The sequence below is a fragment of the Enterococcus faecium genome (assembly GCF_029023785.1).
GTDB lineage: Bacteria > Bacillota > Bacilli > Lactobacillales > Enterococcaceae > Enterococcus_B > Enterococcus_B faecium.
This window is the reverse complement of the sequence record NZ_CP118955.1, coordinates 113,816-171,486: the sequence shown is the minus strand read 5'-3', so window position 1 is coordinate 171,486 and position 57,671 is coordinate 113,816. Positions and strand designations below refer to the sequence as shown.

At 38.7% G+C, this 57,671-nt stretch carries 55 protein-coding genes and 1 riboswitch; of the genes, 14 read left to right on the top strand and 41 right to left on the bottom strand.

Translation table 11 applies throughout. The features are described from left to right. Positions 1–167 precede the first annotated feature (167 nt). The 5 genes from PYW34_RS00865 to PYW34_RS00845 form a co-directional block, all read right to left on the bottom strand. Positions 168–656, bottom strand: coding sequence for a GNAT family N-acetyltransferase (locus PYW34_RS00865; RefSeq protein ID WP_002296548.1), 489 nt, complete (start codon positions 654–656; stop codon positions 168–170). A gap of 21 nt (positions 657–677) precedes the next feature. Next, positions 678–1,280: a TVP38/TMEM64 family protein gene (locus PYW34_RS00860; RefSeq protein ID WP_002294220.1), complete on the bottom strand. Its 603-nt coding sequence runs from the start codon at positions 1,278–1,280 to the stop codon at positions 678–680. A gap of 503 nt (positions 1,281–1,783) precedes the next feature. Further along, positions 1,784–2,413 carry a uridine kinase gene (udk, locus tag PYW34_RS00855; RefSeq protein ID WP_002289751.1) on the bottom strand — a complete coding sequence of 210 codons (630 nt, stop codon included), beginning with the start codon at positions 2,411–2,413 and terminating at the stop codon, positions 1,784–1,786. Positions 2,414–2,496: 83 nt separating this feature from the next. Next, entirely contained in the window at positions 2,497–3,192 is a 696-nt protein-coding gene (locus tag PYW34_RS00850) for a YjjG family noncanonical pyrimidine nucleotidase (protein ID WP_002289749.1), read from the bottom strand. 12 nt (positions 3,193–3,204) lie between these two features. Continuing rightward, the gene (locus PYW34_RS00845; RefSeq protein WP_002289747.1) at positions 3,205–3,921 is read right to left on the bottom strand and encodes a 16S rRNA pseudouridine(516) synthase; all 717 of its coding nucleotides are present in this window, start codon (positions 3,919–3,921) and stop codon (positions 3,205–3,207) included. A 329-nt stretch (positions 3,922–4,250) separates the two neighbouring features. Here PYW34_RS00845 and PYW34_RS00840 point away from each other — a divergent pair, with 329 nt between their 5' ends. From PYW34_RS00840 to PYW34_RS00830, 3 genes are all read left to right on the top strand, one after another. Next, a complete protein-coding gene (locus PYW34_RS00840; RefSeq protein WP_002299254.1) occupies positions 4,251–4,859 on the top strand; it encodes a 50S ribosomal protein L25/general stress protein Ctc in 609 nt (202 codons plus the stop codon). Positions 4,860–5,183: 324 nt separating this feature from the next. Then, complete coding sequence (locus tag PYW34_RS00835) at positions 5,184–5,507, top strand: DUF960 domain-containing protein (protein ID WP_002289744.1); 324 nt, start codon at positions 5,184–5,186, stop codon at positions 5,505–5,507. Between the two features lie 181 nt (positions 5,508–5,688). After that, positions 5,689–7,059 carry an MATE family efflux transporter gene (locus tag PYW34_RS00830; RefSeq protein WP_002289277.1) on the top strand — a complete coding sequence of 457 codons (1,371 nt, stop codon included), beginning with the start codon at positions 5,689–5,691 and terminating at the stop codon, positions 7,057–7,059. A gap of 129 nt (positions 7,060–7,188) precedes the next feature. Here PYW34_RS00830 and PYW34_RS00825 read toward each other — a convergent pair whose 3' ends face one another. From PYW34_RS00825 to rpsO, 5 genes are all read right to left on the bottom strand, one after another. Further along, a complete protein-coding gene (locus PYW34_RS00825) occupies positions 7,189–8,490 on the bottom strand; it encodes a hemolysin family protein (RefSeq protein ID WP_002294228.1) in 1,302 nt (433 codons plus the stop codon). Positions 8,491–8,843: 353 nt separating this feature from the next. Further along, positions 8,844–10,835, bottom strand: a complete 1,992-nt coding sequence (locus PYW34_RS00820) for a KUP/HAK/KT family potassium transporter (RefSeq protein WP_002289279.1) — start codon at positions 10,833–10,835, stop codon at positions 8,844–8,846. 143 nt (positions 10,836–10,978) lie between these two features. Beyond that, the gene (locus PYW34_RS00815) at positions 10,979–11,245 is read right to left on the bottom strand and encodes a GlsB/YeaQ/YmgE family stress response membrane protein (RefSeq protein ID WP_002289280.1); all 267 of its coding nucleotides are present in this window, start codon (positions 11,243–11,245) and stop codon (positions 10,979–10,981) included. A 509-nt stretch (positions 11,246–11,754) separates the two neighbouring features. Continuing rightward, on the bottom strand, positions 11,755–13,881 hold the full coding sequence (gene pnp, locus PYW34_RS00810) for a polyribonucleotide nucleotidyltransferase (RefSeq protein WP_002297086.1): 2,127 nt from the start codon (positions 13,879–13,881) through the stop codon (positions 11,755–11,757). 187 nt (positions 13,882–14,068) lie between these two features. Next, entirely contained in the window at positions 14,069–14,338 is a 270-nt protein-coding gene (rpsO, locus tag PYW34_RS00805) for a 30S ribosomal protein S15 (protein WP_002289282.1), read from the bottom strand. A 250-nt stretch (positions 14,339–14,588) separates the two neighbouring features. On the opposite strand from rpsO, the gene def reads away from it, so the two are divergent. After that, entirely contained in the window at positions 14,589–15,152 is a 564-nt protein-coding gene (gene def / locus PYW34_RS00800; protein ID WP_002289284.1) for a peptide deformylase, read from the top strand. Between the two features lie 252 nt (positions 15,153–15,404). Here def and PYW34_RS00795 read toward each other — a convergent pair whose 3' ends face one another. Genes PYW34_RS00795 through PYW34_RS00785 form a run of 3 tightly spaced genes read right to left on the bottom strand, consistent with a single transcriptional unit; the run spans position 15,405 to position 17,489 of the window. Continuing rightward, positions 15,405–15,926, bottom strand: a complete 522-nt coding sequence (locus PYW34_RS00795) for a transcription repressor NadR (RefSeq protein WP_002294232.1) — start codon at positions 15,924–15,926, stop codon at positions 15,405–15,407. Between the two features lie 2 nt (positions 15,927–15,928). Beyond that, on the bottom strand, positions 15,929–16,771 hold the full coding sequence (locus PYW34_RS00790; protein ID WP_002294234.1) for a chorismate mutase: 843 nt from the start codon (positions 16,769–16,771) through the stop codon (positions 15,929–15,931). Beyond that, entirely contained in the window at positions 16,764–17,489 is a 726-nt protein-coding gene (locus PYW34_RS00785; protein ID WP_002294236.1) for an NAD-dependent protein deacylase, read from the bottom strand. Before PYW34_RS00785 ends, PYW34_RS00790 begins: the two co-directional genes overlap by 8 nt. 175 nt (positions 17,490–17,664) lie before the next feature. Here PYW34_RS00785 and PYW34_RS00780 point away from each other — a divergent pair, with 175 nt between their 5' ends. The 4 genes from PYW34_RS00780 (at position 17,665) to PYW34_RS00765 (ending at position 22,391) form a co-directional block, all read left to right on the top strand. Next, positions 17,665–17,961 carry a hypothetical protein gene (locus PYW34_RS00780; protein WP_002293448.1) on the top strand — a complete coding sequence of 99 codons (297 nt, stop codon included), beginning with the start codon at positions 17,665–17,667 and terminating at the stop codon, positions 17,959–17,961. A gap of 255 nt (positions 17,962–18,216) precedes the next feature. After that, positions 18,217–18,391, top strand: a riboswitch (Lysine riboswitch). Between the two features lie 137 nt (positions 18,392–18,528). Beyond that, complete coding sequence (locus tag PYW34_RS00775) at positions 18,529–20,121, top strand: ABC transporter permease subunit (protein ID WP_002294238.1); 1,593 nt, start codon at positions 18,529–18,531, stop codon at positions 20,119–20,121. A gap of 12 nt (positions 20,122–20,133) precedes the next feature. Next, positions 20,134–20,874, top strand: a complete 741-nt coding sequence (locus PYW34_RS00770; RefSeq protein WP_002294240.1) for an amino acid ABC transporter ATP-binding protein — start codon at positions 20,134–20,136, stop codon at positions 20,872–20,874. A gap of 167 nt (positions 20,875–21,041) precedes the next feature. Next, entirely contained in the window at positions 21,042–22,391 is a 1,350-nt protein-coding gene (locus PYW34_RS00765) for an amino acid permease (protein WP_002294242.1), read from the top strand. Between the two features lie 127 nt (positions 22,392–22,518). Here PYW34_RS00765 and PYW34_RS00760 read toward each other — a convergent pair whose 3' ends face one another. After that, positions 22,519–23,109 (bottom strand): TMEM175 family protein, encoded by a 591-nt coding sequence (locus tag PYW34_RS00760; RefSeq protein WP_002297079.1) that lies wholly within the window; start codon positions 23,107–23,109, stop codon positions 22,519–22,521. Between the two features lie 146 nt (positions 23,110–23,255). On the opposite strand from PYW34_RS00760, the gene brnQ reads away from it, so the two are divergent. Beyond that, positions 23,256–24,608, top strand: coding sequence for a branched-chain amino acid transport system II carrier protein (gene brnQ, locus PYW34_RS00755; protein WP_002294246.1), 1,353 nt, complete (start codon positions 23,256–23,258; stop codon positions 24,606–24,608). 799 nt (positions 24,609–25,407) lie between these two features. Here brnQ and PYW34_RS00750 read toward each other — a convergent pair. From PYW34_RS00750 to treR, 7 genes are all read right to left on the bottom strand, one after another. Further along, entirely contained in the window at positions 25,408–25,782 is a 375-nt protein-coding gene (locus PYW34_RS00750) for a hypothetical protein (protein WP_002289815.1), read from the bottom strand. 116 nt (positions 25,783–25,898) lie between these two features. Next, on the bottom strand, positions 25,899–26,381 hold the full coding sequence (locus tag PYW34_RS00745; RefSeq protein ID WP_002294249.1) for a low molecular weight protein-tyrosine-phosphatase: 483 nt from the start codon (positions 26,379–26,381) through the stop codon (positions 25,899–25,901). Positions 26,382–26,432: 51 nt separating this feature from the next. Then, positions 26,433–27,011 carry a TetR/AcrR family transcriptional regulator gene (locus PYW34_RS00740; protein WP_002289813.1) on the bottom strand — a complete coding sequence of 193 codons (579 nt, stop codon included), beginning with the start codon at positions 27,009–27,011 and terminating at the stop codon, positions 26,433–26,435. A 28-nt stretch (positions 27,012–27,039) separates the two neighbouring features. Continuing rightward, complete coding sequence (gene ruvB, locus PYW34_RS00735; RefSeq protein WP_002289812.1) at positions 27,040–28,041, bottom strand: Holliday junction branch migration DNA helicase RuvB; 1,002 nt, start codon at positions 28,039–28,041, stop codon at positions 27,040–27,042. A 12-nt stretch (positions 28,042–28,053) separates the two neighbouring features. After that, positions 28,054–28,656 carry a Holliday junction branch migration protein RuvA gene (ruvA, locus tag PYW34_RS00730; protein ID WP_002290528.1) on the bottom strand — a complete coding sequence of 201 codons (603 nt, stop codon included), beginning with the start codon at positions 28,654–28,656 and terminating at the stop codon, positions 28,054–28,056. Positions 28,657–28,825: 169 nt separating this feature from the next. Further along, the gene (msrB, locus tag PYW34_RS00725) at positions 28,826–29,272 is read right to left on the bottom strand and encodes a peptide-methionine (R)-S-oxide reductase MsrB (RefSeq protein ID WP_002294252.1); all 447 of its coding nucleotides are present in this window, start codon (positions 29,270–29,272) and stop codon (positions 28,826–28,828) included. Positions 29,273–29,348: 76 nt separating this feature from the next. Beyond that, positions 29,349–30,062, bottom strand: coding sequence for a trehalose operon repressor (gene treR, locus PYW34_RS00720; RefSeq protein ID WP_002294254.1), 714 nt, complete (start codon positions 30,060–30,062; stop codon positions 29,349–29,351). A gap of 222 nt (positions 30,063–30,284) precedes the next feature. Here treR and treP point away from each other — a divergent pair, with 222 nt between their 5' ends. Next, entirely contained in the window at positions 30,285–32,273 is a 1,989-nt protein-coding gene (treP, locus tag PYW34_RS00715; RefSeq protein WP_002297133.1) for a PTS system trehalose-specific EIIBC component, read from the top strand. An 84-nt stretch (positions 32,274–32,357) separates the two neighbouring features. Here treP and PYW34_RS00710 read toward each other — a convergent pair whose 3' ends face one another. The 8 genes from PYW34_RS00710 to PYW34_RS00675 all read right to left on the bottom strand — a co-directional run bounded on the left by PYW34_RS00710 (position 32,358) and on the right by PYW34_RS00675 (position 41,598). Then, entirely contained in the window at positions 32,358–32,918 is a 561-nt protein-coding gene (locus PYW34_RS00710) for a Maf family protein (protein WP_002294256.1), read from the bottom strand. Between the two features lie 21 nt (positions 32,919–32,939). Then, positions 32,940–35,048: a DNA mismatch repair endonuclease MutL gene (mutL, locus tag PYW34_RS00705; RefSeq protein ID WP_002294257.1), complete on the bottom strand. Its 2,109-nt coding sequence runs from the start codon at positions 35,046–35,048 to the stop codon at positions 32,940–32,942. A gap of 17 nt (positions 35,049–35,065) precedes the next feature. Further along, the gene (mutS, locus tag PYW34_RS00700; protein ID WP_002294258.1) at positions 35,066–37,711 is read right to left on the bottom strand and encodes a DNA mismatch repair protein MutS; all 2,646 of its coding nucleotides are present in this window, start codon (positions 37,709–37,711) and stop codon (positions 35,066–35,068) included. After that, a complete protein-coding gene (locus tag PYW34_RS00695) occupies positions 37,695–38,108 on the bottom strand; it encodes a YlbF family regulator (protein WP_002297923.1) in 414 nt (137 codons plus the stop codon). The genes mutS and PYW34_RS00695 overlap by 17 nt, the downstream gene beginning before the upstream one ends. Continuing rightward, entirely contained in the window at positions 38,086–38,883 is a 798-nt protein-coding gene (locus tag PYW34_RS00690; protein ID WP_002297139.1) for a TIGR00282 family metallophosphoesterase, read from the bottom strand. Before PYW34_RS00690 ends, PYW34_RS00695 begins: the two co-directional genes overlap by 23 nt. Positions 38,884–39,290: 407 nt before the next feature. Continuing rightward, positions 39,291–40,064 carry a Cof-type HAD-IIB family hydrolase gene (locus tag PYW34_RS00685; protein ID WP_002294261.1) on the bottom strand — a complete coding sequence of 258 codons (774 nt, stop codon included), beginning with the start codon at positions 40,062–40,064 and terminating at the stop codon, positions 39,291–39,293. 19 nt (positions 40,065–40,083) lie between these two features. After that, a complete protein-coding gene (locus PYW34_RS00680) occupies positions 40,084–40,719 on the bottom strand; it encodes a DNA alkylation repair protein (protein ID WP_002334438.1) in 636 nt (211 codons plus the stop codon). Between the two features lie 27 nt (positions 40,720–40,746). After that, a complete protein-coding gene (locus tag PYW34_RS00675; RefSeq protein WP_016629827.1) occupies positions 40,747–41,598 on the bottom strand; it encodes a formate/nitrite transporter family protein in 852 nt (283 codons plus the stop codon). Positions 41,599–41,859: 261 nt separating this feature from the next. Between PYW34_RS00675 and rpsD the strand changes: the two genes are divergently transcribed. Together rpsD and PYW34_RS00665 are read left to right on the top strand one after the other, a co-directional pair. Continuing rightward, on the top strand, positions 41,860–42,471 hold the full coding sequence (gene rpsD, locus PYW34_RS00670) for a 30S ribosomal protein S4 (protein ID WP_002294265.1): 612 nt from the start codon (positions 41,860–41,862) through the stop codon (positions 42,469–42,471). Positions 42,472–42,610: 139 nt separating this feature from the next. Beyond that, positions 42,611–43,150, top strand: a complete 540-nt coding sequence (locus PYW34_RS00665; RefSeq protein ID WP_002294267.1) for a biotin transporter BioY — start codon at positions 42,611–42,613, stop codon at positions 43,148–43,150. A 69-nt stretch (positions 43,151–43,219) separates the two neighbouring features. Here the strand turns inward: PYW34_RS00665 and PYW34_RS00660 are convergent, their stop codons facing one another. The 6 genes from PYW34_RS00660 to PYW34_RS00635 form a co-directional block, all read right to left on the bottom strand. Further along, positions 43,220–43,729, bottom strand: coding sequence for a QueT transporter family protein (locus PYW34_RS00660; RefSeq protein ID WP_002294268.1), 510 nt, complete (start codon positions 43,727–43,729; stop codon positions 43,220–43,222). 380 nt (positions 43,730–44,109) lie between these two features. Continuing rightward, entirely contained in the window at positions 44,110–44,871 is a 762-nt protein-coding gene (locus PYW34_RS00655) for a 3-oxoacyl-ACP reductase (protein WP_002297929.1), read from the bottom strand. Continuing rightward, positions 44,868–45,089 carry a DUF2829 domain-containing protein gene (locus PYW34_RS00650; RefSeq protein ID WP_002290506.1) on the bottom strand — a complete coding sequence of 74 codons (222 nt, stop codon included), beginning with the start codon at positions 45,087–45,089 and terminating at the stop codon, positions 44,868–44,870. Before PYW34_RS00650 ends, PYW34_RS00655 begins: the two co-directional genes overlap by 4 nt. A gap of 26 nt (positions 45,090–45,115) precedes the next feature. Next, entirely contained in the window at positions 45,116–46,693 is a 1,578-nt protein-coding gene (locus PYW34_RS00645; protein ID WP_002324286.1) for a helix-turn-helix domain-containing protein, read from the bottom strand. Continuing rightward, positions 46,693–47,394 carry an LrgB family protein gene (locus PYW34_RS00640; RefSeq protein ID WP_002294273.1) on the bottom strand — a complete coding sequence of 234 codons (702 nt, stop codon included), beginning with the start codon at positions 47,392–47,394 and terminating at the stop codon, positions 46,693–46,695. The genes PYW34_RS00645 and PYW34_RS00640 overlap by 1 nt, the downstream gene beginning before the upstream one ends. Next, the gene (locus PYW34_RS00635) at positions 47,387–47,797 is read right to left on the bottom strand and encodes a CidA/LrgA family protein (protein WP_002294274.1); all 411 of its coding nucleotides are present in this window, start codon (positions 47,795–47,797) and stop codon (positions 47,387–47,389) included. Before PYW34_RS00635 ends, PYW34_RS00640 begins: the two co-directional genes overlap by 8 nt. Before the next feature lie 325 nt (positions 47,798–48,122). Here PYW34_RS00635 and PYW34_RS00630 point away from each other — a divergent pair, with 325 nt between their 5' ends. After that, positions 48,123–48,857, top strand: coding sequence for an MIP/aquaporin family protein (locus tag PYW34_RS00630; protein ID WP_002290500.1), 735 nt, complete (start codon positions 48,123–48,125; stop codon positions 48,855–48,857). 92 nt (positions 48,858–48,949) lie between these two features. Here the strand turns inward: PYW34_RS00630 and PYW34_RS00625 are convergent, their stop codons facing one another. The 6 genes from PYW34_RS00625 to PYW34_RS00595 all read right to left on the bottom strand — a co-directional run bounded on the left by PYW34_RS00625 (position 48,950) and on the right by PYW34_RS00595 (position 56,616). After that, a complete protein-coding gene (locus PYW34_RS00625; RefSeq protein WP_002294277.1) occupies positions 48,950–50,419 on the bottom strand; it encodes a helix-turn-helix domain-containing protein in 1,470 nt (489 codons plus the stop codon). Between the two features lie 306 nt (positions 50,420–50,725). Continuing rightward, a complete protein-coding gene (locus PYW34_RS00615; protein WP_029739177.1) occupies positions 50,726–51,823 on the bottom strand; it encodes a DUF916 and DUF3324 domain-containing protein in 1,098 nt (365 codons plus the stop codon). A 107-nt stretch (positions 51,824–51,930) separates the two neighbouring features. Further along, positions 51,931–53,958 carry a lectin-like domain-containing protein gene (locus PYW34_RS00610; protein ID WP_002334280.1) on the bottom strand — a complete coding sequence of 676 codons (2,028 nt, stop codon included), beginning with the start codon at positions 53,956–53,958 and terminating at the stop codon, positions 51,931–51,933. Between the two features lie 144 nt (positions 53,959–54,102). Further along, entirely contained in the window at positions 54,103–54,831 is a 729-nt protein-coding gene (locus tag PYW34_RS00605; protein WP_002325942.1) for a WxL domain-containing protein, read from the bottom strand. Between the two features lie 519 nt (positions 54,832–55,350). After that, a complete protein-coding gene (locus tag PYW34_RS00600; RefSeq protein ID WP_002294282.1) occupies positions 55,351–56,250 on the bottom strand; it encodes a metallophosphoesterase in 900 nt (299 codons plus the stop codon). Positions 56,251–56,259: 9 nt separating this feature from the next. Continuing rightward, on the bottom strand, positions 56,260–56,616 hold the full coding sequence (locus PYW34_RS00595) for an iron-sulfur cluster biosynthesis family protein (protein ID WP_002287910.1): 357 nt from the start codon (positions 56,614–56,616) through the stop codon (positions 56,260–56,262). 355 nt (positions 56,617–56,971) lie between these two features. On the opposite strand from PYW34_RS00595, the gene PYW34_RS00590 reads away from it, so the two are divergent. Further along, positions 56,972–57,268: a phenylalanyl-tRNA synthetase subunit alpha gene (locus PYW34_RS00590; protein ID WP_002287909.1), complete on the top strand. Its 297-nt coding sequence runs from the start codon at positions 56,972–56,974 to the stop codon at positions 57,266–57,268. The last annotated feature ends 403 nt before the right edge of the window (positions 57,269–57,671 follow it).

Below are 57,671 nucleotides of genomic sequence, written 5' to 3'. Positions count from 1 at the left end.
AAGCAGACAAGCCCTTCTCCACAAAAGTCTTGCCCGACACCCCTGCATCCGGCAGGTGATAAAGATAGAAATCAATTATCCTGTGCCTCCAAAATCAATTAGGAGCTCTGTAAACCAGAGTCCTTCTCGACCCGTCGCATAAATTTACTTTAACACAGTTCCTATGTTTATGCGAGAGCTTTTTTCATTTTATAATCGACCATTTGAAATCCTTGACCGATATCTGAAATAAGTTCTTCTGTAATCTCAAATCCTTCATGCTTATAAACCTCGATTGCTTGATGATTCCCCTGATTCACTCGCAAAAAGATCTCTCTTTCCTTTGTTTGCGCAGCAAGTTCTTCATACCAGCGAAAAACTGAAGAAGTCAATCCTTGACCACGTACTTTATTTAGCAAATATAATTTACTTAAATAAATTTTTCCATTTATCTCTTCATAAGCAGTGTAACCGACAGTCTTTTCTTCGCTTTTTAATAAAAAGTAGGACACACCTTCTGTCAGTTCTTTTTGAATCTGTTTTTTTGACTGATAAGTTTTCAGCATGTAATCCACTTGTTTTTGACCAATGATCGGCACAAAAGCTTCCGGCCATACTTCTTGTATGACTGCCATCAGCTCATCCAGTTCATTTTCTGTTACTTTTATTTTTTCCATACACCCACGTCCTTTTTTACATTATAAATGACCTTGCGCTTGATGGAATAAAAAGAGCATGATCATGCTATACACACCCACCGACCACGGTTTCAAGAAAATCACAATCTGCATAAATTCCCTAAAAGATAATTTCGTCAAACCAGCTACTAGACAGATCAAGTCGTCTGGCGCAAAGGGAAGCAGCAAGGTAACAACTAGTACTTTTTTAATATCTTTCGTTTTTCTTGTCAGCAATTCATCAAATTTCTGATACTTTTTTGGCGATAAAATAAGCTGGACAAAGGCTACGCCATAGTAACGGACAAGCAAAAATCCGATTGCTTCCCCAATCACTAGGCCAATACAACTATATAAAAGCCCAAATCCATTGCCAAACATCAGCATGCCCGCTACTGAGGAGATCCCTCCCGGCAAAATAGGAATGATCACTTGGATCACTTGCAACAGAACAAATATCATCACTGCATACTTGCCAAATTGCTGGATAAACGCTTGCAAAGACGTGCTCGATCGAAAAATCCCATGATGATAAGCATAAAGAATCAACACAAAGAAAAAAAACAGACCAATAATGGGCATGATCTGAAGACATTTTTGTAAAACTGATCCTTTTTTAGACATCTATATTCCCCACATCTTTTTTCATTTATTAAAACTGCCTCCTTAGGGGGTGCGACAAAAGAGCTTCTTCAAAAAAATAAGTCGAAATCTCACACAAATTCGAGAAATAATTTTCGTAAGTTTCTTCTTATTTATTGCATCTGACCACTTCTGTTACAACCTCTCGTTAAACGGTGTTCAAAAGCTTGCATCTACGATAATAAGCCCAACCCAACGAAAAACGTGAGGAGCTGTTTTATTTGGATGCTCTTATCGCTTGATGCAAAGACAGCTTTTTTACAACCTCTACTTCACGGTGCTCAATCAGCTGACCTTCGGTATTAGCTCAAAAAACGGTAAAATATAAACAGCTATTTTCCGTTTCTTCTTTTTAATACTTAGGTCAAGATGCTGTTTTCACAACCTCTTGTTATAAATAAAAAAACAGTTGGCTGGTGACTGTTCAAAAAGCAGAATCCTTGCTTTTCAAACGGTCGCAGTCCGTTCAACTGTTTCGCTGCGCACTATTTATGGTTTAAGAAACTAGCTACTTTTGTTGTAATCAAATCAATAGCAACGTGGTTTTCTCCGCCTTCTGGAACAATGATATCCGCATAGCGCTTCGTTGGTTCGATAAATTGATGATACATCGGTTTAACAACTGTCAAATATTGTTCGATCACGGAGTCCAATGTGCGTCCCCGTTCTTCCATATCCCGTTTGATACGACGAATGATACGAATGTCATCATCTGTATCTACGTATACTTTGATATCCATCAAGTCACGCAGACGTTCGTCTTCTAAAATCAGGATTCCTTCTAGAATGATCACTTCTTTTGGTTCCTGAATGATCGTTGCCTGACTTCTTGTATGCGCTACATAGTCATACACGGGTTTTTCAATGGCTTTATAGTTCAGTAAGTCGCCTACATGCTGAATCAGCAGATCATTATCAAAGGCAAATGGGTGATCGTAATTTGTGTTCAATCGTTCTTCAAAACTCAAATGGCTCTGATCCTTGTAATAAGAATCTTGTTCAAGCATCATGATGGAATGGTCCGGGAAGTTGTTGAAAATCGCACGGCTGACACTTGTCTTTCCGCTTCCGGATCCACCCGTCACACCAATGATAATTGGCTTGCTTTTTGTCATTGACTAAAACCTCTTTCGTATCCGTTTTTTCATTCTAATCTATTATAGCGAAAAAACACGAAAATGCTATATTTTTCTGAAAATTAATCCTTTTCAATTTCCAATAATGAATAAAGTTCCTCTAATGAATCGATTCGATAAGTAGGCTGGATTTCTTCGATTTCTGGTAATTTATTTCTATTGAACCAAATCGTATCGATCCCTGCCATATTTCCTCCTTTGATATCAGAAGTCAAAGAATCACCAATGATCACAGTTTGCTTTTTATCAAAATTAGGAATGTGGGAAAAGACATGATCAAAAAATTCTTTCATCGGCTTTTGCGCTCCGACAGCTTCTGAGACAAAGATATCCTTGAAGTAATCAAGCATTCCTGCATCTGTTAATCGCCGATGTTGCGTGTGCGACACACCGTTCGTCACAATATAAAGATCAGCATGCGGATGGACCTTTTTCAGGATTTCTAGACTTCCTGGAACAAGATCATGACCTTGGTTCAAGTAGTGGCGGTAGCGTTTTTCCATTTGATCACTATCTACTGTTTTCCCAAATTGCTGGAAAAGTAACCCAAAACGACTGCCTATTATTTCTTCTCGTGATAGTCTGCCTTTTTCAAACTCCTGCCATAAATGATGATTCAAAGCCTTATAGCTGGTTTCGATTTCTGGTGTCAATGTGATTCCTTGTTCTGCAAACAAAGCACTTAAAGCATTGGCTTCAGTTAATTGAAAATCTAACAATGTATCATCTACATCGAACAATAAAGTTTTATATTTCATCTTTTTGACCTCCTATTTAAAATAAATACTTAACTTTTTCATCTCTGCTAATGTCAACGATCGATACTCGCCTACTCCTAGCTGTTCATCTAATTCCAATGGTCCCATGCTTAGCCGTTTCAATGCGGTCACTTTCTTTCCTTGGGCTAAGAACATCTTTTTGACTTGATGGAATTTTCCTTCTTGGATCGTCAATAAAACCGTACTTTGGTGCTTGTCTGCTTTGAGTATTTTTAAATCAGCCGGCTTACATTGATACCCATCAGCGAATACGATTCCATTTTCAAATGCTGTTACGTCTGCCGGTGTCACCCTTTCGTTCACAACTACTTGATAAGTCTTTGAAACCTTTTTTTCTGGAAGTAGCATTTCATATCCCAATTGTCCATTCGAAGTGATCAGCAATAGTCCTGTTGTATCTCTATCTAGTCTTCCCACTGGATATAATGGTTGGAAACGATCGGCACTTGCAATCAGATCGATTACTGTCGTCTTTTCTGGATCTGATACAGCTGTAACAGCTTTTTCAGGTTTATTGAGAAGATAATAGGACTCATTTGTTTCTAAGTGTTCACCTGCTACTTCGATTTGATGCAGTAAACTATCTACATTTCGATTTTGTCGAAATTCGACTGTGCCATCTATCATCACTTGCTTCAAAGCAAACAGCCGCTTCATTTCCTTGCGTGTCGTTTCTAATTTTTCTTCTATTAATTTATCTAAACGCATGCTGTTTCCTTTCTTATTACTACTAATTAATTATACCTTGAATATTCTTGCTTGCAAATACATCATCATAGTTATTCCTTGACTTAATTAACAGTTCACGTTACGGTTAAATAGTAAAGTGAATTGGATTTCTCATACACAGCGTAATGACCTGGTGGAGAAAAGTTGAATCCTGACTTTCTAAGGGGAGATGCGCGCATCTCTCCTTTTGCGCTTTTTTAAGCGCCCTGCCTTCGATGATGTGCACGAGATTAGCCTTTAGAATTCACTTAAATAAAATCTGTCCGTTACCAAAGCAGACAGTCACATTTTAAGGAGGAATTTTGGTTATGTCAGTATCATTAGAAGTAAGTAAAAGAGAAGTACGTCCCCGTTCATTAAGAAACAAACTTCGTCACGAAGGGAAAGTTCCAGCTGTTGTTTATGGGTATAAAGTAGAAAGTACCCCTATCTCATTCGATGGTTTGACACTAAGCAAATTGTTGCGTGAACATGGAGCGAACACAGTCATCACGATGGACATCGATGGACAAAAAGTCAATACATTGGTTCACAAGATCCAAACGAACACTTTTACCAATCATTTCGAACATGCAGAATTTCTATCTGTAAACATGTCGGAAGAAACAGAAGTCGAAACAGAAGTCGTTCTTGTTGGCGAATCAGTGGGTGCTAAATCTGGTGGAGTGTTAGCTCAAAACTTGTATACAGTAGTCGTATCTGCTACACCAGACAAATTGCCTGAACGAATTGAAGTTGACGTGACAAACTTGGAATTAGGTGATTCTATTACAGTAGCCGATCTTCCAAAAAACGACGATTACAAATTCGTGACCGACAGTGAAGAGCAAATCGCTGCTGTAGTCGCTCAAAGTGAAGAAGAAGAAAGCACAGGTGAAGGTGGCGAACCAGAAGTGATCGGTTCAACAGAAGAATAATACTGAAACAATCAGGTGGTGTTAGAAGCGGCGGGTCAGCAGCTTTTAACACGCCTTTTTTATTTCTAATCGTTTATTTTCATATGGGGCTTCCACTTTTGTAAATGGCTTTACAAACGAAAAATCCTAATTTACCAAGCTTTTCCTCGCATACTTTTATCGTACCTTTATAAAAATTTATACTTTGAAAAAAAGTATTCAATTATTGTTGCATTTTTCCTGATTCTTTATTAGAATGAACCCTCGTTGAAGTAAGTATTTCTAGTTTATCCTAGGATTAATTATAAAAATAAAACATTCGTTGATTCGAAGGAGGTTAAACAGATGTTTGAAAGTTTTGATAGCAGCCGCAACCGTTACGCTTCAGTTGGTGTCGTATCAAGTTTGCCAGATGAATTGATTGACAGTATATGGTTTATTATTGACCTAGATCTTAAGGGAGTCATTCCATTAGAAAATATATTAACCTTTGATTTGATCGAAAATCGTGGAAAAGTGACGATGCATTTTTCTCAAGCAGGAAGCAATGTGGAAATGGATATTGATTTGCCGTTTGCCTATTCGAACCAATTTCCTGCTCAAGTATACGCCTATGATGACGGTACGAGAGAAACGATCCTTTTACCAAGTGAGATTAGACAATATTAAGGTGATAGATAAACGTGGATGTCCCTTATTTTACAGACCAGGCCAAGTTGTTGATTCTTTGACTCAATTCTTGGCTTCTTTTTATGGAGTTTCATAAATTATCATTGATTTCTAATTGGTATTCTCAGGATAAACGCTATATACTACTAACTAAATTTTAAAGATATAAGGAGTTTAAAAGATGCGCGATTTAACAAAAGGAAGCCCCGCTAAACTGATTTTGATGTTCACTGTTCCTTTACTGATCGGAAATGTTTTTCAGCAGTTCTACAATATGATCGATATGATCATCGTGGGTCAGACGCTAGGTAAAAATGCGCTGGCAGCGGTTGGTGCAACTGGAAGCCTGACATTTTTGATCATTGGCTTTGCCCAAGGTTTAACAGCTGGTTTAGCCATTATTACCGCACAACGTTACGGTGCAAAAGATTATCGGGGTCTGAAGAAAAGTTTTGCTGCTAGTGTTGTCATTAGTCTTGTCGTCACTGTGATTTTAACTGTCCTAAGTCTCCTGTTTATTCGTCCGATGCTTCAATTGATGCAAACTCCTCCTGAAATACTTGATCAAGCACAAACATTTATTTCAATTATTTTATTAGGGATCTTTGCATCAGTCAGTTTCAATTTGCTTTCTAATGTCATTCGCGCACTTGGTGACAGCCGCACACCACTATTCTTTCTGATCATTGCGGTCATCATCAACGTCGTACTTGATTTGATCTTTATTATCTATTTTGGCATGGGTGTGGAAGGTGCAGCTATTGCTACAGTAATCGCACAAGTTTCTTCCAGCGTACTGTGTCTAGTGTATATCAAGAAAAAAATGCCTTTGTTACAGTTACGCAAAAAAGATTTCAAATTTGAAAAAGAAGAGTTTGCTGTACACCTAAATGCTGCTTTGCCAATGGCGTTTCAATCTTCGATCATCGCTGTTGGTGCTATCGTGTTACAAGCAGCACTAAATAGTCTAGGGACAGATGTCGTAGCTGCTCAAGCCGCTGCTGGTCGTATCGACCAATTTGCAAATCAGCCGATGATGTCATTTGGTATTGCAATGGCAACTTTCACTGCACAAAACTATGGTGCGAAAGAATATGGCCGAATCTTGCAAGGGGTACGTCAAACTTTACTGATGAGTGTCGGATTTAGTCTCTTAGCAGGTGCTATCGTCATTTTCTTCGGTCATTTCTTTGTTCAATTGTTTGTTAGCCCATCAGAAACACGTGTATTTGAATTAGCACAAACCTACTTCAATATCAATGGGTCTCTTTACTGGATCTTAGCAGTCCTGTTCATTTTACGCTACACACTTCAAGGGCTTGGACAAAGCAAGATCCCTACGATCGCCGGTATGATGGAATTGCTTATGCGTTCTTTTGCAGCTATCGTTCTTACAGGAATGTGGGGATACCCAGGAGCAGCAGCAGCTTCTCCTTTAGCTTGGATCGGTTCTGTTGCCGTGTTGCTTTACTCTTATATGCGTTCGATGAAACAATTGAAACACATGGGTGAAGAGGAACATTTCACATTAGAACATGCAGAAGCAAGATAGCCTTGATTAAAAGAAATCGTTGCGGCTAAAAATGAAAACTTTTATTGAAAATATCTTCTTCGTTTACCGAAAACAGGTTTTTTAGATAACAAAAAGGCTGTGACAAAAAATGTCACAGCCTTTTTTCTTTTATTCTGTTTTTCTTTCCGTGGACTCTACTTTGAAATAATCGATATGTGCATGCTGGTATTCTAATACCGTGAAACGGAATGATGCAATCTCAATGATTGTTCCTGCTTTTATTTCTTTATATCGGCTAGAAGCAAAGCCCGCAAGTGTAGTAAAATTCGTTTCTTCAAACTCTGGAATCTCTACATGAAAATAACGCTGGAAATCATCTAATGTTAGTTTGCCGGAGATGATATAAGAGCCATCTGACTGTTCCGCTATCAATGCTTCGTCCAAATCTGTCTCATCTCGGATTTCCCCGACGATTTCTTCTAAAATATCTTCAATCGTCACTAAGCCGCTTGTCCCTCCGTATTCATCTTTTAAGATAGCAATATGCTTTCCCTTTTTTCGCATGATCGTCAATAATTTTTTTATAGGGATCGTTTCAGTTGTTACGATCGGCTCTTCAATCAACTGTTCTACTGTCAGCTGGTCATCTTTATAAGATTGCTTGATCAAATCTGGCAAGGTGACATAACCTAAAACATTGTCTTTTGATTCTAAGATAACCGGATAGCGAGTATGTCCTTGTTCAATCGAAGCTTTTATCGCTTCTTTGACGGTTTCTGAAGCTTCGAATACTTGCATGGACGTACGGTCTACTTGTATATCTTTTGCCAAGGTATCATCAAATTCAAACACGTTTTCCAAATAATGATATTCTTCTTTGGTCAACTCTCCTTTTTCATAAGAATTCAATGCGACTAATGTCAGCTCTTCTTGAGACAATGTCTCTTCTCCTTCAGATACGAGACGCACACCTAATAGCTTCCCTAGCCCTGCAGCTGAATGATTCAATACCCAAATAAAAGGAAACATTACTTTATAAAAATAATGAAGTGGTTTAACTACGAACAAGACGACCTTCTCCGTATTGACGATACTATAGCTCTTAGGAAGCAGTTCGCCAATAACCACATCGATATACGTAACTAAAATAAATCCCAGCGCCACAGAGATTGTACTGCTAATAGCCGAACTAAAAGGTAGTTTACCGATCACTGGTTCTAGTAAAGCCGCGACAGATCCTTCACCGACCCACCCGATGATCAAACCGGTTAGCGTAATTCCTAATTGACTAGCTGATAAATAGTTATCTAAATGGTGTGTAACATGAAGAGCTAGCTTGGCGTTCTTTACATTTTCCTTTTCTAGTTGTTCCAATCTTGATCGTCTGATTTTCACTAAAGCAAATTCACTTGCTACAAAAAATGAAGTAATTGCAATCATCAAAAATAAAATAATGAAATTGATAACCATATTCTCCCGCCTTTCTCTTTTTCTATTGTACCCTTTTTCTACAAAAAGATTGAAAATAATGCGTATTCATATTTAGGAATAAAAAAGGAGATGCGGCATTTTTCAGCCACATCTCCTTATCACTTCAAAATCATTGCGTTACTTGTTGCTAAACAGCTTTTTCATGACCTCTGATAAAAACGGTATTCAAAAGCTTGCATCTGCGGCATTAAGCCCAAACAGATGAAAAACATGAGAAGCTGTTTTTATCTGCTCGTTCTTACTGCTTGTTGCAGTACAGCTTTTTCATGACCTCTGATAAACGGTGTTCAAGTAGCTGACATTCGACATTAGTTCAGGTCAAAGCGCTACTTTCACAACCGCTCTTTCAACCATGTTTTCCGAGTATTTCCAATGATAAGCGGAACAGTTTCATGTTTTACTTCGCTGTACTCTAGCCCAAACCATGTTTCTGGCGAGGTAGCGATTTTTTTGATTGCCAGTTTTGCCTGCATGATTTGACGTTGCCATTTTCCTAGAGTTGTCACATTGGAAACTACTTCATCAATCAGGACAAATTGGAAATCGCCAACTTCTCGCCCTGGTGTCAGAGAGTATCTTTGTGGCTGTTTTGGCAAACGGCCTTGTTTCATCAAATCATGGATGACTTGGCGAACATATACGTTGATTTCCTGTTGGACCCTGAAACCTAAGAACAGATTCACTTGGACAATAAAATCAGTGTCCATCATATCTACTTGATATTCTTTCGTATATGGCTCATCCGTCACTTCCACATGAACAAACCAATAGACTCGTGCTCTTTTAGGCCGTTTATCTAAAATCGAATAGATGAACTGTCGGCCAACTTTATCTTCAGCCATATCAGGAACCAAGAAGACCACATTTGTCTGATAGATTGGTAAAGAAGTATCATCACGTAATTCTCTAAGCTGCGGGATATAATCTCTCAAAGACACATCCTCGGTTGACGATTCGCGAATAATGTTCCCTTGTTCCCAAATAAACATCACGACTAAGATGATCAAACCAATCAGAACGGCTACAAAACCGCCTCGGAAGAATTTGACAACACTTGAGATAAAGAAAACGACTTCTATCGCACCGAAGAAAAAGGTAACTAAATATGCAAGCCAACGAGAATGCCCATTTTGGATAAGATAAAAGTAAAGCAGTGCTGTTGTCATCAACATCGTCACAGTGATCGATAGACCGTAAGCAGCTTCCATATGATGAGACGTTCGGAATGTGACAACCACTAGAGAACAGGCGATCCATAAAATCAGATTGACTGCTGGGATATACATTTGCCCGATACTGTTCCCAGGATACATGATCTTTAACCGAGGCAGCAGTTTCAACTTGATTGCTTCTGAAACTAGCGTAAACGAACCTGTAATCAATGCTTGCGAAGCAATGACTGCAGCGACTGTTGCAAAAGCAACGCCGATCACGATCCAACTTTGAGGCATCATTTGGAAGAATGGATTCAGGTTCTTGATTTGCTGTGCTTCAGGGTTTTGATAAACATTCAACAACCACGCAGCCTGCCCAAAATAATTGATAACCAAACAAATTTTGACGTAAGGCCAGCTCAGACGAATATTTCGTTTGCCGACATGTCCAAGATCGGAATAAAGCGCCTCTGCACCTGTCGTAGCCAGGAAAATATTTCCAAGAATGAACAAGCCTAATTTGTTATCTGCACTAAAAAGCAGCTGGATAGCATAATAAGGATTCAGTGCACGGATAACTGTCCAGTCTTGACTGAAGTTCATTAATCCCATTACGCCTAAAAAAGTAAACCAAGCGAACATGATTGGTCCGAATGCTTTTCCGACAATATCTGTACCAAAGCGTTGGACCATGAATAAAACAAAAATAATAACTAAAGTGATAATGACGATCACGTTCTGGTTATTACCGAACCGGTCAAAAAACTGCGGAATTCCTCGCAAGCCTTCAATCGCAGTCGTTACCGTCACAGCAGGGGTCAATACCCCATCTGCTAGTAAGGCAGCTCCTCCGATCATTGCAGGAATGATCAAATATTTCCCACCTTTTCGGACAAGTGTGTAGAGTGAGAAAATTCCACCTTCACCATGGTTATCTGCATTCAATGCAATCACGACATATTTGATTGTTGTCAGTAGAGTCAATGTCCAAAAAATCAATGAGACTGATCCGATAACAAAATCAGGATTGATTCCTGACAATCCGCCATTATCTTCAACAATCGATTTCATAACGTAAAGCGGACTTGTCCCGATGTCTCCGTAGACGACTCCCATCGCTACAAGCAGGCCAGCCATTGATATCTTTTTGGTATTGTGCGTTGTTGCCACGTTTTTCCCTCATTTCTTGTTATATGGATATCCTTTAGGTAAGCTTGAATGATAGATGATATTCTTATCCATGACACCCGCTTTCCTAAATTGCTTCTAATTATCCAAGTAACACACTGAAGTGTCAACTTATTTGAATAAAATTATTCTTTCTTTGGACGTTCTCTGATACGTCTTGCCACAAATGAATAAAGAGCAAGGCAAAAAATTGCACCCAATAATGCTGGTATCAAATAAAAACCGCCGAGTTCCGGTCCCAGTGGTCCTAGTAAAAATTCGCCGAGCCAACTACCTAAAAAACCGATAATGATATTTCCAGATACGCCTCCCGGGACTTCCTTTCCTAAAATTGCGCCAGCTATCAAACCTAATATACCGCCGATAAATAACGACCATAAAAAATTCAGCATCTCCTTTCCCTCCTTTATCCATATTTCTCACTTTTATTTTACGCTTTATTCAGAAGGACTCCAAAAATATGCGCCAAGAAACTCCAGAAAAAAAGAAGTTGTAACAAAAGTGTTCAGCTTATTTCCGTAGAAGCTGCTTCTGGAACACCGTGAATCAGAGGTTGTGAAATCAGCGGTTTGACCTGAGTATTAGAGAAACAAACGGAAAAATAGTTCCTCATATTTTGCCGTTTTTTGAGCTAATATCGAGGGACAGCTGATTGAACATCGTTTATTGGAGAGGTTGTAAAAAAGCTGTTCTGCATCAAGTAATAAGAACAGCCAAGTAAAAACAGCTCCTAATGTTTTTAACTTGGCTGGACTTATTACCGCAGATGCAAGCTTTTGAACACCGTTTATTCGAAAAAAAAGGACTGTGACACGGCTTTTGTCACAGTCCCCTTTTTTCGAATAATTATTGTCCCCCTGTCACCTTCACGATCACAAGTACATTATTCCTATGAATTAAATTATTTTTCTTCATTTTTCGTTGAACCATCTTCGTTCAACATTGCTTTTCTTGACAGATTTACGCGTCCTTGTTTATCGATTTCAGTTACTTTCACAAGGATCTCATCACCTAGTTTAACAACATCTTCGACTTTATTGACACGATCGTTTGCTAATTGGGAAATATGGACAAGTCCATCTTTTCCTTTGATCAAGTTGACGAATGCACCGAATTTTTCGATACGGACAACTTTCCCTAGATAAACTTCACCAACTTTGACTTCTTTGGTCAAATCTTCGATGATCTTGATAGCTTTTTTGATCATTTCTGCATCAGCTGAAGCAATACTTACTTTTCCATCTTGATCGATATCGATTTTCACACCAGTTTCATCGATGATTCCGTTGATCGTATCGCCGCCTTTACCGATAACATCTTTGATTTTAGCAGGTTCGATCTGGATCATTTCGATTTTTGGTGCATATTGGCTTAATTCTTCACGTGGAGCAGCAATCGTTGAAGTCAATTCTTCTAAGATTTCCATACGTGCTTGTTTTGCTTGAGTTAATGCTTCAGTTAGGATTTGTTCTGTGATTCCTTGAATCTTGATATCCATCTGTAAAGCAGTGATACCATCTTTTGTACCGGCAACTTTAAAGTCCATATCGCCAAGATGATCTTCCAGCCCTTGGATATCAGTTAGGATCGTATAGTTTTCACCATCAGAAACAAGTCCCATCGCAATACCGGCGACTGGCGCTTTGATTGGTACACCTGCATCCATCAATGCTAATGTGCCAGCACAGATACTTGCTTGGGAAGAAGAACCATTTGATTCCAATACTTCTGCTACTAAACGGATCGTATAAGGAAATTCTTCTTCTGAAGGGATTACTTGTGCTAACGCACGTTCACCTAATGCGCCATGTCCGATTTCCCGACGCCCTGGAGAGCCTGCACGTCCTGTAGAACCAACAGAAAATTGAGGGAAATTGTAGTGGTGGATGAATCGTTTGCTGACTTCCACCCCTAAACCATCAATGATTTGGTGCTCTCCTAGAGGTGCGAGTGTACAAGCTGATAAAGCTTGTGTTTGTCCTCGTGTGAACAAACCTGATCCATGTACACGTGGCAATAAGCTGACCTCTGATGACAATGGACGGATTTCATCCAATTTACGCCCGTCAGGACGGATCTTATCGATGGTGATCAATTCACGTACGACATCTTTTTCAAGATCTTCTGTGATTTGTTTAACTTCTTTCAACAAGTGATCTTCATCTTCATGACCTGCAAATTTCTCAGCATAAGCTTCGCGGATATCGATCTTCACCTGCTCGATATTATCTTCGCGAGCAAGTTTTTCTTCAGTCATTACTGCTGCTTTCATTGTAGCGTAAGAAGCATCAAAGATTTCTTTTTTCAATACTTCATCAACTTGCAGTAAAGTCACTTCCATTTTTTCTTTCCCTACTGCTTGAACGATTTCTTCTTGGAAAGCAACTAACTCTTTGATAGCGTCAAAACCAAACAGCAATGCACCAAGCATGTCTTCTTCTGAAACTTCTTTCGCGCCGCTTTCAACCATATTGATGGCTTGTTTCGTTCCGGCAACAGTCAATTCGATATCTGTTTGTTCTGCTTGTTCTACTGTTGGATTCAAGACGTACTCGCCATTTACACGACCAACTTCTACGCCTGCGATTGGGCCGTCAAATGGGATATCTGAGATTGATAGTGCTAAAGAAGAACCTAGCATTGCTGCCATAGCTGGCGAGCAGTCTGTTTCTACACTCATCACGATGTTCGTTACTTGGACTTCATTACGGAAGCCTTCTGCAAACATCGGGCGAATTGGACGGTCGATCAAACGGGCAGTCAATGTTGCTTCCGTACTTGGACGGCCTTCTCGTTTGATGAAACCTCCAGGGATTTTCCCTGCTGCATACATTTTTTCTTCATAATTGATCGTTAATGGGAAAAAGTCTGTATCTTTTGCTTCTTTAGAGGCCACAGCTGCACTTAAGACTACTGTATCTCCATAACGGACTAAAACGGCTCCGTTTGCTTGTTTTGCTAGCTGACCGACTTCGATTTGTAAGGGACGGCCGCCCCATGTCGTTTTGAATACTTGTTTTTCTGACATAACTTCTCCTTTTCCTTCTCGTGAAAGCAAGACGCTACTAAACAAATGAAAACTGCCGAAAGCCGTCTTTTGAGCAGCTTTCATTTGGTTAGTAGGAGTCCATCTAGCTTGATCACGGAATTTTACTTAATTGATATACGAGTAAAAAAAGTGAGATTCATGTGAATCCCACTCTTTTTGACTAAAATTAACGACGCAAGCCTAAACGTTTGATCAATTCGCGGTAACGTTGAACGTCAGTTTTACGTAAGTAAGCTAACAAGTTACGGCGGTGACCAACTTTTTTCATTAGGCCGCGGTATGAATGATGGTCTTTTTTGTGCACGCGTGCATGTTCATTCAAGTGGTTGATTTCTTCAGTTAATACAGCGATTTGTACTTCTGGAGAACCAGTATCCCCTTCATGGCGAGCGTATTCGTTGATGATTTCATTCTTGCGTTCTTTTGAAATTGCCATTTCTTTCACCTCTTTCGATTATTCCCCTGCGACTGAGTAAAACGTTGGTGATTCGCTTAACCAAGTGGCAGGTCATGTGCCTAGAGCACACAGCTATACTTTACCTGAAACCGGGTTGAAAATCAAGTAGTTAATCATTAAGAAAAGGTAGTTTTCAAACAATCTTACTACTACTTTTCCATTTTTGTGGTAAACTATAATGCGAAAATAGACTTGAAACACAGTCTTTTAAGAAAGGGGTACATATTCCATGATTACAATGGATGATATCATTCGTGAAGGAAATCCGACCTTACGCGAAGTTGCAAAAGAAGTTTCTCTTCCATTAAGCGAAGAAGATATCTCTTTAGGAAAAGAGATGCTTGAGTTCTTAAAAAACAGCCAAGATCCAATCAAAGCTGAAGAACTACACTTACGAGGCGGTGTTGGCTTAGCTGCTCCTCAATTAGATATTTCTAAAAGAATCATTGCTGTTCACGTACCAAGTCCTGACCCAGAGGCAGATGGACCTTCTCTAAGTACTGTTATGTATAATCCTAAAATTTTGAGCCATTCTGTTCAAGATGCTTGTTTAGGGGAAGGTGAAGGCTGTTTATCTGTTGATCGAGAAGTACCAGGATATGTTGTTCGCCATGCCAAAATCACTGTGTCTTATTATGATATGAATGGTGAAAAACACAAGATTCGTTTGAAGAATTATGAATCGATCGTCGTTCAACATGAAATCGACCATATCAACGGTGTGATGTTCTATGACCACATCAACGATCAAAATCCATTTGCACTAAAAGAAGGCGTATTGGTGATCGAGTAGAGAATTGGCAGGTTCCTTCTATACTATGCTACAAGAAAGCTTTATAAAAAAGGGGAGTGCTCAAAAGCTGCACTTCCCTTTTTTATGTTTCTCCACTAATCGAAATTTAGATAGACATCTAGAAATCGCAATTCCAAAAAATTCTGTGTATTGGATACGCATCTTTTCTTATTTTTTCTTATTTCTTCCATATGGGTGTTTATCTCAGAGATGATAGAATAGTTTCTAGGATAAAAAGTAGCAGCTACGATGTTATCCTTCGTAGAGGATTCCTGCTTCAGCTAGTTTTTGTTTGATGTTTTTCAGCATATGCTTTTCTGGGTAGCGGATCGTATGCAGATGGATGCCGCCTGTTAATTCGGATAACAAAGTAGCATTACTTTTTTGATAACGTCTCATAAAGGAATCGATATCTTGTGGCGTTTTGATGTGCAAAGTTCCTGCTAACTCACCGTAAAGGGGATGTTCCACAATTACATCAATGATTTCACCACCATTTTCAACGATTAGTCTCAGTTCTTCTTCTGTTTGATCTTTTCCATGCTGGACAGCGATTTTACTGATGTGCCCAGTATTGGTTTCTTCTGTTTCGAGGATATAACCTCTTGCTGTTGCCACGATACTTTTACCTGCAGCTCGTAGTAAAGCAATATCGCCTACAATGATCTGACGGCTGACTCCAAAAGTTTTCGCAAACTTGCTAGCACTCACTGGTTTTTCTGTATTTGCCAAGGTTTGCATGATTTGTTTTCGCCGTGTCTCTCCTTCGATCACACTTATTCCTCCTTCATTTTGTTTTGGTATTCGCGCGAGTGTTTCATCAAATCAACATACGTATCTGTTATTGTTTCCTTATATCCCTTATTTTTCAGCAGACTAACAACTTTATCCAATACTTGCTGCTCTCTTTTTGCATCATAAACTGCTTGGTTTTCTTCTTTTTTCACTTGTCCTATTTTAGTTACCGTATCCATTCTTTTTTCTAATAAAGCAACCAACTCTCGATCGATCATATCGATCTTATGACGTAATGTTTCAAGAGACTCTTCTGTTAGTTCTTCCTCTACTGTCTTGATGATACGAGCAGGATTTCCTGCAATCACTACATTGTCGGGAAAAGATTTGGTCACAACCGAACCTGCGCCGACTACTACGTTGTCCCCTAGAGTGACACCCGGCGTGACGATAACTCCTCCGCCTAACCAAACATTATTACCGATTTTAATGGGTTTTGCGTACTCCAGACCGCTGTTACGTTTCACTGGATGTAGTGGATGCGTCGCCGTGTAAAGCTGGACATTCGGAGCGAACATGCAGTTATCACCGATTTCAATCGTGCTGACATCTAAAAATGTACAATTGAAATTTGCATAAAAATTCTCCCCAACAAATATATTATATCCGTAATCAAAATTGATAACTGGCTCCATATAGATTTTTTTCCCTGTACGGCCAAAAGTCTCTTTCAACAATTGGGATCGCAGTTCCGCTGATTCTGCTTGGTTGATGATTTGGCTTTGACTTCTTGCAAACATACGGTCGGCAACCAGCTCAGGATCATTGGCAAAATAAAGCTCGCCTGCAATCATTTTTTCTTTTTCGGTTTTGAATTCAGTCATAATCTGCTCCTAATTCTTGTATTTTTTTGAAAACAACCGCTCCGTCTTCTTGAATAAACGTATAAGGCTCCGCTAAATAAACAGGCGTTTGATTGATTACTAAGATTTTGGCTGACGGCTGGCGAAACTGTACCAGATCACAAAACGGATGAACTTGAAAACTCGTTCCAACAATGACGATCAGCTCTGCTTGGCTGACGGCATAAGCCGCCTGCTCCATGACTCCATCTTGAAACCCTTCACCATATAACACGATGTCTGGGCGTATTTGTCCTCCGCATGCTTGATGTTTGTCGCTGTGAAGATATTCTTTCCAGTCTACCGTTTGTTGACATTTTCGACAATGACATTGATACAAACTTCCATGAAAATTGACGAGTTGCGGGCTTTTAGCCTTTGCGTGCAAACCGTCGATGTTTTGGGAAACAACCCAAACATTTTTTTCTTTCGCTAGATGTGCCATTTCCAAATGAATGATATTGGGTTTTGCTTCAGGATGATAAATCTTTTTGACAAATTGATAGAATTTATCCGGTTCATTCACCATTGCTTGATGACTCAGCAAGTATTCCGGCTGCTCCATCCCGTGGTAGATTCCTGACAAAGATCGATAGTCTGGCACTCCAGAAGGTGTGGATACCCCTGCACCGGTCAAAAATGTAATTTGCTGATAAGCTAATATCTCTTTTGCTGCTTCGTCTACTGTTAATTGTTTCATGTTTTGTCACCTCACTTTCCATTATAGCCCATACTCGAACAAATTTATTGTTGAAAAGTCAGAAAAATGGGAATAAAAAAGTGTTATGGGCATTTGAACAATTTATCACAATGTTCACTGACAAAAGAATGAAAACGTGTTACAATACTGCTGTATAAAAGTGAGGTGAATCGATATGTTACCATTCTTTATTTATTGGGGCGTTATTCTGGCTTGTATCGCCTGGTTAGCGTTAAGCGTTTATTTCTCTGTTTTTTATCTTGTACGCAAAGAAAATGGAAATCTTTGGGCTTTTGCTTTATTCAACGTGATTGCCGCAATTGTTTTAGCCATTACATTAGCCGTATATCGAACATGGGGCTGGGGAATCACCCAATACTCAAGTTTGATTTATCTAATATTAGCCATTTATGGCGTCGTTGTTCTTTTGCAAGCGATCCTAGGACGTGAGCCAAAGAAAGCGGCAGCTTAAATGATCGAGATGGAACTGGACACAGGAAATTTTCTGTTCTAGTTCTTTTTTTATTGTATTACATACATTTTTGTGTATAATTATACTATCGTTTGCAATGAATAGATGATTCACATTTTGATTGTTTTTTCGGTAAAAGTAAAGATTTCTATATTTATCAGTATTTTTTCAAAAAACAGCAGTTATAGATTGACAAAGCCTCTCGAGTATCGTAAACTTTTTTTGTATAAATAACTGAATACGAGATGCCTCAATCAATGAGGTAGAGGTCGCGAGAATCATTAACCCTGTGGAGTGAAGCAAACATGGAGAAGCAGGAATAGGGAGGATCGCCGAAATGTGCACTTTTTTGCTTGGAGTGTATGTTGGGACGCAAGTTAAGAGCTTGCGGACTGTCTTAGCAGTGATGCTAAGTTGCGCTATGTTTTGTGAGAGGTTTATCACCTTATGGAATTTTAGCGGCCTTTTTATATCTATAAATCGGTCGCTTTTTATTTTTTCAGATAAAGCTTTACCGCATTTCATCTAGACCGCTCGTGTATCATATAATCAGAAAGGGAGAAAAAAATGAAAAAAAATATGGTTTCAGTTGCCGTACTATTTGCTTTTGTCTTCTCACTATTCAGTGTGGGATCTCTGGCAAATGCAGATGAAAAAACACCGAGCGATGAGTTTCGCGTAGGTATGGAGGCTGGGTATGCACCCTTCAACTGGTCTCAACAAACAGATGAGAATGATGCCTTGCCAATTCAAGGCCAAAATAGTTACGCCGGCGGTTATGATGTTCAAATCGCTAAAAAAGTAGCAGATGGTTTAGGGAAAAAATTAGTCATCGTCCAAACGAAATGGGATGGTCTGGCTCCTGCCCTTCAATCAGGCAAGATCGACGCGATCATCGCCGGAATGAGCCCTACTGCTGAACGACGAAAAGAAATTGATTTTACCGATCCTTATTACGAATCACAATTAGTAGTAGTAGTTCAAAAAGATAGCAAATATGCAAAAGCAAAAAGTTTAGCAGATCTTTCTGGAGCAAAGATTACTGCTCAGTTAAATACATTCCACTATACTGTGATCGATCAGATACCAGATGTGCAGAAACAACAAGCAATGGATAATTTCTCAGCAATGAGAACAGCTTTAGCTTCTGGAATGATCGATGGTTATGTCAGCGAACGTCCGGAAGGTGTAACGGCAACTAGTGTGAACAAAGACTTGGAAATGCTTGAATTCAGCGGTGCAGATGGCTTCCAGACAAACCCGGAAGATGTTCAGATTTCTGTTGGTATGCGTAAAGGCGACCCGGATATCCAAAAAGTAAACCAGATTCTTTCTGGCATCTCTAACGATGAACGAACCAAAATTATGGACCAAGCAGTCAAAGATCAGCCTGCTGCAACTGATAGTGAAGAAAAACCTGGCATCATTTCTGATTTCACTACGATTTGGAAACAATACGGCAATATGTTCTTACGAGGTGCTGGACTTACCTTGTTCATCGCATTGATCGGGACAGTTGTCGGTACTACACTTGGATTACTGATTGGTGTCTTCCGTTCGGTACCTGAATCAGGAAATGCACTGACTCGCTTCTTCCAAAAAATCGGAAATGCACTTCTTTCTATCTATGTCGAAGTATTCCGCGGAACACCGATGATGGTACAAGCAATGGTCATCTTCTACGGTCTGGCACTCGCTTTTGGCATTTCATTGAACCGAACGATTGCCGCTTTGTTTATTGTCTCTCTCAATACTGGAGCTTACATGACAGAGATCGTTCGTGGGGGGATTTTTGCAGTAGATGAAGGGCAGTTCGAAGCTGCGCAAGCCATTGGTATGACCCATGGCCAAACGATGAGAAAAGTTGTTATTCCACAAGTTTTACGGAATATCTTGCCAGCAACAGGAAATGAGTTTGTTATCAATATCAAAGATACAGCAGTTTTAAGTGTAATCGGCGTAGCTGATTTGTTCTTCCAAGGAAACTCTGCTTCCGGTGCGAATTTCCAATTCTTCCAAACATTTACGATCGTCGGGATCATCTACTTAGTCATGACCTTTACGATCACCAGAATCCTGCGGGCGGTAGAAAAGAAAATCGATGGTCCTTCAGCTTATACCAAGCTTGAAGAAATCGACAATTCAAATTTGCAGGAATAAGGAGGAAGAATCATGAATGAAAAAATTATTGAAATCAAACATCTAAGAAAAAGCTTCGGTGAAAATGAAGTATTGAAAGATATCAGCGTAACAGTCAATAAAGGTGAAGTTGTGACGATCATCGGTTCTTCCGGTTCTGGTAAATCTACTTTCTTGCGCTGTATCAATTTACTGGAAAAACCAACAGGCGGCGAGATCATTTATAATGGAGAAAATGTATTAGCTCCTAAATATAATTTACCTAAATATCGAACGAATCTAGGTATGGTTTTCCAATCCTTCAACCTGTTCAACAATATGAATGTCTTGGAAAACTGTATGTCTGGTCAAACAACTGTCCTGAAACGAGATAAAGAAACTGCCAAAAAAGTAGCAATCGAAAATCTGGAAAAAGTTGGTATGGATCGTTATATCGAAGCCAAACCAGCACAATTATCTGGTGGACAGAAACAGCGTGTCGCAATTGCTCGGGCATTATCAATGAATCCAGATGTATTGCTATTCGACGAACCTACTTCGGCGTTAGACCCTGAAATGGTTGGCGAAGTGCTTAATACGATCAAAGACTTAGCACATACTGGCTTGACAATGCTTATCGTGACGCATGAGATGGAATTTGCAAAAGATGTATCTGACCGTGTCATTTTTATGGATAAAGGTGTGATTGCAGAAGAAGGTACACCAGAAGATATCTTTGTCCATCCGAAAGAAGAACGTACAAAAGAATTCCTTTCACGTATTTTAAATGCTTAGGATCAATAGCTGATTGGGACAAAGAGCTGCGGTGTTTACCGCAGTTCTTTTTTATGAATTACTCATAAAAGGTAAATTTCTGAAAATTTTGGAATCTTAGTTGTGTTTTTCAGAAAACTCTTTTAATATGGAAGTAATTAAACTTTTTTAGTTAGGATGATTTAAAAATGAATGAAGAGCAAGAACTGCAGCGTGGACTGAAAAATAGACATGTCCAACTGATTTCTATTGGCGGAGCGATTGGAACGGGGTTGTTTTTAGGTTCCGGAAAGTCTATCCAGCTAGCTGGCCCTTCGATATTGCTCGCCTATCTTATTACTGGATGCATCTGTTTTTTCATTATGCGTGCGTTAGGCGAACTTCTGTTATCAAACACCAATAACCATTCTTTTCTGGATTTTGTTGCAGAATATCTTGGCAAAAAAGCGGCTTTCATCACTGGCTGGACGTATTGGTTCTGCTGGGTATCGATTGCAATGGCCGATTTAACAGCCATCGGAATGTATGTACGCTACTGGGCGCCTGGTGTTCCTCAGTGGCTTCCTGAACTGATTGCATTAGGTCTTCTTCTTTGCTTGAATATGGTGGCTGTCTCATTGTTTGGTGAGTTAGAGTTTTGGTTTGCATTGATCAAAGTTGTAGCGATCATTGCCTTTATCCTCGTAGGAGCTTATATGATCCTCACCCACTATACGACAGATATTGGCACAGCCAGTATCACGAATCTATGGTCTCATGGCGGATTCTTTCCAACTGGTGCAAAAGGATTTATCTTAGCTTTCCAAATGGTAACCTTTGCTTTTGCTGGGATAGAATTAGTTGGATTAGTCGCTGGAGAAACAGAAAATCCTGAAAAAGTGTTGCCGGAAGCTATCAATAATATTCCTATCAGGATCATCTTATTTTACTTAGGATCTCTTTTTGTCATTATGGCAATCTATCCATGGAACAGCTTGAATCCAGATAACAGTCCATTTGTAGAAGTATTTTCGGAAATTGGGATCACGATTGCTGCTTCCTTGATCAATTTAGTCGTATTAAGTGCAGCAGCTTCTGCCTGCAACAGTGCAATATATAGTACAGGACGTATGCTTCGTTCTTTAGCGCAAGAAGGCAGTGCCCCTAAAAAATTCAAAAAGTTAACAACACATCATGTGCCAGGGAATGCTTTGACATTTTCTACTATCGTCATTTTCATTTCTGTTATCTTGAATTACGTGATGCCTAGTGAAGTATTCACACTAGTAAGCAGTATTGCCACTACTTGTTTCTTGTTTATCTGGAGTATGCTTGTCTACACGCACATGAAATATCGTAAAAGTATCCTCGGCAAAAAAGCTCATTCATTTAAAATGCCGTTGTACCCATTTAGTAATTATCTGGTATTTCTTTACATGGCCTTTGTGTGTGTCGTCTTGTTCCTAGGAAAAGATACGAGAATCGCTTTATTACTAACACCTGTGTGGTTCTTGCTTCTATTACTAATCTATCATATGAAATATGAACGTAAGAAGTAAGAAAGTAGTTGTGACAGAAGTGGTCAGCTTCGAGAAATAAGAAGGAATTTACGAAAATTGCTTCTTAAATTTTTGTGAAATTTCGGCTTATTTCTTGGAGTTAAAAGCTTCTGTCCCAGCCTCTTTTCTATTTCCCCGGAAACAACCGCTGATAATAGGCATCTGCTTTTTTATAGGAAAAAATCCAAATACCAGATACAAAAAAACGTCCGAATAACCCGATCAACGGTACAAAAAAGACACCGGCAATCAAGCATAAGTTAATCATCATGGAGATAAGACTTCGACGGTCCTTTGACAAAACTCTCACGACATGGGAATCTGGTTTATTTGCTTTCATGATTTGCCTCATCAAGATACCAAAAGAAAAACTCCACATCGTGTATACTAAGACATAAGCCATCTCAGGCCAAAAAGCTTCAGGGTTACGCCCGACCCAACTAGTAACAGAAGGACATAAAGTCAGCCAAAAGAGCAAAAAGATATTCGACCAGACCACTCGGTAATTAATTCGTTCTGCCATCTGAAATATACGATGATGGTTCACCCAGATCACCGCAACAAATATAAAGCTGATGGTATAAGCTAATAATGTATTTCGGATGACCCATAAAGAATGAAAGCTAGATGTATTAGGGATCTTGATCTCTAATACAAGAACTCTCAAAACAATGGCTACCACTCCATCAGTAAATGCTTCTAATCTCGACTTTGTCACGATGATTCCTCCTCAGATGATTCAGCGCTTTTATTTTATCACTTACGTTATTAAATAACCGTCGTTTTATATAGGAAATTTTCTGAAAATTGTTGCATATTTTTCGAAATTTTGTTACTTTTAAAAAAACCGTAAAGGAGTTATGTATGACAAAAAAATTATCATTTAAAGACTATCTTTTTATAGGCTCCATGCTTTTCGGTCTATTTTTTGGTGCTGGAAATCTTATCTTTCCCGTTCATTTGGGTCAAGAAGCAGGCGCTGCTACCTTTTGGGCGAATCTAGGTTTCTTGGTTACCGGTATCGGTCTTCCCTTCTTAGGGGTGATTGCCATTGGTGTATCGAAAAGCTCAGGTGTATATGAATTAGCAAAACGGATAAATCAAACATATGCGATGGTTTTTACCATCTTGCTTTACTTAGTTATCGGACCGTTTTTTGCTTTACCTCGCCTTGCAACCACATCTTTCGAGATTGGTTTAGCACCATTTATCGATCCTAGCAGACAGACGCTATATCTAGCAATTTTCAGTATTGTATTTTTTGTGCTGGCTTGGTGGTTTTCAAGAAAACCGACAAAGATATTAGATTATGTTGGAAAGTTCCTGAATCCTGCATTTTTGGTTTTATTAGGTGCTTTGCTTCTCCTTGCTTTTTTGAATCCACTAGGTTCTGTAAATCAAGCGCCTATTCAGCCAAATTATCAAGAGCATGCTTTTTTCACAGGGTTTACTCAAGGATATAACACATTAGATGCGCTTGCTGCTTTAGCATTTGGGATCATCATTGTCACAACAATCCAAAACATGGGTGTAACAAAACCTGCTGAAATCGCTAAAGACACGATCAAATCTGGTGCGATCAGCATTATATTGATGGGAATCATTTATACTTTGCTCGCTTATTTAGGTGCTATGAGCTTAGGTAGCTTTGCTCTAAGTGAAAATGGCGGGATCACGCTGGCTCAGATTGCTGATCATTATTTAGGTACTTATGGCAGTATCTTATTAGCATTTATCGTTATATTAGCTTGCTTGAAGACCGGTATTGGTTTGATTACAGCTTTTGCAGAAACATTCACAGATTTGTTTCCGCAAAGAAATTACGCATTCTTTGTTGCACTTGCTAGTATCCTTCCTTGTTTAGCGGCAAACGTAGGCTTGACGAATATCATTCAATTTTCGTTGCCTGTTTTGATGTTCATCTATCCATTAGCAATGACACTGATTTTACTAGTGTTAGTTGGTCCTTTGTTTAAGCAGCGTACGGCTGTTTATCGAATGACTACTTATTTTACATTGATTGCTTCGATTTTTGATGGGTTGAACGCTTGCCCAGAAACTATCAAACAAACACCTATTGTTCAAAATCTTTTATATGTTGCGGAAAGCTACTTGCCGTTTTTCAAATTGGGGATGGGGTGGATCGTACCAGCAGTTATCGGTTTTGTTATCGGACTGATTTGGAGTTTCGCTAAGAAAGAAGAAGTAGCAGATTGATAAAAGAGGTTGTGAAAGAGACGTTCAGCCTTATTGCCGATAGGCTGTCTCTTGAACACTGTTTATTGAGAGGTCGTGAAAAAGCCGCTCAGTTTCGAGTATTAAGAAATATTTTTTGAAAATGGCTTCTCACATTTTTGCATAAATTTGACTTAATACCGAGAAACTGACTTTTGAACACCGTTTATTGAGAGGTCGTGAAAAAGCCGCTTAGTTTCAAGTATTAAGAAATATTTTGTGAAAATGGCTTCTCACATTTTTGCATAAATTTGACTTAATACCGAGAAACTGGCTTTTGAACACCGTTTATTGAGCGTCTATAAACTGACCTGAGTATTAGAGAAACAAAACGGCAAAGTAGCTCCATATACTTTGCCGTTTTGTTTTGAACTAATACCGAAGAGAAGCTGATCAAACAACATTTCTTTTATAATATAGATTTTAGACATATATATGATATAAAAATAGTTTTCGCAAAAAAACTTAACAACTTTCGAAAACTTTCGTCACAAAATATTCACAACTAGTGACTATTATATAAGCATACCAACAAACAACCCTAACAACACTTTTTCATTTTTAACTCCTTATCCTGCTAGCTCCCCGGCTAGCAGGACCTTTTTTTATCAAAAAAACTTGTACCATCCAATCGATTCAACTAATCAACCCAATGCTGTCATGCTGTGATACTCATCCTAAAACGTTCCGTTTTACTGATATCAGCTTAAAGCATTCGGTTATTTTTGATTAGTAATGATTGATGGTACAAGCTCATACGTGCTTTTCTATCTGGTATAAATTATTTTGATAATCGTTCCTGTTCCCCTGCTGGTGAAAGGATTGTTATTTTTTCAATTTGTTCTACAGGAACCATCCGGATCTGCTGCTCTTCGTTTTGTAGGCGGATCATCACTCGGTCTTTTTCGACCGTTTTTGTCGCCACCCAGCCTGAGATCGTTTCATACTTGCTACTCAAACGATTCGCTCTTACTTGTAAGATAACTAGACTATGTTCAGTAGCAGCTTTTTGCAGCTCAAGAATAAACTTTCCTTGCAATCGTACATTCTTAGCATGTTCTTCAGTGTCATTTACAAAAGAATCAAAAAGTTGATACGAAGTATGAGTAACTAACTTCGTAAGCTTCTTCATTGGCGATACTGTCTCTTCGTTCATCGAATGCACTCCTCCTTTAGCTAAGAAAGTGTTACTTAATTAATTTTATTTTACCTAACATTTTACAAAAAAACAAGGAAATGCTCTAACATCGCCTTAAAAAGAAAGCGTCAACTTTACAAATTGTTTGTTATTTTATTTTCGTCAATCCAAATATTCCACCAATGATTCAGGCCTTCTGTGATCAAGTGATATGTCTCATCAAAGTTATTGGTATAGTATGGGTCGGGAACATTTTCTTTTTCTTTTCCAGGAATGCTACTTAAAAACAAATGGATTTTCCCCTGCGCTGAGCGTGGTGCTCTTCGTTTCAGTTCTTCTACATTTTCTTGATCCATGCCAATGATCCAATCAAAAGTTTCAAAATCGTGGGGTGTGATTTGCCGAGCAACCATATTCGTCATATCTACTTTTTCTTGGTTTAATATTTTTTTCGTTCCAGGGTGCGGTGTCTTTCCAACTTCATACGTGCTTGTAGCAGCAGAATCCACAAAAAATTCTGCTTCCCTTCCTTCTATTGCTATTCGTTTTCTCAGCAAGCCTTCTGCCATCGGTGAACGGCAAATATTTCCCAAACAAACAAATAAAATTTTTGTCATTTCCCCATCTCCTTTTAGCGATTATTGCTTTTCCAACAAAAAATTTTTCTATTACTGTTCTTCCAACTCTTCTTTTGCATAAAGACGATAAGAATATAATTCCGTATCCTTGGCTAAACGGAAAAGCTGCATAGCGATTTCCATCGGTGTTTCTTCATATTCATTCGTGATCCAATTGACTAATACACCACTGCAACCGTAAGAAAAAAAACGAGCATAAAATAGTTTGTCTCTTGCAGAAAGTTGTCTTTCTTCATCCATTTGTTCAAAAATCTTGATAAATGATTTTTGGATCAGTTGAGAAAACTCTTTTTGTAAAATTTCTGGGTCAGAAAGCACAGTATTTGCATAAAATTCTTTCTTCTCAGCAATTGCTTTCAGCATTTTCAATGCTTGCTCTTCCCAATTATCAAGTGAAAGACATTGTGGATCTAAATAATGCAATGCATCCTCACAATAGACCCAACGAAGCAAATCGTATTTATCTGTAAAATGATAATAAAATGTTTGTCGATTGATTTTTGCTTCATTTGCGATTTTTTGGACGCTGATTTTTCGAAAAGATTGCGTTTGGCACAAATCAATCAATACGTTTTTGATCAATTGTTTCGTACGTGTTGTATCACTCATTCATTTTCCTCCAATCTAAAAGCAAAAATCATATATGATAGTCGTAACCAAAATGTTCATAGGCATAAGCAGTAGCAATTCGCCCTCTAGGTGTACGCTTTAAAAATCCTTTTTGGATCAGATACGGTTCATACATATCTTCTACCGTCTCACGCTCTTCTCCTATGTTTACTGAAAGCGTACTTAACCCTACTGGTCCGCCGCCATATAACTCGATCATTGTTCGCAACAATTTCTGGTCAACATAATCCAATCCAGCCTGATCGACCTGTAGCAAAGTAAGTGCCTGATCCGCTATAGGACGATCGATTTTCCCGTCTCCTTGGACTTGCGCAAAATCACGAACCCGTTTGAGCAAGCGATTAGCGATTCTAGGCGTTCCTCGTGATCGGCGAGCAATTTCCAATGCCCCTTCTTCAATGATCTCTGTTTGAAAAATATCCGAAGAACGTAAAACGATCTCCTGCAGATCCTGTTCGTCATAATATTCCATATGAGAAATGATGCCAAATCGATCTCGTAAAGGTGCAGAAAGCATACCTGCCCGTGTCGTCGCGCCAATCAAAGTAAAGGGAGGAAGAGGGAAATGAACCGGATGTGCGGTTGGCCCTTGTCCTACCATGATATCTACATAGAAATCTTCCATAGCTGAATAAAGCATCTCTTCTACCACTCTAGGTAATCGATGGATCTCATCGATAAACAGGACATCCCCTGCTTCCAGTTCATTCAAGATTGCTACTAAGTCACCCGGACGTTCGATAGCAGGGCCACTCGTCGTACGAATATTTACGGTCATCTCATTAGCAATGACCATGGCCATCGTCGTTTTTCCTAATCCAGGAGGCCCGTACAACAGAACATGATCTAAAGGTTCTTCCCGATTTCTGGCAGCTTCGATGTAAATCTGAAGTTCTTGTTTGACTTTTCTCTGTCCGATATATTGAGAAAGCAGCTGTGGTCGAAGAGATTTTTCCAAACTCAGTTCATTTTCGCCAGATTCTGGTGATAACAAGTATTCATCTGTCATTTGGTCTCCTCCTTATTTTTTCATCATTAGCTTGAGTGCTTGGCGTAGATACTCATCCGTTGTCTGATTATCTACTTCTTTTAATTGTTTTTCTACACGTTTGATTTCTCGATCACTGTAACCAAGGGCCGAGAGAGCTTCCATTGCTTCAGATAGAGCTGTAGCGTCTTTTGTGTTTGCTTCATCAAATAGACTAAAAGGTGTATCGATACTCAGCTCACCGAATTTTCCTTTTAGATCCAAGATCATTTGTTGTGCTGTCTTTTTCCCTACTCCTGGAAATTTCGTCAAATAAGTGACATCACTGGATTCTACTGCTTGAATCAAACCGGAGTGGTCTTCGCTTGCCATGATTGCAAGGGCACTTTTCGGACCGATTCCTGAAACACTTACTAATCGCAAAAACAGTTGCTTTTCTTCTAGCGAATCAAATCCATACAGAAGATGCGCATCTTCACGTATTACCTGATGGACATAAATTTTTATTTTTTGATTTAGTTTGCTACTGTAGCGGTAAGGATTTCCTAGTGCGATCTGGTAGCCGATACCATTGGTTTCTACTACTATGTAATAGGGGTTGATAAAGGTAACCACACCTGTCAGATATTCATACATATTCTAGTCCTCTTTCTTTTGCACACATACGTTCCCTTTATTGTAGCACATTTCACCTTGTGAAAAAAGGAGTCTGGGGAGCGTTTCTTTCAAATAGCAATCGCTTGAATAAAAAAAGAGCGGACGATCGAGTAAATCCCCGTATTGTACCGCTCTTTGTGTATTTCCATTATTCTACAAGTGATTTGAATTCCCCATAACCTAATTCATCCATCTTTTCATATGGAATGAATTTCAGTGAGGCAGAATTGATGCAGTAACGTAGACCACCTTGATCTACTGGTCCATCGGTAAACACATGTCCGAGATGAGAATCTGCTTCTTTGCTTCGAACTTCTATTCGATGCATGCCATGAGAAAAATCGGCTTTTTCGCGCACTTGTCTTTTCGTTATTGGTTTGCTGAATGATGGCCAGCCACAACCTGCATCATATTTTTCTGCAGAGCTGAATAACGGTTCACCGCTGACGATATCTACATAGATCCCCTTTTCGTAAAAATCATCATATTTCCCGCTAAATGGTCGTTCTGTTGCATTTTCTTGTGTGACTGCATAAGCCATGGGTGATAACTTTTCTTTCAGTTCTTCTTTTTCTGGTCTTATTGGTTTATCCATTAAAAATGCCCCCTTTGTGATCCTATCATAGCGCCAAAGTGGACAGATGCCAACAATTTGCTTTCTTTTGAACTATTTACACTTTTCGGCGTCGGGCAAACTCAACGAAACGGAATTTATCTAATCGGTGAACCGACTCAGAATACTCGAAACAGCGGGTATCTTCCAGATGAACGAGGCTTCTGACTACTACTGCATAAGTGTCATCGTGAAGATCCATCGCTGTTTTCATGATTTCCGTTACTTCTTCTACTGTGATCTCCTTTTGCGCGTAAGCAATCGTCAAAGAAAGCTCATTTTCAAAATATTCATAGATCGATCCTTGTGCTTGTGCTGGAGTTAAAATAGGAACGATTTCCTTTAATAGATAATCGGTGTCTAATATAACTACTTCGCCATTGATTTTTCTTTCGCGTATCAAATGCCAAACAGGCGCACCGATCTCCCAGCCAGTGATCTCGTTCAATGCTTTTGTCACTTCTGTTTCTTCTAACGTATGGATGATCGTTTCACTTGGAATACGTTGGGTCTCCTGTAGCTCTTTATAGCTAGTCAATCCAGAAATAGGAAAGTCGAAGCGATTCCGATCCAGTACGATCGAACCTTTTCCTTGTTTTTTTTGAATATAACCTTCCGTAGTCAAAAGATTCAGCGCTTTTCTAATTGTTTCTCGTGAAACACCATAAATTTTGATCAATTGGTTCTCACTGGGTAAAAGCGAATGCGGAGGATATTCTTTCGCTAAAATTTTCTGTTCCAAATCTAAAAAAATTTCATTGAACTTATTCATGTTTTTTCCCTCACTCGTTCTTCCATCATTTCTTCACTATACTACAGCTCTTTTTGTATTTCAATGTTCCTATTTTTAAGAAAAGCTTATTTTAAGCTTTTTAAAACGATATCATTTTCTCTCGTACTTTTTAATAAAACGCTTGCAATTCTCTCCGAAAAAAAGTATAGTAAATGAAGAAACAACTTGCATAGACAAGTTAAGAGAAAGGGGTTTATTGATATGGCAAAATATCAAGCAGATGCCGAGAAGCTGTTACATGATATCGGCGGAAAAGAAAATATTGCTGCAGTTAGTCATTGTGCGACTCGTATGCGTTTTGTCCTGAATGATCCAGGAAAAGCGGACGAAAAAGCGATCGAAGATATACCTAGCGTAAAAGGGATGTTCACGAATGCAGGACAGTTCCAAGTCATCATAGGAAACGATGTTTCTACTTTTTATAACGACTTCGTTGCAGTATCTGGAGTTGAAGGGGTTTCCAAAGAACAAGGAAAAGCAGCTGCAAAACAAAACCTTCATCCCGTTCAACGTGCTATTGCCGTTTTAGCAGAAATCTTTACACCACTGATTCCTGCAATCATTGTCGGTGGATTGATCCTTGGATTCAGAAATGTACTTGAAGGTATCCAGTTTGAAAGTCTTGGTGGAACAATCGTTGAACACTCGAAGTTTTGGAATGGTGTCAATGCCTTTTTGTGGTTACCGGGTGAAGCAATTTTCCATTTTCTTCCAGTAGGTATCACTTGGAGTATTGCAAAAAAGATGGGTACTACACAAATATTAGGAATCGTTTTAGGAATTACGTTAGTTTCTCCGCAATTATTAAATGCTTATAGTGTAGCTTCCACAGCCGCAGCAGATATTCCATTTTGGGATTTTGGTTTTGCTCAAGTCCAGATGATTGGTTATCAAGCGCAAGTTATTCCAGCCATGCTGGCAGGGTTTATGTTAGCGTATCTAGAAATCTTCTTCCGCAAATATATCCCTCAGTCGATCTCGATGATTTTTGTTCCATTGTTTTCATTGTTACCAACTGTTTTAGCTGCACACGTTATTTTAGGTCCTATCGGCTGGACAGTCGGAAGCTGGATCTCAAATATCGTAAATACTGGATTGACGTCTTCTATCAGCTGGTTGTTTAGTGCCGTATTCGGATTCCTGTATGCTCCTTTAGTGATTACTGGTCTCCACCATATGACCAATGCCATCGATATGCAGCTGATTGCAGATTTCGGATCAACGAATTTATGGCCGATGATTGCTTTATCAAATATCGCCCAAGGCTCTGCAGTCTTAGCCATCATCTTCTTACATCGTGGGAATAAAAAAGAAGAACAAATCTCGATTCCAGCAATGATTTCTTGTTACTTAGGCGTAACTGAACCTGCTATGTTCGGAATCAATTTGAAATACGTCTATCCTTTCGTCGCTGCAATGGTCGGCTCTGGATTAGCTGGCATGTTTGCTAACTTGATGGGTGTTCGAGCTAACGCGATCGGAGTAGGCGGTTTGCCAGGAATACTAGCTATCCAAGCAGAAACATGGGTACCTTTCATCATCGCAATGATCATTGCTGTCATCATTCCATTTGGCTTGACGATCATCTTTAGACGTCAGGGAATTTTGAATAAGATTGATCCTGCTGTTCCTGAAAATGCTGCTGATGTACAACTTCAAACAGCAAATGGCGCAACAGCAACGCCACAGTCTTTCGAACCTGTTTCAGCAACTGGTACGGCAGTTGCAACAAAAGAAACATTATTCGCAGTCGCTGCAGGGACCATCAAGGAAATAACTGAAGTAAATGACCCAGTTTTCTCACAAAAAATGATGGGTGACGGTTATGCTGTCGAACCGTCAAACGGCAAAGTCTATGCACCAGTAAACGGTAAAGTGACGAGTGTCTTTGAAACAAAACATGCCATTGGTATTCTTTCTAATGAGGGGCTGGAAGTACTTGTTCACATGGGATTAGATACTGTTGAACTAAAGGGTGTTCCTTTCAATGTATTCGTGAAAGAAGGATACCTTGTCACACCAGAGACCCTGATTGCTGAAATGGATTTGCCAGAAATAGAACAAGCTGGCAAGAAAACTGACATTATTGTTGCTTTGACCAATAATGAAAAAGTTGCAGGACTTTCTCTTGACCAATCAGGACTTGTTCGCCCGGGCGAAGCAGTCGGTAAAGCTGAAGTAAAATCTTAGTCAGAGTAGATAAGTAATCTTTTCAATAAAAAAAACGGGCTATCATGGATTTTCAATCGAAAATCAGATAGTCCGCTTTTTTGTTTAAATGAATGTTTTCAGTGCCTGATTGACAGCACCAATCGGAAATCCTACGATACTGTAATAATCTCCAGAAATTTCTTTGACGAATACACTCGCAGCATTTTGGATGCCGTATGCCCCTGCCTTATCCGCATAATCCCCCGTCTCCAAGTAGCGTTTGATCTCTTCGTCTGTCAAAGGATAAAAAGTGACATGTGCTTCTGCTAGTATCCGTTCTTCTCGTTCCTTTGTTTTTAAAACAACAGCTGTATATACAGTATGTGTTTCCCCGCTTAGTTTTTTCAGCATGAATTCAGCCTCAGCCAGATCTTCTGGTTTACCCATGATCTCTTGATTGAGAACAACAGTCGTGTCACTGGCAATCACTAAATGGTCTTCTTTTTCATCTTGTTCCCAGACAGTTCGTGCTTTTTCTTCAGCCATTCTACGAACATAATCGACGGGCTGTTCGTCTGGAAATGGCGTTTCATCGATATCAGCAGGTTCAATCTCGAATTCTGAAACGATATGAGCCAATAACTCTTTTCTTCTTGGTGATTGGGATGCTAATACAATCTTCATGTTTTCCCTCTTCTCTTTGACTTAATGCGGGTCTTGGATTCGTTTGAACATCCTTTCCATATCCGAATTGGTAAAGTGAATCAATACTGGACGGCCATGGGGACAATTGAAAGGATTTTCGCATCGTGCCAGATCCTTCAGCAGCACACGTGCTTGTGCTTCATTCAAATAATGGTTGGCTTTAATCGATCGTTTGCAACTCATCATGATTGCTGTTGCTTCACGGAATTTTTTTACACTCACACTTCCAGTTGTCAGCAGCATATCGATCATCTCCCGAATAATCGATTCTTCTTCTCCATTGGGATACCAAGTAGGATGGGCCCGTACAATAAAGCTGTTTTGACCAAATTCTTCTAAATAAATCCCTGCATCTTCTAGCAAGTGTTTTTGCTCTTTTAATTTCAAAGCATCACTGTTTGGATAGTCTAACACAAATGGAACAAGCAATTCTTGCAGATCATCAGATACTTCCCCAATTTTTTCCCGGAAATATTCATACTTAATGCGCTCTTGGGCAGCATGCTGATCAATGATGTACAACCCATCGCTACTTTGGGCAAAAAGATACGTTCCGTGCATCTGTCCAAAATATTCCAACTGAGGAAAACGTTGTACTGGTTTTTCCGTTTCTAATTTCTTGATGGCTTGTTCTAATGTTTTGTCGTTTCCTTGAGTGAAATCAAATTCAGGATGGAGTGTCAATTCTTCCTCGTAAATCTTTTCATCCTCTTCTACGGATTTATCTGCTTGTTCTTCATTTGTTTTCTCCATGTTATCCACAATGGGAAATTCTTTCTTTTCAGATTTTTCCACTGTTTTTTCTACAAAGTTATCAACATTTTCACCAAACTTATCCACCGTTTTCGCTGTTTTTTCTGGATAAGTGGTGTTTTCTTCAGAAAAACCAGAATAGTTTTCAACATTTTCCACAGACTTATCAACAATTCTGTCAACAAATGTGTTCTTTGGTTCTTCTACGAAAAAGGTACCTGTCTCTCGATCAAAATTCAAACTACTTGGCTTTTTAGGTTTTTCTTCTTCAAAAGCGTAGGACAAATCGATTTCGATTTGTTCTGTTTTAGGCTGATCAGGTACTTTTTTCTTAAACCGTAGATTATCCGCTGCACTTGGAATCAGATTTTCTTGAGACAATGCTTTTTGAATGGCGTTACTAATTAGCTCTGTTAGTTCTTTTTCCTTCGACAGCCGGACTTCCTGCTTCGTCGGATGAACATTTACATCTACTAAAAGCGGGTCCATTTTGATTTCCAATACAGCAATAGGGAAACGACCGACCATTAATTTTGACCCATAACCTGCAACGATTGCTTTATTCAAGGAAAAGTTCTTGATAAAACGTCCATTGATGATCGTCGATAAGTAATTCCTACTGGCACGAGTCACCTCAGGCAATGAAACATAGCCAAATAACTCAAAATCTAGATCTTTTCCTTCGATTTTCAGCATTTTTTTTGCGGTAGATAATCCGTAGATTCCCGCAATTGTTTGTTTCAGATCGCCATTTCCAGCAGTTGCCAGCATTTTGTTTCCATCATGTACTAAACGAAAAGCAATCGATGGATGACTCAATGCCAGTCGATTGACGATGTCCCCGATGTTCGCTAATTCTGTGTGCAGTGTTTTCACGTATTTCAAGCGGGCTGGCGTATTGAAAAACAGATTGCTGACGGTAATCTTCGTTCCTTGACGCAGTGGTGCTGGTCGATGCTCAATAACTTCTCCGCCTTTCAGCGACAGATAGGTGCCTTGTTTTTCTTCCTGATTCGCCGTTTCCAGAGTCATTTCAGAAACAGAGGCAATACTTGGCAAAGCTTCCCCTCGAAAGCCCAGCGTTCGTATGCGAAAAAGATCGTCGCGATTATGGATCTTACTTGTCGCATGCCGCTTGAAGGCATTCTCTACGTCGTCTGCCAAAATGCCTTCTCCGTTATCAATCACTTGGATCGTCCGCAGTCCCGCTTCTTCAACTAAGATATCAATCTGAGTACTGCCGGCGTCAATTGCATTTTCCACTAATTCTTTCACAACGGAAGCTGGTCGCTCCACTACTTCTCCCGCAGCGATCTGATTAGCTAAACGTTCAGATAATTCTTGGATTTTGGCCATCGATATCCGCCTTCTTCCTACAGTTGTTTTTGTAATTCATATAATGTGTTTAGTGCATCCATTGGCGTCATTTCTAGTAAATTTATTTGCTTCAGTGATTCAATGACTTCTGTTTCATTTTCGGATAATTCACTGAATAAAGAAAGCTGTTGGTTTTCTTCTTTTACACGGTCTTGTATATGGTCTTGATTTACTTTTTCTGCAGGTGGTTTTATTTGCTCCTGTTTGGCTGTTTTAGTTTTCTCTTCTACTTCAGCTGGAACAGTATGGTGTCCGTTATCGCCATTTTCTAGCGTATGCAGGATATCTGCTGCTCGTTCTAGTAGATTGGAAGGCAATCCTGCGATCTTTGCCACATGTATGCCGTAGCTTTTATCCGCAGGTCCATCCATCATTTTATGCAAGAAGACAACTTCTCCGTCTTTTTCAACGGCTCCAACATGGACATTTTTAAGCTGCGGAAGTTCTTTCTCAAGTACCGTCAGTTCATGATAATGAGTAGAAAAGAGTGTTTTTGCTTGTACATGACGATGGATATATTCGATGATTGCTTGGGCCAACGCCATTCCGTCATAGGTTGCTGTTCCTCGCCCTAGTTCGTCAAACAAAATCAAACTGTTTGGCGTAGCATAACGCAGGGCTTGATTGGCTTCCATCATCTCTACCATAAAAGTACTTTGTCCAGCAATTAAGTCGTCACTTGCACCAATTCGGGTAAAAATCCGATCAAAAATAGGTAAAACTGCTTGTTTTGCCGGAACGAAACAGCCCATTTGCGCCATCAGAACAGTTAATGCCAACTGTCGCATATACGTACTTTTACCAGACATATTCGGTCCTGTAATCAGCAAGATCATTTCGTCTTCTGCCATTTCTACGCTGTTAGGGATATATTCCTGATGTCCTAATACTTTTTCTACTACAGGATGTCGTCCGTCTTTGATCAGAAGCTGATGCTTGTCACTGACAAGTTCTGGCCGAACATACTGATAGCGTTCGCTGATCGTTGCAAAACTTTGTAGCACATCTACTGCACTGATTGCTTTTGCAAGTACTTGTAGCGGCTGGATAGCCTTTTTGACTTCTTCTCTCACAGCTAAAAACAACTGATATTCTAAATCAACAGATTTTTCTTCTGCTTCGAGGATTTGTGTCTCCAATTCTTTTAGTTCTGGTGTGATGAAACGCTCTGCATTTGCTAAAGTTTGTTTTCGTTCATACTTCTCCAGTTCTGCATTTCCAAGATTTGCTTTTGTGATTTCTATATAATAACCGAAAACGCGGTTAAATCCGATTTTTAAGTTTTTGATTCCTGTTTCTTGACGCTCTTTTGCTTCAAGTTCTGCCAACCATTTCTTTCCGTTTCTCATAGCAGAACGGTACATATCGAGCTGCTCATTGAATCCATCTTTGATGATGTTTCCTTCCGTTATTTGTAACGGCGGATCATCTTGGATAGCTTGGTCGATCAATTGGACGAGATGGTCCATCGGCTGCATTTCTGAAAGCAGACTTTGCCATTGACCTTGATCGATTCCTTCAATCAACCCTCTGATCATTGGCACTTGTTCTAAAGAATTTTTCAGCTGGATCAAGTCTCGCCCATTGACATTACCGAAAGCTACTCGACCTGCTAGGCGTTCCAGATCATAGACTTTCGTTAATGCTGACTGCAAATCGATACGTTCAAAATAGCTGTCTAACAAAGAAGCGACCATTTCTTGTCTTGCTTTAATTTGTTTTGCCTGGATAAGCGGACGGTCTAGCCATTGTTTTAGTAAACGGCCACCCATTGCTGTTTTTGTTTCATCTAACAACCATAGAAGAGTGCCGTGCTTTTTCCCAGTCCGAATAGATTGGCTTAATTCTAGGTTGAATTTTGAATAATAATCCATTTTCAAAAAATGATCTGGTTGGTATTCTACTGCTTTTTGGATATGAGCTAAACTCCGCTTTTGTGTCACCGATAAATAAGTCAATAGTTTGCCGGTTGCTTCTTTTTTCAGCGGATCGACTAGTTCGCTTGTCAAAAAGCTAAATTCCGCGTTTTCTTCCATCTCATTTTGTTGAGAAAAGACTAGCCCTAAACGCCCGCTTAGCTGTTCACGAAGGGTATCAGTGATCTCACTGCCTAATACGAGTTCTTTTGTCTGCAATGCAGAGGCTTCATTTAAAACAGCTTCTTCATCATGCAACCGAGCCGTCTTCAATTCTCCCGTACTTAAATCGGCATAAGCAAAGCCAAATTCATTTCCTTGACTAACTACAGCTGTTAAAAAATTGTTGTCTTTTGCCGACAATCCTTTGCTGTCCATGACTGTACCAGGAGTGACTAGCTGGATCACTTCGCGCTTGACCATCCCTTTAGTCGTCTTTGGATCTTCTACCTGCTCGCAAATCGCTACTTTATAGCCTTTTTCAATCAAGGCATCGATATATCCTTGTGCTGCATGGTGAGGTACACCGCACATAGGAATAGGTTCTTCTGCATTTCGATTTCTGCTCGTCAACGTTAATTCCAAAAGCTGTGACGCTTTGATCGCATCTTCGTAAAATAGTTCATAAAAGTCTCCTAAACGATAGAACAAAAAAGCATCTTGGTATTGGGCCTTGATGCTTAGATATTGTTCCATCATAGGAGTATTTTTAGTTTTTTGAGGCATGTTTTTCCTCCTCTATTTGTCCATTGATTTCTTCTTGTATCATAGTTGTTAAATGATGAAGCAGATCATCTGCTTCCAACAGCTGTTTTCTATAAGCTACAACAAGCGGATGCTGATCAAATTCTTGCATGAATTGATCCGCTTGTTTGATTGCTTCTTGTTCTGCTGCTGGTTTGTCATAGTGGGCAAAATGAACAGCATCTTTTTGCGCTTGTTTGATTTTTTCTCTCAACTCAGCTAAATACTGGTTTTGCTGGATCTTTTCTTCAAGTTCTTTGTAGCGAATGATCGTTTCATTCTCTCTTAAAAGTTTTGTCAGTTTCCTTACTTCTTTTTGAATTTCCGGCTCCTGCTGCAAAAAACTGCCTCTCTTTCTACTCCATGAACGGTCGATCATCGTTGATCTGAATCAGCTGGATTTCTTTTGCATGACCTGTCGTATCATCCAATTCCAAGATACAGCCGCTTAAAATCGATCGGCCTTGTTCCACAACTTCAAAACGTTTTGGTAATGCGGTCAGAAACTTTTCGATTACAGGTTCTCTGCGCATACCCAAAATACCATCATAGGGACCTGTCATCCCAACGTCTGTCAGATACGCTGTTCCTCTTGGCAAAATTCGCGCATCATTTGTCTGAACGTGTGTATGTGTACCGACCACTGCTGAAACTTTCCCATCTAAAAACCAGCCCATTGCTTGTTTTTCACTTGTTGTTTCTCCATGAAAATCTACAAAAATGATCGGCGTACGTTTTCTGGCTTCTTCTACCAGCTCATTCATTTTACGAAAAGGATCATCCAAGTCCACCATAAAAGAACGAGCCTGCATGTTGATCACTGCCAGTTCGACTTGGTTCACTTTGACAAAGACCATCCCTTGTCCAGGCGTCCCTTCCGGAAAATTTGCCGGACGAACCATCTTTTTAGCTTCATTTACAAACTCAAAGATTCCGCGGTTGTCCCACGTATGATTCCCCATCGTCACGACATCTACGCCGTCTTGCAAAAATTTTTTATAGATTTTTTCTGTGATTCCACGTCCAGAAGCGGCATTCTCACCATTTACAATCGTTACTTGCGGACGGTACTTCTTCTTCAATCTAGGAAGATATTCAGTAATCATCTCTCGTCCCATTGAACCTACTACATCACCAATAAACAATACCCGCACACTAAATTCCTCTTCTCTTTTAACATCACTCTATATTATAGTTGTTTTCAATAAGAAAGAAAAGGTCAAACAAAAGGAACTCTTTCCTGGTATTTCTTAGTTTTGAAAAATAAAATAAAAAAATGGGACTATGACAAACATCTTGTCACAGTCCCATTTCCCGAATAAACGTTGTTTCATCTACTTCTTCAGAAATAAGCCGTAATTTTACAAAAATTTGAGAAGCAATTTTCGTAAATCCCTTCTTATTTCTTGAAACTGACCACTTCTGTCACGACCTCTTCCTTAAACGGTGTTCAAAAGCTTGCATCTGCGGTAATAAGCCCAGAAAAACGAAAAATAGGAGGAGCTATTTTTGTTTGGCTGGGCTTATTACTTGATGCAGAACAGCTTTTTCACAACCTCTTTTAAATCACGCTTAACTCTTTCAATGCCTTCCAAATTCCATCCTGATCGTTTGTATCAGTGACCATCTTAGCTTCTGCTTGTACTTCTGGCACAGCATTCCCCATAGCTATCCCAATTCCTGACATGCGCAACATTTCACGGTCGTTTTGTCCATCGCCAAAGCTGATGATGTCTTCATGAGGGATGCCTACTTGTTCTGCTAAGTGCAGAATTGTCGCTGCTTTAGAACCATTTTTAGGTACGACATCTACACTGTTCTCATGCCAGCGGACAAATCGAATTTTATCATATGAAGAGAACTTCCCATCATATGTTTGATCGAAAAATGCTAACGCTTGGTATATTTCTTGTTCCTCTGCAAAAAACTGATCTAATTCAGGCAAGACAGCACCGAAAGAATGCATCGCTTCTTCCATCACCGTTACATCATTGGAAGAAGAACGCTTGATATTGTCTAAGCTGACAAAAGCTGTATCGATCTGCTCATGATGCGCTTCTTGAACGAACGCATCCAACTGGTCGCGATCTAGTAAATTCTTATATACTTGTTCATGGTCTAAAAAACCGGCCGCTCCATTACATAAAATGTAGTTCGTAAAATCAAGATCGCGAATGATCTCTTGCGCATGAAATCGGCTCCGCCCTGTAGCAATCGTGACCAGATGACCGGCTTTGCGTAATTTTTCCAATGCTTCTCTCGTGCTATCTAAAGCTTGTTTGTTTGAATCTAACAACGTTCCATCAATATCAAAAGCAAATAATTTGCGTCTCATCTCTTGTCGTCTCGCTTTCTTATAAATACTTACTTACCTCTCGAACAGCTAACTTACTCAAATCTGTTGTCAGCTGTCTTTTTACCCAATCGGCATCGGTCTTACTGTAATCGCGTAATGCCCAACCAATTGCTTTTTGGATAAAGAATTCCTTTGTTTGACGATCTTCGTCTATTGCTCGGATCAATAGTCCTGTGTCTGTTTGCTGTTTATAACCTAATTGCAACGTGATTGCTATTCGACGTAGCCAAAAATCTTCCTTTTTTTCAAACAATTGAAAGACTTCTTCACGCTGCTCTGGGTAGGCTTTACACCATGTGCTGTATACTTTTCTCCAAGAGTCGATGCTGTCCCACCATTCTTTTTTCTGAACTAGTGGCAACAATACGACTAAGTCTTCAAATGTAAGCCGTTTGATGTTTTTCTGGACTAAATCGATCGCTACATACTGATACTCTCTTTCGATTTGTTCATAATAATAATAAACAAAAGCTAAAACTTCAGAAATAGATAAATTTTTGCTCTCATCCAGTAACGGTTGTTGTAAAAGAGCGCGTTCCGGCTTAGGTACTCCAGCAAAGGAAAAAAGATTTTTCATGTACTTTTCCATTTGTAACGCTTTTTCCTCATTTTTTGGAAAAACTAAAACTTCCATGGCACTTCCCCTTTAATGAACGACTTTTTAGTCCACATAGGATGATTTTGACTGATTCAGCCAAGCATATCCCAGTCCCATTACTAAACCGCCACCAATATAATTTCCTGCCAAAGCAAAAAACAAATTATGTAACACATTGCTGACTGTCATTCCATCCGTCTGTCCTTGAGAAGCAAAGTAAGCAAGCGTAAAGGCAGGAAAATTCGCTATCACGTGTTCATATCCTAAAAAAGCAAAAATGAAAATGATGAATACGACTGTGATCACTTTCCCGGCATCCTCTTTCATCCGCATGCTGATCAGTACAGCGGTATTGACAACGATATTCGCAAACATCCCTTCCACCAAAATCGTTGCTGCAGGTTTTGCTAGTTTTACTGCTATTGATTCTAACATAAAGTTGTCCAACGTTAAATCTTGAAATGGCGTAGTCATAGAAATAAGAAATCCACATAATATACCGCCAATCATATTGAAAAAAATACAGGCAAATAGAATCTTGGCTGCCTTACTTAAAGCAAGTCTCTGCCGAAAAACACCCACGGTCATATAAAGCATATTCGATGTTCCTAATTCAGCGTTCATGTATAGAATCATGACCAGACCCCAGCTGAACATAAATGCGTATAAAATCTTTCCTAGACCATGCGCGATATCTTCCCCCTTCATCGCGATTGCAAATGCCACAGCCGTTCCTAAAGTCAAAAACAAACAGGCGAGAACCGCTCGAACAGCGTAACGTGAAAAGCTGTTTTCAAAAAGATTCGCCTTCTTTTCAATTGAAGCATCGATTTTCTCAAATAATGGTGATACCGGATTCATTGATTTTCTCCTTAAACTTCCTTCGCTTTTTTCCATTTGCACATACCCTCTCATTTTATAAAGACAGCCTAGGTTTGTAAAGCGTTTTTATGTACTAATTATCTTGACATTCGTGGATGATCTATCATATACTGTAGTTTGTGTAAAATAATGCAGCAGAAAAATAATAACTCATCCCTAGTTTGTTGCCCCGTCTCGGGTTCGATTGTGTAACCGCGGCTGCAAAGGTGAAGATTGAAGAACAAACTATATGATTATGAATTTTTCAACGGATTATTTTACTCCAAAAACTTATATTCATTGGAGGAAATTTTAATGTCTCGTTATACAGGACCATCATGGAAAATTTCTCGTCGCTTAGGCATCTCATTGTCAGGCACAGGAAAAGAATTAGCACGTCGCCCTTACGCACCAGGTCAACATGGACCTAACAGCCGTGGCAAACAATCAGAATACGGCATGCAATTAACTGAAAAACAAAAACTTCGTCACATGTACGGAATGAACGAACGTCAATTCCGTAACTTGTTCGTAAAAGCTAGCAAAATCAAAGAAGGTAAACATGGTGTTAACTTCATGATCTTACTAGAACAACGTTTAGACAATGTTGTTTACCGTTTAGGACTTGCAACGACTCGTCGTCAAGCACGTCAATTAGTTAACCATGGTCACATTTTAGTTGATGGCAAACGCGTTGATATCCCTTCATACCACGTAGAAGTGGGTCAAGTGATCTCAGTTCGTGAAAAATCACAAAACATCGTAACAGTAAAAGAAGCTGTAGAAGCAACTGTTGGACGCCCAGCATTCGTAAGCTTTGACGCTGAAAAATTGGAAGGTTCATTGACTCGTTTACCAGAACGTGACGAACTATATCCAGAAATCGACGAAGCTCTTGTCGTTGAATACTACAACCAAAGCTTATAATTTCAAAAGCTTTCTTGAAAAAGACCGCTATCTATTGGATAGCTGGTCTTTTTTTATATTTTCTATTTACAAAGTAATCACTTTGTTTTACAATTTCGTTAACCAAATAAAAATATTAAGTTAACGAAAAGAGGGCATTATGAACCGAACATTGAAAGAATTAATACTTGCTGCGGAATTTGCCGCGATTATTTCTGTCCTTTCTCAGATGACCATTCCTTTTGGCTTGGTTCCTTTGACGGGGCAAACATTTGCTATTGGATTAACAGCAACTTTTCTCGGAAGAAAACTAGGATTGATATCTGTTGTAGTTTATCTTTTACTTGGCTTGATTGGTCTTCCTGTATTTTCAGGGATGACTGGAGGTATAGCTGTTTTATTTGGGCCAACTGGCGGATATTTGATTGGATTTCTCTTACAAACGTGGATAACTGGTTGGATGATCGAAAGAACGGATGCTCATTACTTATATGCAATCTTTGCCAATCTAATGGGCTCTCTTGCTGCATTGATCTGCGGAACGATCTGGCTGAAAATAAGTGGTGATCTTACTTTTACAACTGCATTTGCCAGTGGACTACTGCCGTTTTTACTGCCGGAAGCAATCAAGGCAACTGGAGCAGCTTATATCGGTATCTTGATGAAAAAACGGCTAAATCGATTTCTTCATACAAATTAATCAAAAAAGCAGCATGGAAGAAGACTCAAAGTCTCTTCCACGCTGCCATATTTTAAATTAAACAGATCTTTATTTTGACAAATCCACTTTTTTACCGATCCAATAAATAATTATCCCACCGACAATCATTGATGCCAATTCTCCTAAAGCAATCACCCACCAATTCAAGAAAAAAGGTAGTTGATATAAAATCGTTAGCTGACCAGCTACTGTAAACATGGAAAAAGCAAATACGCATGCTGTCACAGCCATTTTGATTTTCATGTTTTTGATGCGACTAGTGATTTTATAGTTGATAAGCAATACAAGCAGCGTGCTGACGCTTCCTACTACAACATCTATCAGTCCAAGAGGAGAAGCCATATTAGCCAAAGCTACTCCCGCTGTTACCGCGACGATGTATCTTTTGTTATACAAGGACAGATAGTTGAACATCTCCGAGAGACGAATCTGAATCACTCCAAAGCTAAAGACAGACAAAACCAGCGTCACTGCCACATATAAACCAGTGACTAGCGCCATCCGAGTCACATCTGTCGTTGTCCAGCGTTTGGCTGAACGGGTATTATTTTTTTCCATGTTCTATTTCTCCTTTGCAAGATAATTTTATCTTGGTAATGACTGCGACCAAAGGATGGGAAGAAAATTCCAACTGAAGTGCCGCAGAAGGTAGTGAAAAAGCTGCCCTGCAACAAGTAATAAGAATAGCCAAATAAAAATAGCTCCTTATATTTTTCATTTGGCTGGACTTGTTACCGCAGTTGCAAGCTTTTGAACACCGTTTATATCAAAAGGTCGTGAAAAGCCGCTTAGTTTCGAATATTAACGATTATTAAAAAGAATTTTTTGAACTGGCTGTTCGGCATCGAATGTCGGGAACAGTCATCGACTTTCTTTTATCATCAACCGTTGTTTCTCTCTTTAGTTTTATCATACAGAAGCTTGAAAAAAACACAAGGTTATTTTAACAACCATCCGCCATCGATTGGGATGATCGTTCCTTGTATGTAGCTTGCTTGAGGAGAGGCAAGAAATAACGTCAGCTCAGCTACTTCTTCCGGCTGTGCCCATCGCTTGACTGGTGTTTCATTTGCGACCCACTCAGCCATCTCACCTTTCCCTTCAAAATCAGCCGCATTCATTGGTGTTTGGATGGCTCCTGGAGCAATTCCTTTTACTCGGATACCCTGTCCTGCGTAATCCAGAGCGAGTTGTTTGGTAAATCCGACGATTGCATGTTTCGCACTTGTATAAGCGATCCCACCTCCGCCAGCAACCAAACCCGCAATCGAAGCCATGTTGATGATTGTTCCGCTTTTTCGGCGGATCATATCAGGAAGGATGATTTTTGTCAGCTGATACATGCTTTTCACATTCGTCTCATAAATAAGATCCCACAGCGATTCGTCAGTTTCCATCAATGGTTTGTAGGCATCCAATATCCCCGATGTATTCAGTAAAATCGTAACTTCACCAAAACGATCCTGGCATTTCGATACCGCTTGTTGGAGTTCTTTCATTTGTCGAACATCACCTAGTGCGTAGGCAAAAGTTTCAGGAAATCGCAAAGAGAGTTCTTCCATTTTACCGAACTTTTGATCTAATCCAAATACAAAAGCATCTTGTTCAAGAAACGCTCGGGCTTGCGCAGCACCAATTCCAGAAGCAGCTCCTGTGATAAATACAACCTGTTTAGCTAGATCTGGATACTGGTTTTTCATTCTACGATCGCCCAATCATCTGCTAAAATATCACAAACTGTAGGAGCGAAGCTGGAAAAACCTTCGTCACTTGTTTTGATCAATAAGTAAGGTGTCACTGGACAGCCATCAAATTCATCATCGGATACGAGAACAACATAAAGTTCAAATCCACTCCATCCTTTACGAATAATCTTTGCACCTTTTTTCAATTCTGGTAAAATTTCTTCAAATGTCATCTTTTTTCTCCTTCTTTGTTATTGTTTTAATAGTTTTTTTTTTGAATCATTTCAAATTTTTGAGATAGTTGGATGTAATCAATTAATTTTAGTTCTTCGGTCACAATAAAATAGTCAAGATCCGCCCATGGTTTGCGGTGGACTTTACTTGTCGAAATCAGAAGATCAACTTCTCTCCCCCGATAATCTGTTGGCAGAAAAATCAGCTGATACTCATTACGGAAAAATGTCCGTAATCCCTCCTCTAACAGTTGCTCTTCAAATAATGGGAAATCTGTCATTAAAAGGATCGTGATCTTTGGAAGCTGTGGAGTAAAGGCTCCTAATGTTTTAAACACAGTCAGATACCGACCCATCAAAAACGCATGATTTTTAAATGCCAGATGATTGGGATGTTTGTGTCTACTTTCAAAAAAATGTACGAGCCATTGTTTCAATTCCTTGTTTTCAATAACTAAATGATTAATAAAATCACTACTATTGCCATCAATCGTTTCTTTCGCATTAGGAAAAAGATAGGCGAAAAAATGACTGCTGAATAAATAGTTTTCTGCCTCGAAGGTTAGATTTTCTGCTGGCAGCCCCTGCTCTTCCTGATAAAGAGAAAGAGCGGCTTTTGCTTCTGAAAGGGCTGTAAAGGGCGGTGTTTTTGCTTGTTGATGAAAATCAAAAATTTTCTTCCGTATCTTAGGATCACTATAATATTCTTCACGAGTCATCAGTACAAGAAATAATGCGCCTAACTCGTCTTCTACTTGAAAATAATTAGGAAATACCGGCTCCATGACTTGGCAAAATCGCTGGAACAACAGATTGTCAGAAATCAGCCGTCTTTTTTTCTCATTCAATACAACATAATGCTTCTGTGATTTTCTTAAAAAAAAGGCACCTAGCATGTATTCCAATCGTCTTTTTTTGATCTCGTTCAGACGAACATTAAAAAAAGCCATGATATGTTCTGCCATATTCTTTACGTCCATTTGAGAAATCGTTTCAAATGGCCAGATTTTCCCTCGAAACAACTGCCAGAATGTCATATGCAAGTAAAGTCGAATGATTTCTTCTTCGCCTTGAGCGATATATGTACCTCGTTGCAGCCGAATTCCGTAAGTTTGCAGTTGCTGTTTCCATTCATTGATTTTTCGATGAGCAGTAGATTCACTAATGTAATGCTTTTGCGCAAATTGGTACATTGTATGGAATTCTTCAAAAAAAATGTCGTGCAGCAACTGGAATTTCAGCGTACTTTGCACGAGATAGATCAAAAAACGCTCATGTTCAATTGAATCGAGCGTATCATAAAAGTTATAACCAGAACGGTGATTTTTTGTAAACAAAGGGTGTGTCTTACCGCTAAACTGCTGATAGTTTTTAGACAGCTCGTTCAGGTATTTCGACACGCTGCGGGCATCCAGCTGAACAACTTGCGCTAATTGTGCAGCGGTATGCCAAGCTTGATCCTCAAAACTTTCTAGGAGGAGAATCTTATAATATAGATCTTTATCAAATTGTTTAAGATACTCGGAAGACAAATACACGTCTTTCCCTCCTTTTTTATGCTCGAACGTTTTGGTTATTGTAGCATAAAATAGTGGTTTTCGCATCAAAACAAGCCAGCAAAAGGCTGAAAGAATAACGGCAGCAACAAAACGGTCAATATCCCATTTACGCATATCGCAAGTCCGGAAATGATTCCTTCTATTTCGCCAATCTCGATTGCTTTTGCTGTACCGATAGCATGAGAAGTACTTCCTAACGCCACACCGCGAGCAACTGGACTTTCGATCTTGAATAGGCGGAAAATATGAGTGGCGATCAGCGAACCAAAAATACCTGTAGAGACAACAATAGCAAGTGTCACGGCATTCACCCCGCCCATCGTATGAGATAAATCGACAGAAATAGCCGTCGTTACAGATTTAGGTAGTAATGAGATCACCATCTCTTTATGAAGAGAGAAGAAGTAACCGAACCCTACACTAACCAAGCAATTTGCGACTATTCCTGCTAAAATCGCAGCCATTACAGGATAAAAATTCTCTTTCAGTAAACGGAAGTTTTTATAAAGAGGGATGGCAAGTGCCACTGTCGCAGGAGTAATCAGCATAGTCAAAAAATTGCCCCCGATATTATAGTCTTTATAGCTGATCCCAGAAAAATGCAAAAATAAGATAATAACAACAATCGATAATACGAGAGGATTCAAAACAGGCAGTTTATATTTCCGCAAAAATTTATCAGATAATACATACACTCCTAAAGTCAAACTTAAGCCAAATAGTGGATTCACAAAAAACTCAGTCAATTTGATTTTCCTCCATTTCGTTTACAGATACCCTTCCTGCTTTTTTCTTACGGACATAGCCCAGCAAAGCTTCTACACCTTCTGCCGTTTTTCCCGCTGCAACCATCGTGACGATGGAACACACGACGACTGCTCCCAGTAAAACAGGCCATATCGAAGCAATATCATCAAAATATTCCAATAAACCTACACCAGCAGGAACAAATAAAATAGCTAGATTATTCAATAAAAAATCACCAGTTGCTCCGATTTTTTCAGGATCAACAAGATGCATTTCAAATGCTAAAAATAAAAAAAGAATACCTAAGATACTTCCAGGAATAGGTAAATGAGCAAAAATCCGTATGCCTTCTCCTAATACAGAAAAGAAAATAATAATGAAAAACTCTTGAAAAAATTTCATCAAACAACACTCCTTACGTATAGCTTTCATTTTACTAACAAACCTTTTCTGAAAGTTTCAAAACATGCTGTTTCTAAGATACAATTTTTGAGAAAAAAAACGTTTTTTTTTTGGTATATTTATAGTTAAGCTTGGTGGTTTGTGGAGAACTTTTAAAAAGAGTTGGAGTTTTACTGTTGGTCTGGTTTCTTATAAGTAATGGAATTCATTTTTTTATTCACATTTGTTAAGACTGCAGAAATCCTTCCGACACGAAACACTGCACCGATGCTTTTCGTGTTGATGTTTCTTTTTTTTTGCATTTTTATAACTTTTGGAGGTATTTATGGATTACTCACTAATGACCCGTCTTGCGGCGGAAATGATTGGTACAGCATTACTAATCGTTCTAGGTAACGGTGCTGTAGCAAACGTAGATTTAAAAGGTACAAAAGGATATGGCAGTGACTGGATGCTGATTGCTGTCGGGTATGGATTCGGGGTTATGATGCCAGCAATGATTTTTGGTGGAATCAGCGGTAACCACATCAACCCAGCATTTACAATTGCTTTAGCATCTAATGGTCTATTCCCTTGGGCTGAAGTTGTTCCTTATATCATTGCACAATTGATTGGTGCAGCGATTGGACAATTGATCGTAGTAGCTTGTTACAAACCTTACTACGACCAAACAGAAGACGTGAACCATGTGTTAGGTACATTCTCAACAATCAACAGCGTTGGTTCTAAATTCAATGGTTTCGTCAATGAATTCTTTGGTTCATTCGTTTTATTCTTTGGTGCCTTAGGTATTACAAAAGCACCATTCTTCCAAGATAATCTTGGTACAGCTCACTTAGCACTCGGTTTCCTTGTATGGACATTAGTTGCTTCACTTGGTGGTCCTACAGGTCCTGGACTAAACCCAGCCCGCGACTTTGCTCCACGTCTTGTACACGCACTTCTTCCATTGAAACATAAAGGTTCTTCTCAATGGGGATATGCATGGGTACCAGTTGTAGCACCTATCTGTGCTGGTGTCGTAGCAGTATTCTTATATAAATTATTATTTATGGCTTAATCAAAAGCTAAATAAAAAAACTTGGTACAGCGATTGCGTACCAAGTTTTTTTATTTTTAGAAAAAGCAGTCGGACTTTCTAAAAGAAGTTCACTATTCGATCCTGTCGATGATTTCTTCAGGAAAATCGTCTATTTGCTTGTCAATTTTGCTGTCTTTGTATTTCTCTTCTTGGATAGTCAACAAAATCTTTGTAAGATTCCCCCAGTCTACTGCTCTTGGCGGATCGAGCCAAACCACTACTTGAGATGCACTTTCTTCATATAGATTATTCCTATTCGTGATTATAACATCCGGGAACTCAGGCTTTCCTGCCTCTATCACTTCCGTGTTCAGATTAATGTACAAGCTTAAATTTTTCTTGATAAATTGATTATAGGCAGCACCATAAGAAAAATCGATGATGATCTTTACTGGTTCAGAAATCAGTTGAATGGGTATGTGATTGATCAATAATAATAAATAACTGAAAAAAAGAAAAAATTTATCTTGAAGCAACTCTTTGCGTTTTGACGTTAGATCATTTATATACTCTATCAAATAGCAATAAAATGCTGGATAGTTTTCTCTAAAAAAAGAAACATCAAGTGGAAATTCATCAGCTTTATTAATAGTGTAATGCAAAAGTTTAAAATGTATTTTGGTTAACTCTCTTCGGATCAATTGGCTCGTCTCTTCTCGCAACAGATTAAACTGATTTTCAAAACTTTCAATGAATCGTTCATTCAACCATTCGATTGTTTCATCTTCATTTTTTCTCAAGTATTTTTGATCCAATTTATCATGAAGATAAAGCCAAGAGAGTGTCTTATTGATAAAAATAACGGATTTTTCTCCTAATACTCCTTTTAAGTGGTAAAATCCTATATCCGAAAAAAATAGCGACTGATTGCTAGCAATATCTAAAGAATCAGCTTGTTCAGCCAACAGGTTGATTGCTAAAAAGTGGAATAATTTCTTTTTTTCATAAGCAGACAGAGGATAATACTGTTTTAAATCTTTTAACATTTTTTCTGTTTTTATAATTATAGGTAGCGTATACAATTCCACAAAACTTATCTCTGTTGAGTTAAAAAGATTATATAAAAAAAGCCGAATGTTTTTAGGATTCCCTGTCAACTTTCTCTTTTCAAAAAAAATTTGATATTTTTTTAGATTTCTTTTTAGTCTTTGTAATACTTTATAAGCCACAGAATAACTCACGTGATGCTGTTTAGCAAAATTTTCTACTGAGATATATTTTTCCTGAAAGAAAGCCAATACCATTTTCATAGATAAAGAATCCGTTATATAACGAGATAACAAAGCTTTGCTAGAACATTTTCCATTAATTTCCAGACATATATCCAATTCACTGACGGTTACTCGCAAATTTTTCTCTAGATCGAACTTTTGTAAATCATGTTTCAGCTTATCGATCGTTTTTTTCAAGAGAAATGTCGATAGCGACAACTCTTCTTGAACATTCGATATTGACTCTGATAAATTTGAGCTTGCTTCTAAATATTTAAGTAATGAATAACTTCTGTGATCTTCTTTGCTTAAAAAAAACTCATAATTCATTAGTCATCAGCTCTTTCTACGTATATTACTTTCCATGCATTCACCAATTAGCTGGGGATAAAACTGATTTCCTGGATCCGAGTCACTGTTGTCAGCGATTCTTGTTTGTATAATATACATCGTCCTGTCTTTTTTTTAACATTTTGGAGAGCGTTTTATTTGGCCTTTCTCGCGATCAAACCTGTTATAATAATTATATCATTTACTAGTATGCATTTTTATTAATAAAATGGTATATTTTATATTGTTATAAAAAGAGCCCAACCATCCTACAATAATAAAAATTTACTATTTGTTATCTTAACCTTACTTTTCTTTCTCTTCTTTTTTTCTCAAAACAAACAAAAGTATGCATAATAAAATAAACAATAAGAAAAGTGAAGCTACTAAGATATAAATCCAATTATTGTCTTTTTTAATCGTAACATCCGTCGTGTTCAATTCCTTGGCTACTTTTCCGTCTATTGTAAAATCTTTTTCAAATACCCATTGATTGGTATAGTTGATCGTAGTATTTCCATTTTTTCTCGAAAATTTTCCATTTTCATTTTCATTTCCTAAAACAGTCATTGTAAGGTGATATTCACCTGGGGTTAGCGGTTGACCATTTAAAGCAGTTGGAAAAGAAAAATTTGTATTCGGCGCAATCTGCAATCCTTCTTTTTCCTCTTGATATAAAACTTCAGAATGTCCTTTTTTTGTAATTTTTGTTTCAATAACTACTTGATTGATATAGGTTTTTTGATCATTTTGAACGTTTGCTAAGATGACATTTCTTGCATTGATTTGATCTGGTTTAACTTCATGAAGAGTAAGGTTCGGAGCAACTTCGTTCAGTGTCTGTCGCATCAACAAAGCAATAATATAGGTGTATTCATTCTCAATCGATAAGCTTTGATCCTTAGTTTCTGTTTGGTCCTTTTCCGTCTGGATTTCTTGGAATGTGATCCCACCAGCCAATACACCATCAAATCGCTCATTCGGCATCCTGACATGAAAAGCAACGGTTTGGACACTTTTAGGTTTTAGCGTCACTATCTGTGGATAGCTCACATAATCTACCAGATCAAAGATCAGGCTCATGTCTTTTTCAATCTCGTTTTTTCCGTATTCAACCATCACATTTGAATTGGTGGTTGCGCTATTCACAGAAATATCGATTTTCACTTCTTTTTCTGTATCATTTCTCAATTCCGCTTTTACTTCTACTTCCTGATCCGGATCAAGTTGAAGATCGAAGTAAGTTTTTCTCTTGTCGATTTGATTCTCTGAAGTTATCGGCGTCACTGAAAAATTAAATGCACTAGCTGACACTGATATATTGTTAAAAAGTGCCCCTAAAATAACTAGGAGTGTTATAAATAATTGTTGTTTTGGTCTCAAGAAAATCGCTCCTTTAATCATATGTAAGAGAAGACTATAACAAAATCTTGTCTCTGTGGGACACAAGAGCCTATGGTACCTGTGCCCTTCTTGAAACTCAATAATTTTGTTATATTCTTCTCTTCCTGTTAATTTCCTGGGACATCTGCAAGTATCCAAGATAGTTTCCCCTCAAAGGTTCCGATTCTTTGGTTTTCTACAGGAATATCTATTCTGATTCCACGATGAGCTGTAGAATCTAAAAGAGAGGACAAATCGCTTTCACCCTTTTGATTACTTTCGAAAATCGTAACAGCGGATGTCCCTATAACCGTTGTATTTTCAGAGGTAACAAAGGAAAGAGCTTCTGGAAGCTCAAAATCTCCATTTGTAAGAACTTTCTCTTGTTTCAATTGTAATTTCCAACTTCCAAAAGCCCGTTCATCTATAATTTTCAACCCACCTGAAAACTGTCCGAATTCACTTAATGGTCTACTGGATATTTTATGTTTTCCAAAATTGACATATTGAGGAGCAGTTGAGAGATAAAGTTTGCCTTTTCTGTAATAAAAATAGATATCCTCTGTATTTTCGGAGAAGATGCCTTCTGTATTCGCTGAATCCGAGTCAAAAACATACCCTTCAATATCAATAGGAGTTTCTTTATACTTCTCTCCTATTTTCCCAGTGATTGTTTTCATTTCAGCAATATCAATCTGACTGTCTTTATCTTTATAATAAACATGGATATCTATCTCCTTCAGCTTTGCGATCTTTAGGTTTATTTCATTCGATTGCTCAATCAAATTCTCGTTTTCAAGGTATTCAAAATGCATAGTGAGTACTTTTTCAGGAATTACTTCCTGCAAAGTTGTCTCCAATTCGATTATTAACGTATCTCCAGCAATAAAATAATCTGTCAGATTTAGCGTGACTCGATTTCCGGTTATCAAGATATCTTTGGCATCAATTTGATTTCCATTGATCAAGATATGCTCGGGAATAGTTAATTCTTGTGGGAGGTCGATACTAGTCTGCATTTTCTTATATTCAAGAAAATCCCCCTCGACCTTCAATGTATTTCTGATAGTTATCTTATCGTTTCCTCCAGCTTCAGCGATGGCCCCATAATCACTATCGTTGACTTTTACATCAGCTGTTGATGTGACATTCGATGGAAGTCGCGTGACAGCGACAGCATTTTCTTGAAAAAAAGTACCTGTTGAAGAAGTAAACCCCCAATTTACTTCTGTAGAACCAAACTGCCTAATGAGATCAGGTATAATCCGAGAAGAGCGACCGACACCTTCCAAATCATAAGTAAGACTTCTTTGCTCCGCGTCCCATTTAATTATTAACAAGCGCCATGTGCCATTAGAAAGAAATGTAGGAGCTACCGTCACGCCAGTATGCTCTCCAGAATAATTATTATTATTTGGTTTAGGCGTGACAAAAGCGACATGTCCATGCCCTCTATTATCAGCAGTTATCTCTCGATCCATTCGATCAGAAGAACCACTATTTTTATACGTATCAAACTCAATCGAGAGCGCATTCGCAATGTAAGGTTGGCCAGAACGAGTAGAATATGAGCCAATTCCCATACCTGGCGATCCAATAACTTGACTGGGATTACTAGCCATTCTAGGATCGCCAGTCAATGTAAAGGTCATGCCATCTCCCGCTCTATCTCGTTGATTTCCTAAGTATAAATAAGATTTAAATGTAAAATCCGAGAGTAAACTAATCTTCTTATTTGACCAAATAGCACCTCTTTGAGACCTTTCTGCTGGGTTCAACTGCAGTAACTTCCCATTTTCCAATATGGACGTGCTAGTACCGATAGGTGTTTGAAAAATTTTATCGATAGAAATAATATTGGGATCGTCAGGCAGCTCAACCGCAGAAATTGGTGCATCTTCCAGTCCTTGTTTGTCCGAACCCTCAGCTTCTACGTTGTCAGTGGTCTCTCCACTACTCGAAATACTTAAATCCTCACTGCTTTCTTGTGTCTGGTTGGATTCTATTAAACTGTCGAATGTCGAAGTGAGTTTGCTTTCTTCGTCTCTTCTATTTCCATGCTCCAACTGATTCAATTCCAAAGAGTACCCTATGATCGGAAAGATATTAGTCACTAAGAGACTGCTTAAAATGAGCACGATCCTCCTCTTTTTCAATATATCTTTTCCTCCTGATCGTTAAATTCCTAGATGAACTATTCGTATCCAAACAAATTTAGCCTAGCCTTTGACAATTTTTGCTCGATTACCTCGCAAGACAATATGACTACGTATTTATTTTTAACAGTTCTTTTCAGTAAACTAGTTGTTAGGTGTATCTTCTAATGTCCAAACTAATTTAGTGGAATATTGTTGCGCTAACTTGACAGATTTACCGGGTACCGAAAGCTGTACCGCATCTTGATTTTCATTTTCATTTGCACCAAATCGATAGACCCAAGTCCCCACACCTGTTCCTGATTTAGCATTAATTGCTAACGTATTGTTTCCTCCCGGTGTCAACGTTAATTCAGAATTCACCGTTTGCGGTGTATATGTTGGATCAACCAAAGAAACAGCCTGCCCTTTCGTAAATTTCAGCTGTGCTCCAACTAGTTCATCCCCACTGGCAGTTTTAAACTGTTCTGGTTGAGAGACACTTAATTTCCACCCAGATAAGGTACCTCTCCTATCTGTCACTTGGACATATGTCGGTTTTCTAGACCCATCGTTCATCACATCAGCAGCTGCATAATACGTTTTATCCGCAGTAGAAATTTTTTGAGTCCCAAATTTGAATTTTGATCCATAATCAATCGATAATGCCCCTCCTGTTCCAGGGCTTGGAGGATCTGATGGATCGACAGGTTTATTGGGATCAGGATTCTCTGGATCAACAGGAGGAGTTACACCCTCATCTCCTGCTTCAAATGTAATCGTTCCTTCTGTGTTATATTCCTTTGGGTATACTTCAGTTGCAGAAACAAAAGTCGTACTTGCTACCATGCTGAATAACATCGTTGTTGCTGTTAATACGATTTCTTTTTTCATCATTGACATTCCTCTTTCTTTATTTACTAAACATATCAGTCGATTGGATTAATCCATAGCAAAATTCTGTTTTACGATACTTATGAAATAAAAGAACATAGACCTATATTTGGTCCTATGTATCGATTAGTTATAAATGATTATCAGCCCGATTTGATTTCTAGTTTTTATTGCAACTTGATGCAAACACAATCTAGAAATACAGCTGTCATAGCCTTTAAAATAATTCGTAAGTCCCCCTCCTATCTATCAAAATGTGACTTGACTGCCTAGACTTCAATCAATATTAATTATAATTAAATAAAAAATGTATATTATATTTTTTTTTGTGATTATCGTTCAAAAAAAGAATAAACGCTTGCATCTAGTACTCTGCGAGTTACAAATCATCCGATCAAATAAACATTCGCTGATTATTTTCCACAAAAAAAGCAGCATATCCACGATAAATGGATCTACTGCTCTTACTTATCCTTATGTTTTACAAGGTATTTTCTTTTACACATTACTAATGCTGTCTCAATACGGAACGATTGTCATCGCCTGTTCAAATTCCTCTTGCAAATGTTGTGTTTGATAGGCTTGAAAGGCCGGATGATGGGCACGCAAGAGGACACGTAATTTCATGGGTTCATAGCTATCTAACAGCTGTTCTTTCAAGACAAAATCTCGGGTCAGCTGCCATTCATAATAATAACCAAAAGGTCTGCAGCTGTAAATCGTGTGACCGATGGATTTATCTTCAAAGCGACGATGCGTATGGCCAAAAACTACTTGTTTGATATTTGAATAACGGTCAAGTAATTCTCCGAATGATTCTGATCCTAAAAATGCATTTAATTTGTTCCAACGCTCATAAGGAGCAGATTGATACATGATAAATGCCCGTTTAGGAACGAAATGAGTGGATAAAATCACCTCAAGTTTTTTTGCTTCCAGCTGGTCTAGCAAATTTTTTGCAGCTGCAAGCATTTCTGCATTGACCTCGAGATCTGTTTTCCCACGCTGGATGAACCGATCATACCAATACAAACGCTTCATTCGTACGATTGCCTCGTAATCTTTCAATTCGGAAAACTGATAGTCGTACCAGCCATTCATCCCTAAAAGAACGGTCTGCTCATTTAAAGCAATATACCGTTCATTTAAAAAATGTGGGTCTGGAAAATGGTCCATCATCTGTTCATTGGGCACATCTGCCAACTCGTGATTGCCGAAATGAAATGTCGTAGATAATCCTTTATTGACGAAAAATTCGACAACAGCTAGGCAACGGTCTACTTTATTAGCCGTATCTCCGGCTAGATGAAGCCGAGTGATCTTGTGCTTTTGCAAAACTTGCCAAAGCTGCATCAGCTCTGATTCGCCGAATTTATTGATGTCCACATGTAGGTCGCTGATGATCGCCAATTTTCCCATTTTATCCCTCTAGTCTTTTCGAACAACTTGCAAGTTGCCTTTTCTCAAGCCGCTTGGTCCTTTTAATTGTAAACTATTATAAGTTGGTTCTAAAGCAAGTGTGGATGGATCATCCATGTAAAGTATTGCACTGTCTTTGATTTTGATTGGTCCAACTGGTGTATCAGCCACTACAGAATAAAGACTTAGATCTGTTTGTGTATCTTTTTTGACAATGATCAATCGAAATGCCGTGTCCAATTGGCAACTGACTTGGCTTTCTGCAAATGGACCGTCACCGTTTTCGATATCTAATAAAAGTTGATCGTCTGCTTCTAATTTATTCTTCAATACTTCTTGTGCTTCTTTTGTCACTTCTAATTTCATCTGTATCACCTCATGTCATAGAATAATCACTTTATTCATCAGATGCAACTAATTTGTCTGGTTCTGACTGTTCTCAATTTATTGGAAAGTAAGTCATTCGTTTATTATGATTTCTCTTATCACAAAAGAGACAACTTTCCCTTTTCTTCGTTCAGTTTCTTGAACGGAAAAAGACCCAAAAAGCAACCTGTTATTTGTTTAACCTTATTCCTTTCTTAAATAACAAAAAATACTATAAAAAATAAAAAACCTTTAACAACTATTGGAAAAAGAATTACTTTTTGTTCACGGATTATTAACAACTCTTCGGTAGAGTAAACTTATCAAATAAAAAGACTTCTTTGGAGGAATCACTATGAAGGAATATATAAAAAACATCTATTTTATCGAAGAAACACAAAATATCGAGGGTTCTTATATTGAAGTAAAAACACTCTTTGTCAATGAAGATAAAACCAAAGCATTGGATATTTATAAAAAATTAGCTTCAAAAAAAACGAATAGTTTTGGATTGATATTAAGCGAGTATAAAATCAAAGCAGAAGAGAGTTATTTCTATCAATTATTAAAACGGTGGAGTAAGCTTCCCGCCGATTTTTATCGAAAAATGCAGATCATCAACTATCAACCGCTTGCTGAGACACATGCCTAAATAGAGGTTGTGAAATCAGTGCTTTGAGCTAATACCGAAGGTCAGCTGATTGAACATTGTTTAGAAGAGATTGTGACAACTGCGATTTGCTTTGAGTAATAAGAACGCTGGACAGAAAATAGCTTCTCATATTTTCTAGTCTAATGTCTAGTGGACTTATTGCCGAGAAGCAGCAGATGGAACATCGTTTAGAAGAGATTGTGACAACTGCGATTTGCTTTGAGTAATAAGAACGCTGGACAGAAAATAGCTTCTCATATTTTCTAGTCTAGTGGACTTATTGCCGAGAAGCAGCAGATGGAACATCGTTTAGAAGAGATTGTGACAACTACGATTTGCTTTGAGTAATAAGAACGCTGGACAGAAAATAGCTTCTCATATTTTCTAGTCTAATGTCTAGTGG

Excerpts from the sequence above, each read along its gene's own strand:
- PYW34_RS00865 (WP_002296548.1), bottom strand. The coding sequence starts at position 656 with ATGGAAAAAATAAAAGTAACAGAAAATGAACTGGATGAGCTGATGGCA.
- PYW34_RS00860 (WP_002294220.1), bottom strand. The coding sequence starts at position 1,280 with ATGTCTAAAAAAGGATCAGTTTTACAAAAATGTCTTCAGATCATGCCC.
- udk (WP_002289751.1), bottom strand. The coding sequence starts at position 2,413 with ATGACAAAAAGCAAGCCAATTATCATTGGTGTGACGGGTGGATCCGGA.
- PYW34_RS00850 (WP_002289749.1), bottom strand. The coding sequence starts at position 3,192 with ATGAAATATAAAACTTTATTGTTCGATGTAGATGATACATTGTTAGAT.
- PYW34_RS00845 (WP_002289747.1), bottom strand. The coding sequence starts at position 3,921 with ATGCGTTTAGATAAATTAATAGAAGAAAAATTAGAAACGACACGCAAG.
- PYW34_RS00840 (WP_002299254.1), top strand. The coding sequence starts at position 4,251 with ATGTCAGTATCATTAGAAGTAAGTAAAAGAGAAGTACGTCCCCGTTCA.
- PYW34_RS00835 (WP_002289744.1), top strand. The coding sequence starts at position 5,184 with ATGTTTGAAAGTTTTGATAGCAGCCGCAACCGTTACGCTTCAGTTGGT.
- PYW34_RS00830 (WP_002289277.1), top strand. The coding sequence starts at position 5,689 with ATGCGCGATTTAACAAAAGGAAGCCCCGCTAAACTGATTTTGATGTTC.
- PYW34_RS00825 (WP_002294228.1), bottom strand. The coding sequence starts at position 8,490 with ATGGTTATCAATTTCATTATTTTATTTTTGATGATTGCAATTACTTCA.
- PYW34_RS00815 (WP_002289280.1), bottom strand. The coding sequence starts at position 11,245 with ATGCTGAATTTTTTATGGTCGTTATTTATCGGCGGTATATTAGGTTTG.
- pnp (WP_002297086.1), bottom strand. The coding sequence starts at position 13,881 with ATGTCAGAAAAACAAGTATTCAAAACGACATGGGGCGGCCGTCCCTTA.
- rpsO (WP_002289282.1), bottom strand. The coding sequence starts at position 14,338 with ATGGCAATTTCAAAAGAACGCAAGAATGAAATCATCAACGAATACGCT.
- def (WP_002289284.1), top strand. The coding sequence starts at position 14,589 with ATGATTACAATGGATGATATCATTCGTGAAGGAAATCCGACCTTACGC.
- PYW34_RS00790 (WP_002294234.1), bottom strand. The coding sequence starts at position 16,771 with ATGACTGAATTCAAAACCGAAAAAGAAAAAATGATTGCAGGCGAGCTT.
- PYW34_RS00785 (WP_002294236.1), bottom strand. The coding sequence starts at position 17,489 with ATGAAACAATTAACAGTAGACGAAGCAGCAAAAGAGATATTAGCTTAT.
- PYW34_RS00780 (WP_002293448.1), top strand. The coding sequence starts at position 17,665 with ATGTTACCATTCTTTATTTATTGGGGCGTTATTCTGGCTTGTATCGCC.
- PYW34_RS00775 (WP_002294238.1), top strand. The coding sequence starts at position 18,529 with ATGAAAAAAAATATGGTTTCAGTTGCCGTACTATTTGCTTTTGTCTTC.
- PYW34_RS00770 (WP_002294240.1), top strand. The coding sequence starts at position 20,134 with ATGAATGAAAAAATTATTGAAATCAAACATCTAAGAAAAAGCTTCGGT.
- PYW34_RS00765 (WP_002294242.1), top strand. The coding sequence starts at position 21,042 with ATGAATGAAGAGCAAGAACTGCAGCGTGGACTGAAAAATAGACATGTC.
- brnQ (WP_002294246.1), top strand. The coding sequence starts at position 23,256 with ATGACAAAAAAATTATCATTTAAAGACTATCTTTTTATAGGCTCCATG.
- PYW34_RS00750 (WP_002289815.1), bottom strand. The coding sequence starts at position 25,782 with ATGAACGAAGAGACAGTATCGCCAATGAAGAAGCTTACGAAGTTAGTT.
- PYW34_RS00745 (WP_002294249.1), bottom strand. The coding sequence starts at position 26,381 with ATGACAAAAATTTTATTTGTTTGTTTGGGAAATATTTGCCGTTCACCG.
- PYW34_RS00740 (WP_002289813.1), bottom strand. The coding sequence starts at position 27,011 with ATGAGTGATACAACACGTACGAAACAATTGATCAAAAACGTATTGATT.
- ruvB (WP_002289812.1), bottom strand. The coding sequence starts at position 28,041 with ATGACAGATGAATACTTGTTATCACCAGAATCTGGCGAAAATGAACTG.
- ruvA (WP_002290528.1), bottom strand. The coding sequence starts at position 28,656 with ATGTATGAATATCTGACAGGTGTGGTTACCTTTATCAACCCCTATTAC.
- msrB (WP_002294252.1), bottom strand. The coding sequence starts at position 29,272 with ATGGATAAACCAATAAGACCAGAAAAAGAAGAACTGAAAGAAAAGTTA.
- treR (WP_002294254.1), bottom strand. The coding sequence starts at position 30,062 with ATGAATAAGTTCAATGAAATTTTTTTAGATTTGGAACAGAAAATTTTA.
- treP (WP_002297133.1), top strand. The coding sequence starts at position 30,285 with ATGGCAAAATATCAAGCAGATGCCGAGAAGCTGTTACATGATATCGGC.
- PYW34_RS00710 (WP_002294256.1), bottom strand. The coding sequence starts at position 32,918 with ATGAAGATTGTATTAGCATCCCAATCACCAAGAAGAAAAGAGTTATTG.
- mutL (WP_002294257.1), bottom strand. The coding sequence starts at position 35,048 with ATGGCCAAAATCCAAGAATTATCTGAACGTTTAGCTAATCAGATCGCT.
- mutS (WP_002294258.1), bottom strand. The coding sequence starts at position 37,711 with ATGCCTCAAAAAACTAAAAATACTCCTATGATGGAACAATATCTAAGC.
- PYW34_RS00695 (WP_002297923.1), bottom strand. The coding sequence starts at position 38,108 with ATGATCGACCGTTCATGGAGTAGAAAGAGAGGCAGTTTTTTGCAGCAG.
- PYW34_RS00685 (WP_002294261.1), bottom strand. The coding sequence starts at position 40,064 with ATGAGACGCAAATTATTTGCTTTTGATATTGATGGAACGTTGTTAGAT.
- PYW34_RS00680 (WP_002334438.1), bottom strand. The coding sequence starts at position 40,719 with ATGGAAGTTTTAGTTTTTCCAAAAAATGAGGAAAAAGCGTTACAAATG.
- PYW34_RS00675 (WP_016629827.1), bottom strand. The coding sequence starts at position 41,598 with ATGAGAGGGTATGTGCAAATGGAAAAAAGCGAAGGAAGTTTAAGGAGA.
- rpsD (WP_002294265.1), top strand. The coding sequence starts at position 41,860 with ATGTCTCGTTATACAGGACCATCATGGAAAATTTCTCGTCGCTTAGGC.
- PYW34_RS00665 (WP_002294267.1), top strand. The coding sequence starts at position 42,611 with ATGAACCGAACATTGAAAGAATTAATACTTGCTGCGGAATTTGCCGCG.
- PYW34_RS00660 (WP_002294268.1), bottom strand. The coding sequence starts at position 43,729 with ATGGAAAAAAATAATACCCGTTCAGCCAAACGCTGGACAACGACAGAT.
- PYW34_RS00655 (WP_002297929.1), bottom strand. The coding sequence starts at position 44,871 with ATGAAAAACCAGTATCCAGATCTAGCTAAACAGGTTGTATTTATCACA.
- PYW34_RS00650 (WP_002290506.1), bottom strand. The coding sequence starts at position 45,089 with ATGACATTTGAAGAAATTTTACCAGAATTGAAAAAAGGTGCAAAGATT.
- PYW34_RS00645 (WP_002324286.1), bottom strand. The coding sequence starts at position 46,693 with ATGCGAAAACCACTATTTTATGCTACAATAACCAAAACGTTCGAGCAT.
- PYW34_RS00635 (WP_002294274.1), bottom strand. The coding sequence starts at position 47,797 with ATGAAATTTTTTCAAGAGTTTTTCATTATTATTTTCTTTTCTGTATTA.
- PYW34_RS00630 (WP_002290500.1), top strand. The coding sequence starts at position 48,123 with ATGGATTACTCACTAATGACCCGTCTTGCGGCGGAAATGATTGGTACA.
- PYW34_RS00625 (WP_002294277.1), bottom strand. The coding sequence starts at position 50,419 with ATGAATTATGAGTTTTTTTTAAGCAAAGAAGATCACAGAAGTTATTCA.
- PYW34_RS00615 (WP_029739177.1), bottom strand. The coding sequence starts at position 51,823 with ATGATTAAAGGAGCGATTTTCTTGAGACCAAAACAACAATTATTTATA.
- PYW34_RS00605 (WP_002325942.1), bottom strand. The coding sequence starts at position 54,831 with ATGAAAAAAGAAATCGTATTAACAGCAACAACGATGTTATTCAGCATG.
- PYW34_RS00600 (WP_002294282.1), bottom strand. The coding sequence starts at position 56,250 with ATGGGAAAATTGGCGATCATCAGCGACCTACATGTGGACATCAATAAA.
- PYW34_RS00595 (WP_002287910.1), bottom strand. The coding sequence starts at position 56,616 with ATGAAATTAGAAGTGACAAAAGAAGCACAAGAAGTATTGAAGAATAAA.
- PYW34_RS00590 (WP_002287909.1), top strand. The coding sequence starts at position 56,972 with ATGAAGGAATATATAAAAAACATCTATTTTATCGAAGAAACACAAAAT.